Here is a 49888-nt window from a genome sequence, read left to right as displayed (position 1 = left end):
AGCCGTCGTCCCGGAACCCGACCCGGAGGCAGGCCCGGACGTCGTCCCGGAATCCGCCCCGGAACCCGTCCCAGCCGCCGACCCGGAATCCGCCCCGGAACTCGACCCAGCCGCCGACCCGGAATCCGCCCCGGAACCCGTCCCAGCCGCCGTCCCGGAACCCGCCCCAGCCGCCGCCCCCGAACCCGCCCCAGCCCTCAACTCCCCTCCCCCAAACGCCCCAACCCCCACCCGCCCCGCCAACGCCGCGTACTCCCCGGGATCCACCCCCACCAGCGGCACCGTCTCCCGCCCCTCCTCCGGCCTCGCCTGATACGCGATGCTCGCCTCCGCCACCCCGTCCACGCCCGGCACACGGCGGATCCGGTCGGGCAGGGCGGTCGGCAGGGGGCCGGTCGTCTCGATGCGGGCGTCGGCGCCGACGGTGAGCAGGGCCGCGTGGTCGCGGGCCTCGCGCACCCCGGCGAGGACCGAGCCGCCGAAGGCCGCGGTGGTGAGGGCGGTCAGCAGAGCGAGGAGGGGAAGCGTCGCCGGGACGGAGGTACGGCCCGCGCGGGCCAGCGAGAGATGGCCCACCGCGCCCCGCAGCCGGCCGGCCGGGCGAGCCAGCGCCCGCAACGGGAGCGGGTACAGCCGGACCAGGACCAGCGCCGCGATCACGCCGATCAACACCGGGGCCAGCGACACCAGTTGGTCCCCGGCGGAACCCGACGTGCCGCGTCGGCGCAGGGTCTCGACCGCGCCGGCCGCGAGGACCACCAGCGTGAGCTCCGCGACCGTACGGCGGCGGGACGGACGTACGGACGTCACGTCCTCGCGGCCGCCGTGGACGCGTACCGCCCGGTGCGCGGCGGCGGCCCGCAGGGGCAGGGCGCAGCAGGCGAGGGCCGTGACCGCCGCGGCCGTCAGGACGGCGGGCAGCGCGCGGGGGGCCGACAGGGCGAGCAGCGCGGCCGTGAGGCCGAGGGCGCCCGCGGGGAGGGCGATGACCGTGGTCTCGGCGAGCAGACGGCCCGTCACGCCCCGCAGCGAGGCGCCGCGGGCGCGCAGGAGGGCGAGTTCGGTGCGGCGGCGGTCGGCGGCGAGGCCGCCCGCCATGAGCAGGACGACGGAGGCGACCGTGCCGGTGCCGAACGCGGCGACGGAGACGAGCGGGTCGACGCCCTCGCGGAGCCGGGCGTAGGCGGCGAGCACGTCGTCGAGATCGGTGTTCACGTCGGTGACGCCGGCGGTGTACTCGTCCGCGAGGTCGCCGATCGCGGTGCGCACCTTCTGCAGTGCCGGGCCGGATTCCAGGGAGGCGATCGCGGAGCGCAGCCGCTCCGTGTCGTGGGCGTGGAGGGCGTCGGTGGCGGGGGTCAACTGCCAGTACCGCCAAGGGTTTCCGGGCGTGCCCAGGATCGCCGGGGCCGCCTCGGGGGCGAGGAGGAGGGCGCCGAGCCAGTACCGGTCCGCGTCCGAGGAGGGGCCGGGCAGGCGGACGAGGGTGGGGGTGCGCAGGAGGGGCTGGACCGACCAGTAGGCGCCGGCCGGGTCGCGCGGGGCGACGATCGCCGTGACGCGGACGGCGAGGGGCTCGCGTTCCACGCCGGGTACGTGGATCACCGAACCGGCCTTGATGCGCAGGCTCTTGGCGGTCTCGACGGTGACCGCGGCCTCCACCTCGGCCGTCGCGGAGGTCACCTGGCCGGTCGCGCGCGGAAGGCGTCCGGTGCGCAGGTCCGCGTGGTCGGCGAGGCCCGCCTGGGCGACGAGGGACACCTGCGCGGGCAGACCGGTCGGCCTCGGCAGCCAGGAGTCCGGCGCCACCAGGTCGGTGGTGGTGCGCACGCCGTACGTCGACTGGCCGCCGTCGACGGTGAGCGGCCCGGGGACGAGGGCGCGGACCTCGGCGTACTGCCGGGACAGGGCCTCGGGACGCAGGGCGTCCTCCCGCTGTGTCTGCGGCAGCAGCGGGCTCGGTATCGGGGCGGCGACCCGCACTCCGCTCCGCTCGGGTCCGGCCTGCGCGACGGCCCGGTGCAGTCCGGCGTCCCCGTACCGGTCGACGGCGCGGGGGAACGCGGCGGTCAGACACGCGGTCAGCGCCACCAGCACGGCGAGCGCGCAGGCGGCCCCGGGGGCGGTCCGCAGCCTGGTCCGCACCCATGGCGCCATGACCGAACTCACCTCACTCACCGCCCTGTTCGCGCAACGACGTGACCGGATTCGCCCGCCGCAGCGCCAGCACCGCCGTGACCAGGACCGGAGGCAGGGCCACCGCCGTCAGCAGTACGGCGACCCCCGTGACCGGCAGTTCGACGAGCACCTGGGGTACCGGCCGGGCGGCCTCGGAGGTCAGGACGATCAGCGGGACCACAGCCCGGGTCAGCACCGTGCCCAGGGCGGCGCCCACCAGCAGCGCCAGCGCCACCAGCACCCCCTGCTCGACGGCGATGGTGCGGGCCAGCCGTCGGCGCGGGGCGCCCAGCGCGCGCAGTACGGCGAACTCGGCGCCCCGCTCCCGCAGGGAACCCGTCGCGCTCACCGCGAACCCGACCGCGGCCAGCGCCGCCGCCACCCCGGCCGCCGCGGCGAACGCCGCTTCGGGGCCCGCGCCGAACGGGTCGTCGCGCAGCTGCTCGGCGATCTCGTCCCGCACCACCACCTGCGCCGGATCCAGGTCGGGCCGCGCCCGCAGCGCCGCGGCGGCGTCGGCCGCCTCGCCGGGCCGGGTCCGCAGCCACCACTCGGTGGGCGTGATGCCCTCCGCGTGCCGCGCCGCCAGCACCCGGTTCACGGAGCGCAGATCGACCATCAGCGCCCCGCCCGTGGCCTCCTCGGTGGTCGGCAGGGACCGTACCGAGTGCGTGATCCGCACGGGCAGGGTCGCGCCGCCGAACGCCACGTCCACGCGCTGCCCGGTGCGGGCGCCCGCGGAGGCGAGGAAGCGGTCGGTGGCGACGGCCGTGACGGCGGGCGGCGGGGGCTGGACGACCTGGAGCCGCAGCGTCAACGCCGAGAGGACCCAGTTGTATTCGGAGGGGACGTACCCCGTGCCGTAGTCCACTGTCGGCCGCCCCGCTGGCGTACTCAGGCGCGGCTCGGTCGGCTTCGTGTCCTCGTCCGGCCCCGAGTCCTCCGCCTCGCTCGCCGCCCCGGCCTTCCAGTCGGTGGGCAGCGGCAGCGGCCGTACCGCCCCGTCGGGATCCACGGCGGTCAACTCGTCCAGCACGAACCGGTGTTGCTCGGCGCGGTCGGCCGGCTGGGTGATGACCCAGTCCATGCCGGTGAGGGTGAGCGGACCCGACGGGACGTCCATGTCCAGGGTGTGGCGGCGGCCGTCGACGGGGAGTTCGCCGGCCGGGACCTGGTACGGGGTGCCGTAGCGGTCCTGGAGGGTGACGGTGACGTCCGCCGTCGTGCCCGCGCCCGCGGAGCTGCGCAGGGTCGCCGCCAGCCGCAGCCGGTCGGTGCCCGCGGGCACCCGCACGCCCGCCGACGCCCCCCTCGGTCCCAGCCCGGCCAGCAGCGGCCGGACCGGCTCGGACGCCAGGTCGGGGCGCATCAGCAGGGCGTCCGCCGCGTGCGCGGTGTCCAGGGCCAGCACGGTCGCGGTCCGGTTGCCGGACAGCGGCAGCTCCGTGCGTACGGCGGGGGCGACCTCTCGTACCTGCGGTACGGCCGCGTACTCGTCGGTGCGGCCGAGCCCGCCGTCCCCGGCGGCCAGGACCCGCACCGGCACCCCGGCCCGGAAGTCGGCCTGGTCGTTCTGCGAGCGGTCCCAGGAGGCGCCCTGGCCGATCGCCAGCATGCCCAGCGCGACGGCGAGGACCAGCAGCAGCACCGGGCCCGCCCCGCGCGTCGGGCGCCGCGCGATCTGCCAGCCCGCCAGCGCCGCGGTCAGCCCGCGCCCGCCGGCCGCCCGGCGTTCGGCGAGCCGCGCCACCGGCGGCAGCAGCCGCAGTGTCAGGACCGTCCCGGCCAGCAGCGCGAGCGCGGGCGCCGCCACCAGCAGCGGGTCGACGCCGAGGGCGCCCGTGGTGTCGCCGGTCACGGCGCCGGAGGTCTGGCGGCTCAGCTGCCAGTACGCGACGGCGGCCACCGCCAGCAGCCCGAGGTCCGCACCCGCGCGGATCGCGGAGGGCAGCGCACGCGTCCGCCCGGAGCCGAACGACGAGGTCAGCGCGGGCAGCGTCACCGCGAGCGCACAGCCCAGCGCCACACCGGCCGCCACCAGCCACACCCCCGCGCGCCCGCCCGCCGGCACGTCCAGGTGCAGCCCGATCCGGGCCAGCGGACCCCGCCCGGCCAGCAGCCGGGTCAGCGGCCCCGCGAGCAGCGGCGCGCAGACCACCGAGGGGACGGCCAGCAGCAGCGCCTCCAGGGCGGCGAGGCCCGCGATCCGGCGCCGGGAGGCGCCGCGGGCCAGCAACAGCCGGGTCTCGCCGGTGCGTTCGGTACTCAGCAGCCGCGCCACCAGCAGCAGGGCACAGGCCGCCAGCAGTACCAGCTGGAGGGCGACGATCAGGAGCGTGGAGCGGGAGACGAGCAGCGAGCGGTCGACACGGTCGAGGACGTCGGGCAGGTCGGTGGCCGCGGCGGTACTGCCGCTGAGCACCGGCTGCCCCCGCAGCGCCGAGTTCCCGGCGCGGGCCGCCGCCCGCAGGTCGTCGATCCGCCCGGTCGTCAGCGTCGAGAAGTCGGCCGACGCCAGCCAGGCCGACGGCCCGGCGCTCACCGCCTCGCCGGCCGTCACACCCGGATCGGCGAGCAGCGGACCGTACGTCGTGAAGTCGACCTGCTTGACCCCTCGGCCGCCCAGGTCGTCCAGCGTCCAGTACGGCGCGTCCGCCCGGGCCGGCCGGTAGAGGCCGGTGACCGTGACGCGTACCTTCGGGCCGCCGAGCCGGTCGGTGACGGTGAGGCGGTCACCGGGCCCGAGGCCCAGGAGCCGGGCGGCGGTCTGCGGAAGGGCCACCTCGACGCCGCCGTCGCTCCGGCCGGGCAGCCGTCCGGCGACGAGCCGCAGCTGCGTGGGGTCCAGGGCCGCGAAGAAGGTCAGATCCGGGTCCCCGGACCGCTCGGCGGGCGGTTGCAGGGAGCGGGGCAGGGCGTACGGGCCCGACCGGTGCATGGTCCGCACGGTCACCGGCAGTCCGTCGAAGGTCTTGCGGGCCGCGTCCCGCACGGCGGCGTCGGCGGCCGTGCGCCGATCGGCCGGCACGTCGGCCTTGACGGTCAGCGCGGTGTCGACGGCGTTGCGGGGATCCCGTAAGGAATGGCGCAGGGCCGCGTCGCCGATCGCGCCCGAGTAGGCGGCGAGGGTCGCCAGGACGGCCGTGGTGAGCAGGACGGTCAGCAGGGCGGCGGCGAGCAGCAGCCGGTGCGCCCGGGCACGCAGGAGGACGAACCTCGCGGCCCCACCCCACCCCGTCACCCGGCCCCCCGCCGTGCTCCGTCGTTCCCCCGCCGTTGTCCGGATCTCCGGGCGATGTTGTCAGAGGGGACGGGCCGGGGGTAAGCGCTTCAGGGCTGGGCTTGACCGGATTGTGATCGGAATCCGGGGTCGTACGACCGGAATCCGAGCCTCGACGGTCGTGCTCAGTCGGTATCGCTCAGTCGGTCGTGCTCAGTCGGGGGTGTTCACCATCGAGGCCGCCGCGTACGTCAGGTAGTTCCACAGCGTGTGCTCGTGCTCCTCGGACAGGCCGAGTTCGTCGACGGCCTCCCGCATGTGCTTCAGCCAGGCGTCGTGCGCCGCCCGGTCGACGGTGAAGGGGGCGTGGCGCATCCGCAGCCGCGGGTGGCCGCGGTTGTCGCTGTACGTCGTCGGGCCGCCCCAGTACTGGATCAGGAACAGCACGAGGCGCTCCTCGGCCGGGCCCAGGTCCTCCTCCGGGTACATGGGCCGCAGGATCGGGTCCTCGGCGACTCCCTCGTAGAAACGGTGGACGAGGCGGCGGAAGGTCTCCTCCCCGCCGACCTGCTCGTAGAAGGTCTGCTCCTGAAGCGTGCCGCGCCGAATCTCTGTCACATCACCCATGGTCTCAGACGGGGAGACCCAGGACTCAAGGCCTAGGACCGACGCAACGGCTCGCTTCCGGGCGGCTGCCGCAGGACAGTGGACCCATGGGCGCCCACGATCTCGACCGGGACTACAAACACCTCACCGACCTCGCCGCCGCCGCGCGGGCTGAGCTGGTACGGGAGATCGACGCGAGCGGGGCGTGGGCCGCCGACCCGGTGTGGCGGGAGGTGTTCCTGGCGGTGCCGCGGCATCTGTTCGTGCCGTACTACTACGTCGGGGTCGTGGGCGGCTACGAGCGGCGCTGGGGCGAGAGCCCCGACCCGCGCAACCGCGAACGCTGGCTGCGCGGCGCCTACGCCGACGCCCCGCTGGCCACCCGGCTGCGCGACGGCGAGCTGGTCTCCTCCAGCAGCCAGCCCTCACTGATGGCGATGATGCTGGCCGAACTGCGGGTGCGGGACGGCGACCGGGTCCTGGAGATCGGCGCGGGTACGGGGTACAACGCGGCGCTGCTCGCCCACCGGCTCGGCGACGACGGCCTCGTCACCACCGTCGACCTGGAACCCGAGATCACCGAGGCGGCCCGGCAGCATCTGGCGGCCGCCGGGTACCACCCGGTCGTCGTCACCGGCGACGGAGCGCGCGGGGTGCCCGAACGCGCCCCGTTCGACCGGATCATCGCGACCTGCACACTGCCGTCGATCCCGCCCGCCTGGCTCTCCCAGTGCCGCCCCGGCGCCCGCATCCTGACCCCGCTCGCCACCGGCCTGGTCGCGCTGACGGTGACGGACACCGGGCAGGCCGAGGGGCACTTCCTGCACACGCCCGCCTACTTCGTGCCGCTGCGCGGCGGCGGGCCCGAGCCGGAGCAGGCCCCGCTGGGCGGCGTGCCGCGCCGGGCCAGGGACCACGAACTGTTCCGCTTCCTGCTTGCGCTGACCCGCGGCAGCCTCGATCCGCAGGAGGCGTACGCACTGTGGGAGCGCGAGGGGCAGCCGCAGCGCGAGCGCTACGGCCTCACGGTCAGCGGCGAACGCGAGTGGGCGTGGCTGGACGACCCGGAGGGGCCGTATGCGTGGCCCCTCCGATTAACCCCTCCGGCAGTCTCTCCGATGACCGACCGCCGTTGATCAGCCCGCCGTTGATCAGCCGCTGTTGATCAGCCGCTGTTGATCAGCCGCTGTTGATCAGCCGCTGTTGATCAGCCGCTGTTGATCAGCCGCGGTGGATGGTGATCGTCGTCCAGGCGCCCACGTGCACCCGGTCCCCGTCCTGCAGCGGCACCGGCACGAAGGGCTGGATCGGCTCCTCCGAGCCGTTGACCGTCGTGCCGTTCGTCGAGTTCTGGTCGACGACCGCCCAGGAGCCGTCCGGCTGCTGGACCAGCACCGCGTGCTGGTGCGAGACGCCCGGGTCCTCCGGCGGCACCGCCAGGTCGATGTCGGGGGTGTCGCCGGTGGAGTGCCGGCGGCGGCCGATGGTGATCTGGTTGCCGGTGAGGGCGCGCTGCTGCTCGGGCGAGTACGCGGGCAGGTTGAGACCTGCGGCCTCGGGCCCGGAGCGCTGCATCATCGCCATGAAGTAGTCACGGTCCGGGCCGATGGTCGCCGACCAGGTCGACGGCTGCTGCGGGTAGCCGGGGCCGGGAGGAGCGGGCGGGGCCTGGGTCGCGCCGGGCTGCGGATAGCCGTACCCGCCGCCAGGGCCCTGACCGCCCGGACCCTGGCCGGGGCCGCCGGGTGCCGTGGACGACGGCGGGGGGAGTTCCCAGTCGCCGCCACCGCCGAAGGACGGACCGCCCTGCTGCTGCCGGTTCGGGTCCTGCGGGTACCCGGGCGGGCCGCCGGGACCGGGCTGCTGGAACGCCTGGGGAGCCTGGGGTGCGCCGGGGCCCTGACCGGGACCGCCGGGGCCACCAGGACCGCCGTGCGGGGTCGGGCCGGGCGGCGGCGGAACCGGCCGCGACGGGTCGGCACCGAAAGGCCCGGGACCGCCGGGGCCGCCAGGGCCACCGGGTCCGCCGGGCTGTGGATAGCCGTAGCCACCGGGAGCCCCTGGACCGCCGGGACCGCCGGGACCGCTCGGGCCACCAGGGCCGCCGGGGCCACCGGGCTGCGGATAGCCGTAGCCACCGGGAGCGCCCGGGCCACCGGGACCCCCTTGTCCACCCGGACCGCCGGGGCCCTGACCGGGACCGTTCGGACCACCGGGACCGCCGTAGCCGCCGGGAGCACCCGGACCGCCGGGGCCCTGACCGGGACCGTTCGGACCACCGGGACCGCCGTAACCACCGGGAGCACCCGGACCACCGGGGCCCTGACCCTGACCCGGACCCTGACCGGGGCGGGGACCACCAGGGCCACCCGGCCCACCCTGCCCAACAGGACCACCCGGTCCCGACGGCCCGTTGCCGAACGGCGGGCCCGGCGGGATCGGTTCGGCCGGGCGGTTCATCTGCGAGGGGCGCGAGCCCTGGTAGTCGTAGCCGTCACCGCCGCCGTACGACGGCCCCGGAGGCTGCTGCTGGAAGCGCGCGGCCGGGTTGGGGCCGGGTGCCTGCGGCGGTGCGGCCGGGGTGTACGACGTGGCCGTGTTGGTCAGGAAGTTCCACCGGCACTCCTCGCAGAACGGCGCACCGCCCTCACGGGGCGTACGGCACTGCGGGCACAGTTCCGGCTCGGGCGCGCGGCCGCCGGGCGGGCCAGGCTGCGTGCCCGGGCCCTGCGGTGGCGGGAAGCCGTAGCCTCCGCCCGGGGGCGGCGGCGGAGGGGGCGGAGGCACGGCACCAGCCATGCGGTGACCGCAGACCTCGCACCAGTCGTCGGAACCCGACTGGTGTCCGTTCGGGCAGGTCGGCATGTCGGCGCGTCCCCCTCTCCTTCTGTGTCCTACTCGGTCTTACTCGGGTCCTGCTAGGTCACTTCTTTACACGAACAGTCTTTGTGGACCGGGTTTCGAGAGTCATCTCGTCGGCCTCCGCGACCTTCGCCTTCAGTCGCACAGTACCTGTCGCCGCATCGACGACGTCGACCACCTTCGCAAGCAGTTTCGCAGTATCCGCGTTCCCGGAGGCACTCGCGAGCTGAACGGCCCTGCCCAGTTTGGCCGTTGCTCCGTCGAAGTCTCCCGATTTGCGCAGATCGAGCCCTTGTTGGATGGCTTGTGCCAGTTCTGCCTGGCCGGTGTAGTGGGCGACCTGAGGGTTGATCGACGTGGAGGCGACCATGTCGTCGGTCCAGACGGCCCGTACGAGACCCTGCGCGCCGGCCAGTGCCTGCGTGCTGCCGTCGGGCTGCGGGACGACCAGGGAGATCCGGGCGGCCAGCATCTCCTGGCCGATGTTCGCGACCGGGACCTCGACGCAGACGTGGTAGTCACGGGACTCGTCTCCCCAGGAGCCGGTGGGGTAGTCGCCCGCTCGCGGGCCGGACTCGGTGCGGCGGTCGGTCAGTTGCTCGACGGTGGGCGCGACCTGCTTGACGAACTTCACAGTGGTGCCCACCGGCGTCCACAGCCGCAGGGCGACGTCCGCGACCTCCTTGCCCATCGCCGTCTCCATCATCTGCGTGAAGTCGGCGGCCAGGCCCGCCGGGTCGGCGACGATGTCGGCGGTGCCGAGCAGTGCGGAGGCGATTCCTGTGACTTCTTTCACTTCCCAGTCAGTGCCCACGCCGCGCGCGTCACAGGTGAACCGCCCGGCGCAGGCGTCCAGGGAGGCCTTCAGGTCCTCGTGCGACTCGTGTTCGTTGCGGCCGTCGGTGAGCAGGATGCCGTGGCGGATGGCCACGTCCGCGGAGGACAGCAGCCGGTCGGCGAGCCGCAGCCAGGTGCCGATGGCCGTACCGCCGCCCGCGCTGAGCTTGCGCAGGGCCTGTTTGGCCTGGTCGCGCGTGGTGGCGTCGGCGACCGCGAGCCGGCCGTTTCCCGGGTAGACCTCCTTGGCCACGTGCGTGCCGCCGATCACCGCGAAGTGCACGCCGTCGCGCAGGGTGTCGATGGCGGCGGCCGTGGCGTCCCGCGCGTTGCGCATCTTGGTCGGCGGGTAGTCCATCGAGCCCGAACAGTCGACCATGATCGCCACGGCCGCGGACGGGCCCTGACCGGCCGAGTAGAGGTGGGGCGACGCGACCGCGCTTCCGATCGTGCCGCCGCCGGTCGCGGTCACCGTGACGATCGCGTTGACCTCGCGGCCGCCCTCCGGCAGGAACTCGTTCTGGTACACGTCCACCGAGAACTGCGGCACGCTGGACTTCGAGAAATTGGCCATACCTACTCAAATCCCCCTCGAACTCCCCGCCTCGGGCGGGGCGACGACTGTGGACGGACCGGTCCCCTCCGGTTCGTCGAGACTTCCCCGTGTGCGGCCCTCAGGCCGATCCTGCCCCCTGCGGCGGGGCCGGGAACGGCACGACCGCCACTGTTACGTTGTCGTGGCCCCCGCCGTCCAGGGCGTGACCGACCATGACGCGGGCGCTGTGCAGGGGGCGCACCGCGGCGTCCGGCGGCAGGACCTCGGCCATCTCCTCGGCCGCCTCCGCGTAGTTCCACAGGCCGTCGGTGCACACCACCACCACACCAGGCCGGTCCGGCTTGAAGGAAGCGGTGTGCGGCTCCAGTTCGTAGGCGTCCGCGCCGAGCCAGCCGGTGATCGCGTGGGCCCGCTCGTCGGCGTACGCCTCCGCCTCGTTCATCAGGCCCGCGGCGACCATCTGCGCGGCCCAGGAGTCGTCCTCGGTGAGCCGGGCCGGGGGAGTGCTGCGGTCCACCGGGACCCAGTAGGCGCGGCTGTCGCCGACCCAGCCGACGACCAGCAGCCCGGAGGTCACCACCGCGCCGACGAGGGTGCAGGCGGGGGCGTTCTGGTGCGGGGCGTGCTCGCGGGCCGTGGCGGGCTCCTCGGCCAGCGCGTTGACCGCGTGCGAGGCGGCGACGATCGCCTCGTGCATCGCCTGCTGCGGGTGCGTGCCGTGGGGGAGCGCGGCGAGCAGCGACTCGCTCGCCGCGCGGGAGGCGGCCAGCGAGGCGTCGTCGGGACGGGTCGCCGAGGACACGCCGTCGCAGACGATCGCCACCACCGCGGCCGAGCCGTCCGGCAGCGCGGCACAGCCGAGGCCGAACGCGTCCTCGTTGCGGTGGTGCCGCAGACCGCGGTCACTCACGGCGGCCACCGGGCCGATGTCCTGCTCCATGTGGTCGCGCTCCCGTGGCTGGGCGTGCCCGCAGTTCTCGCAGTAGCCGTCGCTGTCGACCCGGCCGGCCCGGCAGGCCACGCACACCTTGATGCCGTCGGGCGGGGTCGGGACATCGGTGGCCACGCGTGGATCGGGGGCCTGGAGGGGGTACTCGTCGGGCTCCGGCGACCGGTCGAACCGTACGCCCGAGGCGGGGGACACCGCGGAGCCCGTGAACGGCGGCTGAGGTGAGCCCGCGTACGGCTGCTGCGGCTGCTGCGGTGCGGCCGGTGGCATGGCGGGCCTGCCGTCCGGCGGGAGCGGCACGCCGCCGTTCATGGCGATCGTCGGGTGGTCGCCCGGCGGCGCGGGTACGGCGGACAGGTCGTATCCGCACGCACCGCAGAAACGGTCACCCGACTCGAGGGGTTCCTCGCAGCTCGGACACCTCGACAGGGCGGTCTGCTGGGGCATCTGCGACATCAACTACACCCATGTCCGGGGGCGGTAACGGTTGGCACGTTCCACCAGGTCGATCCTCTCCTCGCCGCCCGACGCCAGCCGGGCCAGCGTGCGGTACGAACGCTCCAGTCCGAAGCGCAGGCCCCGCTCGTCCAGGCCGCTGCCGAGCAGCACCCGCCCCCCGGCGGCCGGCGGAGGCGCGGAACCCTGGCCACCGGAGAGTATCCAGTCCAGCGCGCTGCCGAGGACTTCCGCGGACAACTGCTCACGCCGCGCCGGGTCCAGGCCGTACGCCTCCAGGGCCTCGATCTGTCCGGCTGCCGCCGTCAGATCGTCCAGGAAGGGTACGTCGCCGGCCACCGCCGTGCGCTGCCGCAGCCGCGCCCGGACGGCCGCCACGCGCGCGGCCGTGTAGTGGATGGACGACTCCGGCACCGATTCCAGCGTCCGTACGGCGCCCCGCCGGTCGCCGGTGGCGAGCTGGACGCGGGCCAGGCCGAAGGCGGCGCTGACATAGCTCGGGTCGGTCGACCAGACGAGGCGGTAGTACTCGGCGGCGTTGTCGAGCTGCCCGAGCACCTCCGCGCACAGGCCGAGGGCCAGCTTGGGGGCGATCTCGCCGGGGAAGGCGTCGTAGATCGCGTCGAAGCCGAGCGCGGCGGCCTCGTGGTCGCCGGTGACGAGCGCGGCGACACCCCGGTACCAGACCACCCGCCAGTCGTCGGGCCGCTCCTCCTCCAGCTTCAGCAGGGCCTGGTGGGCGGTGTCCGTGTCGCCGTTCTCCAGCCAGGCCCGGATCTGCCGCAGCCGCGTCTCGGTCGACGGGGTCGGAGCGGCGGCGATCGCCCCCAGCAGCTCGGCGGACGCGGTGGCCATCAGACCGGCGAGGAACCCGGCGTTGGGATCGGACGCGTCCACGTGCGGCACCGGCAGGGCGAGCGCGGCGGCGGGGGCGTCGGCGGGCTTGACCAGGCCGGGAGCGGTGGCGGCTGCGTTGGTGACGGCTCCGTCGCCGGCCGGAAGGGCAGGGACGGCGGCGGGCAGGAGGGAACCGGCCGAGGAACGCCGCCGGGCGGGCACCGTCCGCGCCCCCAGCCTCGACACCTCTCCGTCCAGCTTCGGGAACAACACCGTGTCGGTGACCCGCACTTCGGGCCCGAACAGCGTCGACAGCGCCGGGCGGGCACGCCCCGACTGGAGCGACACGACCTCCCGCAGCACGCCCGTCAGCTGTTCCGCCATCTCCTGGGCGGACGCGAACCGGCGGGCCGGGTCCGGGTCGGTGGCGCGGACCAACAGCCGGTAGAACGACTCGTACTGGCGAAAGACCTCGATGTTGTCGGGGTCGGGCAGGGAGTCCACGAAGACGTTCGTGTAGCCCTGGAAGTCGAAGGTGAGGACGGCGAGGGTGCGGGCGACCGTGTACAGGTCGGAGGCGACCGACGGGCCGACCTCGGCGACCTCGGGCGCCTGGTAGCCCACCGTGCCGTAGATGGCCGACTCGTCGTCGTCCATCCTGCGCACCGCGCCCATGTCGATCAGCTTGAGCTGGTCCTCGGTCTGGATCGCGTTGTCGACCTTGAAGTCGCAGTACAGCAGGTTGCGGCTGTGCAGATGCCCGAGGGCCTCGAGCGCCTCGATGCCGTATGCGCACGCCTGCTCCACCGGCAGCGGGTCCCGCTTGCCCTGCGGGCTGCGGCGGGCGTTGGCGATCTCCTTGAGGGACTTGCCGCCGACGTACTCCATGACGATGTACCCGTCCAGCGAACCCGTCCGCTGGTCGAGGTGCTCGACGAAGTTGTAGATCCGCACGATGTTGGCATGCTCGATCTCCGAGAGGAAACGCCGCTCGGAGATCGCGGCGGCCATCGCGTCCTGGTCGCCGGTGTCGAGCAGGCCCTTGAGCACCACCCAGCGGTCCGACACCGCACGGTCCACGGCGAGATAGACCCAGCCCAGGCCGCCGTGCGCCAGACAGCCCGCGACCTCGTACTGGCCGTGCACGACGTCGCCGGACTTCAGCTTCGGGACGAAGGAGTACGGGTGGCCGCACTTCGTGCAGAACCCCTCCGTGCGCCCCGGCAGCTCGCCGCGCGAACGCCCCACCGGCGCCCCGCAGTCGGAGCGCGAGCAGAACCGCTTGCGCTCGGGCACCTCCGGGTTCTCCAGGACCATCGCGCGCGGGTCCGGACGCGGCACGCCCGGCACCTCGACCAGGCCCGCGCCCAGCCGGCCCCGGGAGGACGACCCGGCGCCCGCGCCGGAGCTGCGCACCGAGAGCGAGCGGCCCGTGGACCGTCCCGACACCGAGCGCGACAGCCGTCCCGACACCGAGCGCCGCGACTTCGACGACTGCGACGACGTACGCGAACTGCTGCGGCTGCTGGCGCGCGAACTGGCGCTGCCGGACGAACTCCGGGAGCCGCGGCCGCCGGCCGTGATCCCGGTGGGCGGTGAGCCGACCATGCCGGTCGTGGAGACGACCGGGGCGAGACCGCACGTGTCGCAGTACAGCTCGCCGCCCCCCACGTCCTCGTACGCCCCCTCGCAGCCGGGCCGCTGGCAGGGCTGTTGTGCCTGACTCATGACGACGCAGTCCCCCTTCTGTCGCTCATGCTCCGGGCCCTCTACGGTCCTCGGGCCCGCCCTGCTGCTCCGGCACCCGAGGGGCGGCGAGCAGCTCGGCGGCCGCGTGCTGGTAGCGCAGCACGGCCTGTTCGGCGACGCGCAGGTCGCAGGGCGCGCTCCACAGCATCCGCCGCGCCGCGTCGTACCGCTCCACCAGGAACGGGTCCTCCGCGAGGCCGTGCCGGGACACCTTCGCCTTGTACGCGTCGAGGCGGCCGCGCAGCTCCGCGCGGACCGCCAGGGGCTGGGTGACCGCGGTCAACGACTCGCGGGCGCGCAGCAGTTCGTCCTCCGCCTTCTGCTCCAGGGACTCCAGGAGCGGGGAGAGGCGGTGCCATTGGGCGTGTCTGCGGTACTCGGCGGCCGTCGCCAGCTGCTCCTGCAGCACGGTCGGCGGGCCGCTGACCACCGGCACCTCCGTGGCCGCGATCTTCGCGAGGACCTCGCCGCGCGCGAGGCGTGCCTCGGCGAGGGTGCGGTCCGCGCGGGACAGCACGTCCCGCAGCTTCACCAGCCGGGCCTCCGCGTCCTGCCGGACCGTCAGCACGGCGTCGATCTCCCGGCGCACGTCCTCCAGGGCGCGCGCCTCACGGTCGTACACCGTGGTGTCGGGCTTGCCGCCGCCGGGTGCCGAACTCCCCGGCGTCGGGACCCAGAACGCCAGCGGGTCGGACACCACCTGCTCGCGCAGGTTCGTCAGGGTGCGCGTGATGCGCTCCAGGTCGTCGCCCGCCGGGTGTTCCCCGGGGCGTACGCCGACGGAGTGCGCCAGCCGGCGGGTGCGCTGGAGCTCCGCGGCCAGTAAATCGATACGGGCGGGCAGCGCCGACCACACGGCGTCGGCGGCGACGACCATGTCCAGCGAGGTCGCGTACAGCTCGTTCATCCGGTCCACGAGCGTGACCAGCGAGAACCGCTCGCTGAGCTTGCCCGAACCACCGTGCAGCGTCGGCGCGTTGGCCGTCGCCGAGGCGGATCCGGCGACCGTGACGGACTCGCCGCGCAGCAGCTCGGTCAGCTCCACCAGGTCCTCGCGGCTGGACCAGCGGCGGCGGGCGCGGATGCCACGGGCGGAGCGCAGCGCGCCGGTGTAGGCGTCGAAGTAGGCCCACAGCAGGCTGATCGACGCCTCCGCCGCCTGCCAGCGCTCCTTGGTGACGCCGGTGAGCTCGGCGCCTTCTAGGAGTCTGCGGCCCGCGTGGTCCTGGAGGGCGAACAGCGAGGTCTCGATGGCCTCGTGCTCCGCGCCGAGCCGCGCCAGCGCACGGTCCACCTCGTCCCGGTCCATCACCGGCCCGGCGGGGTCCGTGACGCCCATCGATCACCTCTCGCTGCGTTGTGTGTTGACGGGGTGTGGGTTGACGGGGTGTGGGTTGATGGGGGTGTGGGTTGATGGGTTGATGGTCTGTCAGCTTTTGCGCAAGTACTCCGCCGGCGTGGGCGGTTCCGATGTCTTCGGATCCTTGCCCAGTGTCGCCGAAAGCCACCTGCCGTACGACGCCTGCCAGCCGTTCGCCGTGTCCTCGCGGTAGTCCACCAGAACCTGGTTGACCCGGCGTACCAGATCGTCGGCGTCCTTCTTCATCGCCACGCCGTAGTACTCGGCGGTGAAGGGTTCGCCCTTCAGCTCGACCGTCGGGTCCTGGGCGGCCTGGCTCGCGGCGAGCGCGCCGTCGGTCACCACGGCGTCCACCTCGCCGAGTTGGAGGCGCACCAGGCAGTCGAGCTGGTTGGGGACGGTGGTGCTCAGGTCGGCGGACGAGACGAGCTTGCCCGACTTCTGGCCCTCGACCAGCGTGGTGTTGGCGGTGGAGCCCTTCGCCGTGCAGATCCGCTGCTTCGCGAGCGAGCCGTCGTACCCCGTGATCGGCGACGACTTGGGCGCCAGGACCTGCTGACCGGTCTTGAAGTAGGGCGCGGAGAAGGCGACATCGGCCAGGCGCGTGCAGTTGATCGTCATCGTACGGACGACCATGTCGACCCGGCCGTCCTTGATCGCCGGGATGCGCTGGTCGGTGGGGATCGCCTTGAACTGGACCGCGTTCGGGTCGCCGAGTATGTCCTCGGCGATGCGGTGGACCAGGTCGATGTCGAAGCCCTCGAGGGCCGCGTCCTGGCCGCTGTTCGGGTCGCGGTAGCCCCAGCGGTAGCTGTTCTGGTCGACGCCGACGATCAGCTTGCGCTTCTCGCCCTCACGGCTCTTGATCGCCTCGATGGTCGGGCCGTCCGCGCCGGACGGGGACAGCGTCTGCTTCTCGGGGGCCTTCGCCATCTCGTCCGTGGTGCAGCCCCCTTCGGCACGGGCCCGGCTGCCGTACGCGAGGCCCGGGCCGCTCGTGCCCGTGCTGCCGTCGCCGCCCGACGGGATCAGCGGCAGCAGCAGCACGAACGTCAACGCCAGGGCGCAGACGACCGCCATCGCGCCCACACCGCCCCAGCCCTTCAGCCCGGCCCGCAGACCTCGCCCTCGCATCCACCGCCGCATCGTCACGCCCCCTCTCACCGGTACTCCGACAGCCTGCGGCCGATACCCAGGACGGCGCCGGCCGCGCCCAGGACCGCGAGGACGGCCGCGCCCACCGTGAGCCCCGTCATCGCGTCCAGGCCGTTGCCGGCCGCCTGCTCGAACTCGGCGTTCTCGTGCGTGATCGCCTTGGCGAGGTTCGCGTCGACGCTGTCGAAGCACTCGCCGGTCGCGCCCTTGGGGCCGATCACCCTGTCCAGCGCCGCCTGGTAGTTGCCGTTCTCGTCCTGGGCGCGGGCCGCGGCATGACGCTTCTTCCACTCGGTCATGTTGCCGACGGCCGCGGTGACCGGCTGCTCGCCCGTCTTGTCGTCGGCGAGCTTCTCCGCCGCGGCCAGGCCCTTGCCGAGGGTGTCCATCTCCTCGCCGAAGTCGTGGTCGTAGGCGTCGTACGTCGTGCCGTCCACCTCTACGGTCTCGGCGCCGCGGGCCACCAGGGTCAGGTTCTCGCTGCCGCGCGCCTTCAGGGAGGCGATGCGGGCGTCGTGCAGGACGTTCAGCGAGCGGACGCCGTGGTCGTAGGAGTCGTCGAGGGCCGCGCGCGCCACGCTGTGGCCGACGACCAGCCAGAGCAGCACCACCGTGGCGGTCGCGGTGGCCGCGACCAGGCCGTGGTTCAGGACGCGGTTCGTACGCCGGTAGTTGCGGTGCTGGGCCCAGGCGAGCGCGGCCAGCGCGAGGACGCCGAGGCCGATCGCCGCCCACGGGTAGGGCGTGGCGTCGCCGTAGTCGGCGCGCAGGCGCTGGTTCTCCTTCTTGTAGAGATCCTCCGCCGCCGGGAGCATCTCCTTCTGCATCTTCTCGTTGGCGTACCGCAGATAGGCGCCGCCGACCGGGAAGCCCTGGCGGTTGTACGTCCGCGCCCGCTCGACCAGGCCCTTGTACTCCGGCAGCAGCTTGTTCAGCCTGGCCACGGTCTTGGCGGCCGGCGAGTCCGGGTCCGAGTTCGCCGCCGCCTGGACCAGGCCCTCGGCTGCGGCGTCGATGTCCTTCTCGTACCGGTCGCGAGAGGCGGCCGTCTCCTGGCCGCCGGCCAGGAAGCCGCTGGAGGCGGCGGTGTTGGCGTCGGCGAGCGAGCGGTATATGTCGGCCGCGGCGGAGCTCAGCGGCTGGCTGTTGTTCAGCACGTCGTCGGCGGCGGTCGACCGGTCGGCCATCTGCCAGGCGGTGACGGCCCCGAAGGCGACGACGAGCAGGGCGAGGACGGCGCCGATGATGCGCAGCCGGCCGGGCTCGGTGGTGGCGGCGGTGCGCAGTCGGTCGACGCCCTCGGCGAAGGCGGTGCGGCGGGGCGGCTCGGGCGGGGCGGGGGGAGTAGGAGGAGTGGGGTTGTTGTGCTGCACCGGCGGCACTGGGCCGCTCGGGTGCGGTTGCGGCTGCGGTGGTACCGCAGGCATCGTGGGCACACCGGAGCCTGGTGGTGCCGCGCTGCTTTTCGGCGGGTGTGTCACTTGACCTCCCCCATGGTCATCCGTCGCCGCAAGTATCGCTGCCGGGACTGACATCCGCACCGGCCTTGGCTGGATCTTGATCGGATCGCAGTGTGCTCTTGCGGTGGTACGGCCGCGGCCCCGCACCACCCCCTGCCCATTCATACGCCGGTGGAATCGGTTCGGTTCCATCCGGGGGCCGCGGGGGCGGGCGTGGGGCGCAGGGGGCGCGCTGGGGGTCGGGGTCGCGGCGGTACGGCGAGCCCGCCGCGGGTCGCGCCCCTCCGCCCGCTGCCACGGTGGACCGGTACTGGGACCAGCTGAGCGGCGGGCTGCGCCGTACCGCCACGACCCACTCCGGTGCGTCGGCGGCCGCGGGTGCGAGTGCGTGGGGGTCTGGGGGCGGAGCCCCCAGGGCGACGGTCACTTCTTGAGTGACCGAGTCGGGTGGTGGGTGGGCATAGGCCGGGGGTCTGGGGGCGGAGCCCCCAGGGGCGTCCGCACCAGCGCCGGGTGCCATGACGAAACCCGGCTCAGTGCTCGAAGTACGCCCGCACCCTCTCCTGTACCTCTCCGGACGCGCCCACCCGGTCCAGCCCCAGCAGCGCCGCCCCCAGGACAGGGCTCGCGGTCACCACCTGCGGTACGGCCTTGGGGGCACGGGACGCCAGCAAGTCACGTACGCCGTCGTCCAGTTGGGGATGCCGCGCCGCCAGCACCCCGCCTCCCAGAAGTACCGGCGTCTCCTCCTCCAACAGATCCAGCCGCGTCAGCGCCACCGTCGCCATGGTCACCACCTCGTCGGCCAGGCGGTCGACCAGGCCGCGGGCCACCGCGTCACCGGCGACGGCCGTCGAGAAGAGGACCGGCGTCAGCTCGTGGCGGCGGGCCGTGCCGATGTGCTCCAGATGCAGGGCTTCGACGAGGGCGTACATGGAGGGCAGCCCGAAGTGGGCCGGGAGGGTGCGCGCAAGGGCCGTGGCAGGACCCCGGCCGTCCTCCGCACGCGAGGCGTGCCACAGGGCCTCCTCGGCGAGGCCCCACCCGCCGCCCCAGTCGCCGGAGATACGCCCCAGCGCGGGAAAGCGGGCGGTGCGGCCGTCGGGACGCATGCCGACGCAGTTGATGCCGGCGCCGCAGACGACGGCGACCCCGCGCGGTTCGGTGACGCCGGCCCGCAGCACCGCGAACGTGTCGTTGCGGACCTCCGTACTCGCCCCCCACGCGCGCGCGTGCAGCGCGGCCGCCAACTGCTCCTCCTCGACGGGGAAGTCGGCGTTGGCGAGGCAGGCGGAGACGTGGTCGACCGACTCGACTCCGGCCGTGGTGAAGGCCTGTTCCACGGCCTGCGCCACCTTGTCCACCGCCGCCTCCACGCCCACCACGGGCGGTCGGAACCCGCCGCCGCGGGCCGTGGCGAGGACGGTTCCGTCGGCCGCCACGACCGCGACGTCGGTCTTGCTGTTGCCCGCGTCGACGGCGAGGACACTTGCGGTCAGGCCCACGCGAGATGCTCCCGGTTGTGTGCGATCAGCTGGTCGGTGAGGGTGTCGGCGTACTCGTACTGGCCGATGAGCGGGTGGGCGAGCAGCGTCCGGAACACCCGGTCGCGGCCGCCCCGCAGCGCGGCGTCCAGCGCCAGCTCCTCGTACGCCGTCACCTGCGCCATCAGGCCCGCGTACAGCGGGTCCACGGCCGGCACGGACAGCGGCGTCGCCCCCTTCTGTCCCACGGCCGCCTGTACCTCGATCACCGCGTCGGGAGGGAGGAAGGGCAGGGTGCCGCGGTTGTGGGTGTTCACCACCTGGTAGGGGCTGCCGCCCCCGCCGAGCAGCCCGGCCGCCAGGTCGACCGCCGCCTCGGAGTAGTAGGCGCCGCCCCGCTTGGCGAGGAGTTCCGGCTTCTCGTCCAGGGCCGGGTCGGCGTACATCTCCAGCAGTTGTCGTTCCATGGCCGCTACTTCGGCCGCCCTGGACGGCTTCGTTCTCAGTTCCCGTACGACCTCGTCGTGCGCGTAGTAGTAGCGCAGGTAGTACGACGGGACCACGCCGAGGCGGTCCAGGAGCGGGCGGGGCAGGTGCAGGTCGGCGGCGATCGTGTCGCCGTACTGGGACAGGAGCTCGGGCAGGGCGTCCTCGCCCTCCGGGCCGCCGAGGCGTACGGCCGTCTCCCAGGTGAGGTGGTTGAGGCCGACGTGATCCAGGTGGACCTCCCCGGGCGTGACGCCGAGCAGTCCCGCGAACTTCCGCTGGAAGCCGATCGCCACGTTGCAGAGGCCGACCGCCTTGTGGCCGGCCTGGAGCAGGGCGCGGGTGACGATGCCGACCGGGTTGGTGAAGTCGATGATCCAGGCGTCGGGGTTCGTACGACGGACCCGTTCCGCGATGTCGAGGACCACCGGGACCGTGCGCAGCGCCTTGGCGAGGCCGCCCGCGCCGGTCGTCTCCTGGCCGACGCAGCCGCAGTCCAGGGGCCAGGTCTCGTCCTGCTCGCGGGCCGCCTGGCCGCCGACGCGGAGTTGGAGCAGGACCGCGTCGGCGCCCTCGATGCCCTCCTCCAGCACAGAGGTGGTCACGATCCGGCCCGGGTGGTCCTGCCGGGCGAAGATACGGCGGGCCAGGCCGCCCACCAGGTCCAGGCGGTCCGCCGCCGGGTCCACGAGGACCAGTTCCTCGACGGGCAGGGTGTCCCGCAGACGGGCGAAGCCGTCGATGAGTTCGGGTGTGTAGGTCGATCCTCCGCCGACCACGGTGAGTTTCATAGGTGGTTCAACCCTTTACTCCGGTGAGCGTGACGCCCTCGACGAACGCCTTCTGGGCGAAGAAGAACACGAGGATCACGGGGGCCATGACCAGTACGGTCGCGGCCATGGTGAGGTTCCAGTCGGTGTGGTGCGCTCCCTTGAACGACTCCAGCCCGTAACTCAGTGTCCAGGCGCCGGGGTTCTCGGAGGCGTAGATCTGGGGGCCGAAGTAGTCGTTCCACGCGCAGAAGAACTGGAAGAGGGCGACCGCGGCGATGCCCGGCCTGGCCATCGGCAGGACGACCCTCAGCAGCGTGCGCAGCTCGCCGCAGCCGTCCACCCGCGCCGCGTCGAGGTACTCGTTCGGGATCGTCGTCAGGAACTGCCGCAGCAGGAAGATGGAGAACGCGTCGCCGAACGCCATCGGGATGATCAGCGGCCACAGCGTGCCGGACAGGTCCAGCTGCTTCGCCCAGAACAGGTACATCGGGATGACGACCACCTGCGGCGGCAGCATCATCATCGAGATCACCAGCATCAGGGACAGATTGCGGCCCCGGAAGCGGAACTTGGCGAGCGCGTACGCCACGGGGATCGAGGACACGACGGTGAGGACGGTGCCTACGCCGGCGTAGAGGAGCGTGTTCTTCCACCAGGTCAGGAAGCCGGGCGTGTCGAAGACCTTGGCGTAGTTGCCCCACTCCCAGGTGTGCGGGATCAGATCGCGGCTGAGGGCCTGGGAGTCGCTCATCAGGGACGTCAGGAAGACGAACACGAAGGGGAGGGTGAAGAAGAGCGCCACCGCGACCCCGAGGGAGTGGATGGCGATCCACTCGAGGAACGCCCTGCGGCGGGCCGTGCGCTCCGCCGGGGAGACGGGCGCCGGCAACTCCACCGGTCTGTCCAGTACTTGGGTCATGGTCAGTCACCTGCCTGGATGAGCCCGCCCCGGCGCCGCATCAGCAACGCGGTGAACGCCATCGACAGGGCGAAGAGGACGAGGGCGACGACACACGCGGAGCCGTAGTCGAAGCGCTGGAAGCCGAGGTTGTAGACGAGCTGGGGGAGGGTGAGGGTCGACTTGTCGGGATAGCCGGGCTCGAACTGGGTGCCCGCGCCCTGGATCACGCCCGAGGCGACCTTCCCGGCGATCAGTGGCTGGGCGTAGTACTGCATGGCCTGGATCACGCCGGTGACCACGGCGAACATCACGATCGGCGAGATGTTCGGCAGGGTGACGAACCGGAAGCGCTGCCAGGCCGACGCGCCGTCCAGCTCGGCCGCCTCGTACTGCTCCCGGGGTACGTCGAGCAGCGCGGCCATGAAGATGACCATCAGGTCGCCGATGCCCCACAGGGCGAGCAGGGTGAGGGCCGGCTTGGACCAGGAGGGGTCGTTGAACCAGCCGGGGGCAGGGATGCCGATGCCTTCGAGGATCGAGTTGACCGGTCCGGTACCGGAGTTGAGCAGGAAGGCGAAGGCCATGGTGGCCGCCACCGGCGGGGCCAGGTAGGGCAGGTAGAAGAGGGTGCGGAAGACACCCGTGCCCGTCCTGATCTTCGTGATGAGCAGGCCGACGCCGAGTCCGAAGGCGACCCGGAGCGTGACCGTGATCAGGACCAGCCACAGGGTGTTGCGCAGGGCGGGCGGGTGGAGGCCGTCTGTCGTTCGTACGGGAGTGTGCATCGGGGCGCCGAATTAGCTCGATCGTGTGATGGTCGGTTCATGGCCTTGCGGCTCCCCGGGTGCGCCGGGTTAGCGTTGCCGTGCGATCTGGGACGCCGGTGCGGTGCCAGCGTGCGGGGCCCCTGCTCCACCAGAGGATGGTTCAGGGCCTCCCCGTCGCCTCTGGCCGCGTCCATAGGCCAGGTCGTGAGGGACTCCGCCCACTCGGCTCGGACCACGGACGCGATCCGTGTCGCCGCCCGAGATGCGAAAGCGGACGACCAGTGCGCCCAAGACCGTTCGGGGCGTGCCAGTGCAGGGATTTCATCCGCTCACTGCTCAGGATCGGTAGTGCTCGAAGACGTACGTCAGCTATGCGTACGGCGAGCGTAGGAGGCACATCGTAAGTGCCGTTGGTGAAGTCGGCCACCCGTCCGTGTCGGTGGCCGACTTAACCAGTTCCCAGGCTGCGTTTTCCTTGTGGCTGGTGGCGGCGATGCCGGTGATGTAGCCCTTGCCGTACTGGTCGGCCTGGTCGTCCGGGACGGGCAGCGGGGCCACGCCGATCTCGAAGTCCGGCTTGGCGTCCAGGGCCATGCCCAGGCGCCACTCGCCGTCGAGCTGCATGGCGACCTGGCCGGTGTGGAAGGGGTGCTTGGGGCCCCACTCGTCGCCGAGTGTGGAGCGGTACTTCTCCAGCCGCTGGTAGCCGCCGAGTTCGTCGACGAGCTTCTTCTGGAGGGTGAAGCCGGCCTCGACGGCCGGGTCCGTGGCGATGGTCGACTTGCCGCTGGAGTCGAAGTACGTGGGGGAGAACTGCCCGAGGTAGTGCTCGGTCGTGGTCTCCCAGCCGTGGTAGTTCGGCATGAAGCCGAGCTGCTTGTAGCTGTCCCCGTCGGAGATCGTCAGTTTCTTGGCGTCGGCCTCGAACTCGGACCAGGTCTTCGGCGGGGTCGTGATGCCGGCTTTCTCGAAGGCGGTCTTGTTGTAGTAGAGGCCGTAGGCGTCGCCCAGCAGCGGGACACTGCACCGGTTCCCGTCGAACTCGGTGTACTCGCTCATCGCCTTCGGGAAGGTCTTCGCCGGGTCGATCCCCGACTTCTCGAAGAGGGGGTTGAGGTCGACCAGCGCTCCCGACGAACAGAACTTGCCCACGTTGTTCGTGGTGAACGACGAGATCACGTCGGGCGCCTTGTCGCCGCCCGTCCTGAGCGCCTGGTTCATCTTGTCGTCGGTCATGTTGCCGACGACGTTGACGTGGATGGTGGGGTGCGCCTTCTCGAAACCGGCGACCAGCGACTTCACGGCCTTCACCTCGGCGGGCGCGCTCCAGGCGTGCCAGAAGTTGAGGGTCGTGTCCTCGGAGGGGTCGTCGCTCGCGCCGGAGCCGGACTGGCCGGTGCAGGCGGTGGCGAGGAGGGCGACGGAGGCGGCGGCAGCGAGCGCGACTTTCCTGGATATTCCGGGCATGACGAGGTCTCCCAAGGGCAGGGCGGGGCTGAGGGTGATGGGTGTGCGCGAGGGGGGTGTGTTGGGTGTGTCGGTGAGAGGGGATTGGAGGGGGTCAGCGCGAGGTGTCGAAGACCTCGTCGCGGGTGGCCGCGAGCGCGCTCTCCAACGCGCCGCGCAGCACCGGGTGTTCACGGACGTCGCCGACGACGAGCCGGGGCCGGGGTGCGGCCAGTTCCTCCAGTTCGGCCTGGACGAGGGCGCGCAGCGGTTCCCCGCCACAGGTGAGCGAGGCGCCGCTGAGGACGACGAGTTCGGGGTCGAGGACGGAGACGAGGGAGGCGAGACCGGTGGCGAGGTGGGTCGCGTACGCCTCCAGCAGGCGCCGGTGGGGGCCGTCGTCGGCCTCCGCGGCACGCGCGACGAGGGCGGCGGCGACCTCGGCGTACGGGCCCGACGGGATGTCCTCGACGCCGAGGTCCCGGGCCAGCTTGGGGATCGCCTGCGAGCCGGCCAGCTCCTGGTAGCCGCCGCTGCCCGCCTTGCTGACCTGCCGGACCAGCGGGGTGCCCGGCACCGGCAGGAAGCCGACCTCGCCGGCGCCGCCGGTCCAGCCGCGGTGCAGCCGGCCGCCGAGGACCAGGGCGGCACCGAGGCCGCCCTCGTTCCACAGCAGGACGAAGTCGCCGTGCCCGCGGGCCGCGCCGAGCCGCTGCTCGGCCACGGCGACGAGGTTGACGTCGTTCTCGTACTCGACCGGCATCGGCAGCGCGGCGGCGAGTTCGTCGAGGAGGGTCGGGGAGTGCCAGCCGGGCAGGTGGGAGGCGTAGCGCAGTCGGCCGGTGTTGGGGTCGAAGGCGCCGGGGGTGCCGATGACGAGCCGGTGGACCTCGTCACGGGCGAGCCCCGCCGCCTTGAGCGCGCCGTCCAGGGCGTCGGTGACCTGTCGGACGACGGGGCGGGCGGGGCGTCTGCCGGGGGTGGGCAGCTCGTACGACCCCACCGTGCGGCCGGTGATGTCGGCGACGGCGGCACGGACCCGCTCGGGGGTGACATCGAGCCCGGCGGCGTACGCGGCGGCCGGGTTGACCTCGTACAGCTGGGCGTTGGGCCCCGGGCGGCCCTCGCTGGTGCCGGTCGCGAGGACCAGCCCTGATGCTTCCAGGCGGGCCAGCAGCTGGGAGGCGGTCGGCTTCGAGAGGCCGGTGAGCTTGCCGATCCGCGTGCGGGACAGCGGCCCGTGCTCCAGGAGGAGGTCCAGGGCGGCGCGGTCGTTCATGGCGCGCAGGACGCTCGGGGTGCCCGGCGTACCGGCGGTTCCTGCCATGGGGTCGACACCTGCCTCTCGGCTGTCCAGGTTCCCAGTGATCAGGGCGGGAAGTCCATCCGGCGGTATCCGCAGCCCTGATTGTTAGGAAGGTTTCCTGTCTGGTGGTCTGGACCATAGGACCGGTGTGAAGGCGTCGTCAATAGGCCGCCCCCGAGGCAACACAGTCGTTACCTGCGGGGGCGGTCGAGGGTTCGCGGTGTCGTTACTTGGCCACACTCGGCGGCGTCAGCGGCGTGGCCGCCTGTGCCTGCGGGGACGCGGTGTTGCTGTACGCCGACGGGGGCGCCATGCCGGCCGTCGGGTCCGCGTCCGGCTCCGCGTCCGCGGGGAGGACGGGGCCGCCGACGATCGGGATGTCCGCCGCGTCGAAGGCGTGCTTGACGCGCCAGCGCAGTTCGCGTTCCACGGTGAGGGCCTTGCCGGGCGCGGTCTTCGCCGAGACGCGGACGACCATCGAGTCCAGGAGCACGCTGTCCAGGCCGAGGACCTCGATCGGGCCCCACAGGAGCTCGTTCCAGGGCTCTTCCTTGCTCATCTTCTCGCCGACCTCGTTCAGGGTCCGCTTCACCTTGTCGAGGTTCTCGTCCGAGCGGACGGTGACGTCGACACCGGCCGTGGCCCAGCCCTGGGAGAGGTTCCCGATGCGCTTGACCTCGCCGTTGCGGACGTACCAGATCTCGCCGTTGTCGCCGCGGAGCTTCGTGACGCGCAGGCCTACCTCGATGACCTCGCCCGAGGCAACACCCGCGTCGATGGTGTCGCCGACGCCGTACTGGTCCTCCAGGATCATGAAGACGCCGGAGAGGAAGTCCGTCACGAGGTTGCGCGCACCGAAACCGATCGCCACGCCCGCGACACCGGCGGACGCCAGCAGTGGGGCGAGGTTGATCTGGAAGGTGCCGAGGATCATCAGGGCCGCGGTGCCGAGGATCAGGAAGCTGGCGACCGAGCGGAGGACCGAGCCGATCGCCTGGGAGCGCTGGCGGCGGCGCTCCACGTTCACCAGCAGGCCGCCGAGCGCGGTGCCGTCGACCGTCTGCACCGAGCGGTTCATGCGGTCTATCAGCTTGGTGATCGCCCGCCGCACCGCGACTCTCAGCACCGCCGCGATGACGACGATCAGCAGGACCCTCAGGCCGATCGCCAGCCAGGTGGACCAGTTCTGCTCGATCCAGCCGGCGGCGTTCGTGGCGCTCTCCTGGGCATCCTCGAGCGACGGCACCGCCGGAGTGGTCGGCGTCTCGGAGGGAGACGGCGACGGCGACGAACCGGCGGCCAGTAGGACGGCGGACAAGGACACGGCAGGTACCTCCACGGTGCAGCGGTCCGCCCCTCCGGCAGCGGTCAAGGTCATCTGTCGTGTTTCAAGGTCACGAAAAGGTCACCGGTGGGGCGGATCCACCACACTATCGGGGCATCGTGTGTGGATCGGCGCAATGTTCGAGGGAGAGACCACTCTCACCTGGGCATGAACCAGGGGATGAACAGGTGGGATGAACAGCTCGCGATCCTGGGAATGCTTCCGATGTGGTCGAAAACACTCCCAGCCCGTTACCGGCACATGGTGGCGTTTCCACCAGGCATGAGGGGACACTGACTACGAATCGTCCCGGCGCGAGCCACGCGCCGCCGGCGTCCAAGGAGGCCATCCGTGCCGCATGTCCTGGTCCTGAACGCGTCGTACGAGCCGCTCGGCGTCGTACCGCTCCGCCGCGCGCTCATCCTCGTCCTCGAGAACAAGGCCGTGTGCCTCGAGGAGTCCGGCGCCTTCATGCACAGCGCGACCGTCACAGTCCCCGCACCCAGCGTGGTCCGGCTCAAGCGATTCGTCCGGGTTCCCTATCGGGGGCCCGTTCCTCTGACCCGCCGGGCGCTGTTCGCCCGTGACGGGGGCCGGTGCATGTACTGCGGTGGCGTCGCAACCAGCGTCGACCACGTCATCCCGCGCAGCCGCGGGGGCAAGCACGCCTGGGACAACGTGGTGGCGTCATGCCGCCGCTGCAACCACACCAAGGCCGACCGCCATCTCTTCGAGATCGGCTGGCGGCTGCGCCACAAACCCGCCCCGCCCACCGGCCTGGCCTGGCGCATCATCGGGACCGGCCACAGGGACCCGCGCTGGATGCCGTACTTGCAGCCGTACGGCGCGGACGACGCCCTGGCCCGGATCGAGGGCATTTCAGCCTGAGAATCCGGGCTTTTCTGTTGCCGGACGGGCTTCCCGCGGGTCGGAGGGCCTTCCGCGGGTCGGAGGGCCTTCCGCGGGTCGGAGGGCCTTCCGCGGGTCGGAGGGCCTTCCGCGGGTCGGACGGGCCTTCCGCGTTGCCGGACGGGCCTTCCGCGGGTCGGACAGGCCTCCAGCTGGCCGGGCAGGCCTTCGGCGTTGCCGGACGGGTCGTTGGCGGCCCCGGGGGTCCCCCGTGCCCCCGGGGCCGGCGGTCATCGGGTTATGCGTAGCGCAGCTCCGCCGGGTGCAGCGAGCGGCGCAGCAGGGGCAGCGACGTGGCCGCGGCCAGCAGACAGGCCGCGTACACGGCGAGCGGGACCAGGAGAGCCACGTACGGCACGGACGGGGTGGTGTGCTCCGTGGCGATCGTGGCGTACCAGGCGCCGATCGCCATACCGCCGGTGCCTGCCAGCGCGACCGCGGGGAGCAGCGGCAGCGCGGTCTCCAGGAGCAGCGCCCGGCCCAGCACCGCGCGCGGCACCCCGGCCGCGGTCAGCGCGGCCAGGCCCCGGCGCCGGGTGGCCAGGGCCTCGGCGGTGCCGACGGCGAGAGCGGAGAGGACGATCGCGAGGGCGACGAGGATCGCGGCGGCCGTCAGGTCGAGCCCCGTCGTGTAGTAGCCCATGTCCATGCCGAGATGGCCGTCGCGGCGCATGCCGTGCAGATCGGCGAGCAGCACCTGCCGTACGCCCACGAAGCCGGTGCCCACGACCGTCACCAGCAGTACGGCCGCGTGGGTGCGGGCCGCCGCCCACGGGTCGTCGCGCAGTCGTTCCGCCGCGATCAGCGTCGGCGCAGTCCGGGCCCGGCGCGCGAGGAGCCGCCCGACGCCCCCGGCCGTGGCGCCCGCGAGCCACACGGCGCCCGCGCCGACCGCGACGACCAGGCCGAACACCATCAGCGGCACCTCCCCGTACCCCCGGCCGGTCGTGCCCGTGGAGGTGTTGGTGACCGTGACGAGAGCCACCGCCCCCGTCAGGAGGAACGCCCCGACGAACAGCAGGCCCGCACCCCGGCCCGTGCGCGGCCGCAGCCGGCGTACCCAGCCCAGCGGCGAGGCGACCACGCGGCGCAGCGCCAAGGCGCTCGCCGCCGCGCCCAGCACCGGGACACCGGCGGCGACCAGCGCCACGCCAATCCAGGCGAGGGCGGTCGGCTCGTCCCACAGCCACAGCAGTGCCACCACCGAGACGACGGTGGCGGACACCGAGCCGAGCAGACAGGCCGGCCCGGTCTCCAGCGCGGCGATCCGGCGCACCTGCCAGGGGGTGGCCCCAGCCAGCCGCAGCCCGGCCAGCCGCCGGTCGCGGTGCACGGCGCCGATACGGGCGCACTGCCCGAGGAAGCCGAGCACGGGAACCAGCAGGAGCAGCAGGGTGACGATCACTCCGGCGCGCGTACCGGGCTCGTTCAGCAGTTCGTGGCCGACAGACACCTGGTAACTGCCCCGGAGCGAGCCCAGCGTGACGGCCGCGAGGGCGATGCCCGTCGCGAGTGCGGAGCCCAGCGCCGTGAGCGTGATGCGCCACCACTCGTGTCGGTCGGAACCCCGGATGAGCCGCCAGGCCATCCGCAGGTCGGTCCGCACGGAGCGTATGAAGCGCGGGAAGTTCTTCGTGGAGTTCACGGACCCTATGGAGCTCACGCGGTCACCTCCAGCGCCGACACGGTCCCGTCACTCAGCCGCACCTCGCGGTCCGCGTACGCCGCCACCTGGGCGTCGTGCGTGATCAGCAGGACCGCCGTGCCGGACTCGCGGGCCGTGTGCACCAGGGCCGTCATCACCTGTTCGCTCGCCAGGGAGTCCAGCGCGCCCGTCGGCTCGTCCGCGAAGACGACCTTCGGCCCGGTCACCAGCGCCCGGGCCAGCGAGGTCCGCTGGGCCTGGCCGCCGCTCATCCCGCCGGGCCGCAGTTCCGCCTGCCCGCGCACCCCCAGCCGCTCCAGCCACTCGCCGGCCCGCTCGTGGGCGTCCTTGCGGGAGGTTCCGGCCAGCAGCAGCGGCAGCGCCACGTTGTCCAGGGCGGTCAGCTCGGGGATCAGCTGCCCGAACTGGAAGACCACGCCGAACTCGGTACGGCGCAGTTCGCTCAGCCGCTTCTCGGGGAGCCGGTCGAGCCGCTCCCCGCCGTACGTCACCGAGCCGGCGTCCGGGCGGACGATCCCGGCCAGGCAGTGCAGCAGCGTCGACTTCCCGCTGCCGCTCGCACCGGTGACGGCGAGGATCTCACCGGCGCGCAGTTCGACCGAGGCGCCGCGCAGGGCCTCGGTGCTGCCGTGCGCCTTGACGAGGTCACGGGCCGCCAGGAGCGGCACTGGGTTGCTCATGCTGAGTCGACCTCCGCGGTCAGGGTGGTGAGCCGGGCCGCCGTGGTGGTCATCCAGCGGAGGTCGGCGTCGAGGTGGTTGAGGGCGTAGTCGGCCGAGAGCACGGTCGCGAGGTCGGCCCCCGTGGCGGTCTTGACCGCCGTGAGCTCCCGCATCCGCTCCATGTGGGCGGCGCGCTGCTCCCGGAGGTAGGCGGCCGGGTCGCCGCCGGCCAGGATCGAGACGACGACCTTGGCGAAGATCTCGTTCGTCACGAAGGGCGCGGGCGGGGCGATCCGCCCGGCCCACTCGGCCAGTTCACGCGCTCCCTCGGCGGTGGAGTGGTACGTCGTCCGTTCCGGACCGCCGTCCGAGTCGGTGCCCTCGACCTCCGCGAGGCCGTCCCGGACCAGGCGTTGCAGGGTCGTGTAGACCTGCCCGTAGGCCAGTGGGCGGGCCTGGGGGAAACGTTCGTCGTGGCGTCGCTTGAGGTCGTAGCCATGGCTCGGCCCTCCGGCGAGCAGCCCCAGCAGGATGTGGCGGGTGCTCATGGCGATCAGTATGTACCGGATACATGTACTGAGTGAATAGTGAGGGAGGGGAGGTTGGAGGATTGTGACGAGAGGCACGTTGTTCCCTCTCGTACGTCTGCCGCCGCGACCACTGGGTAGGGCTGCGGTGACCGATCGTCGCCCTCGACAAGGAGGCCCCCGTGGCCGCATCGGCACACCTTCTGCTCTCGGCCCTCTCCAAACCCGTGGCGGAGCCTTCCGCCCCGTCCACCCCCTCCGATGCGCTCTACTGCGTGTTCAGCGCGGAGGGAGCCTGCGCCGAGACCCCGCTCACCAGCGAACCGCCCCTGCCGGACGCCGAACCCCTCACCAGCGAGCCCCCGCTCGCCGACGCCGCCCCCCTGACCAGCGAGTCCGACGTGCACGCGGAGCCGTAGATGACAGCACCCCGGTCGGTCGAGCCGCCCACCGAGGACCTGTCCCGGCTCGCGGCGCTGCACGGCGTCGCGACCTCCTACAGCCCCTCCCCGGACCGTACGGTCGCGGCCTCGGCCGCCGCCGTCACCCGGGTCCTGGCCGCCCTCGGCGTCGACGCGGGCACCCCCGCGGCGGTGCGGGGCGCACTCGCCGCCCGTGAACGGGAACTGCGCGAGCGGCTGCTGCCGCCGACGGTGGCGTGCTGGAGCGGCGGCACCTGCGCCGCCCTCGACGCCCTCCCGGCCGGTACCCGCCTGCGCATCGAGACCGAACAGGGCGAGACCCGCGCCGCCGCCGACCAACTCCCGCCCGGCGTCCACCGGGTGACCGCCACCGCGCCCGACGGCCGCACCGCGCGCGCCCACCTGATCGTGGCCCCGCCCCGGCTGCCCGCGCCGCCGGGACGCTCGTACGGCCTCCTCGTGCAGCTCTACTCCCTGCTCTCCCGACGCTCCTGGGGCATGGGCGACCTCGGCGACCTCGCCGAACTCACCGCCTGGGCCGGCCGCGCGCTCGGCGCCGGCTTCGTCCAGGTCAACCCCCTGCACGCGGCCGTGCCCGGCGCCCCCACCGACCCGTCCCCCTACCGCCCCTCCTCACGCCGCTTCCCCGACCCGGTGCATCTGCGGGTCGCGGACATTCCCGAGTACGCCCAGGTCACGGACCGCGAGCGGCTGCGCGGCCTGCTGGAGCGGGCGGAGCGGCTGCGTGCATCGGTGCTGGAGAAGGGCGCGTTGATCGACCGGGACGCCGTGTGGGAGCTCAAGCGGGAGGCGCTGGAGCTGGTCCGGGAGGTGCCGCTCGGGCCGGGCCGGCGCGCCGCCTACGTCGACTACCTCGCCGAGCAGGGCGAGGCCCTGGAGGACCACGCCACCTGGTGCGCCCTCGCCGAGGTGCACGGCTCCGACTGGCACGGCTGGCCGGCCGGCCTGCGCGACCCCCGCTCGGCCGACACCGCCCGCGCCCGCGGCGAGTTGATGGACCGCGTCGACTTCCATACCTACCTCGCCTGGCTCACCGACACCCAGCTCACCGCCGCCCAGCGCGCGGCCCGCGAGGCGGGCATGCCAGTGGGCGTGGTCCACGACCTCGCGGTCGGGGTCCATCCCGAGGGCGCCGACACCTGGGCGCAGCAGGAGTACTTCGCGGCGGGCATGTCGGTGGGCGCGCCCCCGGACGCCTTCAACGCGCGCGGCCAGGACTGGGGCCTGCCGCCCTGGCGGCCCGACCGCCTGGCCGAGTCGGGCTACGAGCCCTTCCGGTCCTTGCTGCGGGCCCTGTTCCGCTACGCCGGCGCCCTGCGCATCGACCACGTCATGGGCCTGTTCCGGCTGTGGTGGGTGCCGCTCGGCGAACCGCCCACCGAGGGCACGTACGTCCGCTACGACGCCGAGGCCATGCTCGCCGTACTGCTCCTGGAGGCCTCGCGTGCCGGGGTGGTGGTGATCGGCGAGGACCTGGGCACCGTGGAGCCGGGCGTGCGCGAGACACTGCGCGAGCGGGGGGTGCTCGGCACGTCGGTGCTGTGGTTCGAGCGCGACTGGGACGGCGACGGCCGCCCCCTGCCCCCCGACCACTGGCGCGCCGACTGCCTGGCCACCGCCACCACCCACGACCTCCCGCCCACCGCGTCCCGCCTCACCGGCGAACACGTCGAACTCCGCGACCACCTCGGCCTGTTGACCCGACCCCTGGACGAGGAACGGGCGGAGGCGTCGGCCGACACCGCGGAGTGGCTGGCCCTGCTCGCCCGCCTCGGCCTCCTGCAGGGCACCGGTGGCGGCATCGACCCGTCCTCGGAGGAGGCCGAGATCCAGGCCGTCCACCGCTACCTCCTGCACACCCCCGCCCGCATGGTCGGCATCTGGCTCCCCGACACCGTCGGCGACCGCCGCCCCCAGAACCTGCCGGGCACCTGGGACCAGTACCCGAACTGGCGGCTCCCGATCGCGGACACGGAGGGGCGGCCGGTGACGCTGGAGGAGCTGGCGGGGTCGCCGCGGCTGCATGCCTTGGTGGACGTCTTCCGGCACACCACGGGTGGCACTTCGTGAGCGCCGCCCGCCTCATACGGCACCCCGGACGCGCGTCCCGTTCGGCCGTTCGCTACGTTGGCCCTGTGAAGAAGAACGCCCTGCGCGCCGGCGCCCTGGCTGCCGGTACGACGCTGATGATGCTGCTCATGTCGTCCCCCGCGCTCGCGCTGACCCGCGACGACGGTGACGACCCCGGCACCGGCCTGAGCGTCATCGAGACGCTGGGTCTCTTCGTCGTGGCCCCCCTCGTCCTGTTCGCGGTCATCGCGGGCCTGGTGCTGGTCCTGGACAAGTCGCACGAGGCGCACCGGGTGACGACCCGCAACATCAAGACCAGGCCCAAGGCCAAGGCCGAGGCCAGCTCCAAGGCCTGACCGGGGCGGTTCGCCCCCGAGCCCGCCGAACCGGGCTTCCCACGTGCTCCCTCAGGGGCGCCGCCTTCGCCCCGCGTACGCGCATCAGTTGTACGGGGGCGAGGCCGGCGCCCTTGATCCGTTCCAGGGCCGCTAGGGCCCCTCGGTCCCGATGAGCAACTCCCGCAACAGGTCGGCCAGTCGGCCGGCCTGTTCCTCGTCCAGGGCGACCTTCAGGGCGTCCGTCTGGACCGCGAGGCCCGCGCCCACCGCCTCGTCGACGAGCGCCAACCCCTTCTCCGTCAGCGTCACCTGCAGGCCCCGGCGGTCGTGCGGGTCGGGGGAGCGGCGCAGCAGGCCCGCCCGCTCCAGCTTGTCGAGGCGGCCGGTCATGCCGCCGGTGGTGAGCATCAGCGTCCCGGAGAGCTGGCGGGGGGAGAGGGTGTACGGCTCCCCGGACCGGCGCAGGGTCGCGAGGACGTCGAACTCGCCGCGGGAGATCCCGAGGTTCGCGTACGCCTTCTCCATGCGGTCGCCCATGGCGCGCGAGAGCCGGTAGATCCGGCCGAAGACCTCCATGGCGGCGGTGTCGAGATCGGGCCGCACGGTGGCCCACTGCTCGATGATCGCGTCGACCGGGTCCTTGCGCTCTGCACTCATGCGGTCAGTATCCGCCCGGTTCCGGTCGCCCGCAAGAAAGTGGCTTGACTGCAAGTTGCTTAATGCTAAGCTACTTGCAACCAAGCTACCCAGTCGAGCTAATCCAGTCGAGCTGCCTCCGAGAGGGGTGCCGGTCATGAAACGGCCCGCGACCGTCCTGCTCACCGCCCTCGCCCCCGTCTCCTGGGGCACCACGTACGCCGTCACCACCGAGTTCCTGCCGGCCGACCGCCCCCTGTTCACCGGCCTCATGCGCGCCCTGCCCGCCGGCCTCGTCCTGCTGGCCCTGGCCCGGGTGCTGCCGCGCGGCGCCTGGTGGGGGAAGGCGGCGGTGCTCGGGGCGCTGAACATCGGCGCCTTCTTCCCGCTGCTGTTCCTGTCGGCGTACCGGATGCCGGGCGGGATGGCGGCGGTCGTCGGCTCGATCGGGCCGCTGTTCGTCGTGGGTCTGTCGGCGCTGCTGCTGGGGCAGCGGCCGACGGCCCGCAGTGTGATCACCGGGTTCGTCGCCGCGTCCGGGGTGAGCCTGGTCGTCCTGAAGGCGGCCGGGGCGCTCGACACCGTGGGCGTGCTCGCGGCCCTCGCCTCGACCGCCTCGATGTCCGCCGGCACCGTACTGACCAAGCGGTGGGGCCGCCCGGACGGCGTGGGCCCGCTCGCGCTCACCGCCTGGCAGCTGACCGCGGGCGGCCTGCTCATCGCCCCCCTCGCCGTCCTCGTCGAGGGCGCGCCGCCCGCGCTGGACGGCCGGGCGGTCGGCGGCTACCTCTATCTGGCGCTGGCGAACACGGCGGTCGCGTACTGGCTGTGGTTCCGCGGCATCGGCCGCCTCACCGCCACCCAGGTCACCTTCCTCGGCCCGCTCTCGCCGCTGACCGCCGCGGTGGTCGGCTGGGCGGCGCTCGGGCAGGCGCTCACGCCGGTGCAGGTGGCTGGGATGGGGGTGGCGTTCGGGGCGACGGTTGTGGGACAGCTCCGGCCGGGGGGCTCCCCGTCTGGGCAAACGTTCAGCTCTCCTAAATGGGATCCTCGAAAAGATTCGACGGACCTGACGGGTTCGGCGCTGCGAAGGTAGATAGCCGATTGAGCCTGAGCACGATAGGTGTCGCATTTGCACGACAACTGTCGTCATCCGCGTCCGGCCTCCTGGTACATGTTCTCCTGGGTCGGCCTCCACGGGGCTCCGAGAAGCGGCGTTGTCAGTGGGCTCTGCCAGGGTGTGCGTCGTGGACGAACTGGTGGAGCGTGTCGACGATCAAGATCGTGTGCTGGGGATGGTGGTCAGCCGCCGGCAGGCCATCCGGGAGGGTTGGCTGCACCGGGTCGCCGTGACGGTGTGTCGTGATGAGCGTGGCCGGATCCTCGTTCACCGGCGGTCGGAGCAGCTGTCGCGCTTCCCCGGGCTCTACGAGGTCGTGGTCGGTGGCGCCGTGGATGTCGGCGAATCCTATGAACAGGCCGCCACGCGGGAGCTGGCCGAAGAGCTGGGCATCCGTGTGCTGCCACGCTTGCTGTTCACGTTCATCAACCGCAGCGGTTTGAGCCCTCACTGGCTCGGTGTTCACGAAGCCGTGGTGCCGGACGCGGTAGTCCCCGATCCTGAGGAGGTCGCCTGGCATGGCTGGCTGACCGAGCCGGAGCTGCGGTCGGCTCTGCTGGTCTGGCACTTCACCCCCGACAGCCACGAAGCCTTCAGCCGGTATCTCGCGTTCCGGACCGCGCAGTCCTGACCTTGCCCGCTTCTCGGGCTGGGGTGCCTGCTTGACTGGATCTTCGGAGGGAGCGGGCCGTGGTCGGACATCACACGCGGTGCCTGCGAGGCCGCGGGGTTCAGTCCGGACCAGGGGCATTCGACGGCCGGGTGGACGGCGGTCCTGGCGATGGTGGAGGCGGGGATGGGGGTGGGGATGGGGGTGGCGTTGGTGCCGCGGATGACCTCGACCCGCCGGACGGCCGTCGTCCTTCCGGAACTGGCGGAGAACCGCCCTGTCCGCCATGTGTGTGCGACATCCCGTGAGTTCTCCTGAGCCCCGCAGAGTCACCAACCTCGTGGCCAGGGGGGTCGCCCTCTCTGTGGTGACTCTTTGCACCCTGACGTAACTTCGGGATTCCTGAAACGTTCTCACTGCGTCTGACCGGTCGACGGTCAGGGTGAAGGTGAGGGGGCTCGGGTTGGCGCTGGCTGTCGTACGGGACCTGCGCGATGTCCGGCCGCCGGCCACGGCGGAGGAGCTGGAGCAGTTCGAGACCGATGTGCTGGCGGGGTTCGTGCTGGCGCGGGCCTCGGCGGGGCTGGCGGACGGCACGATCCGCGGGGACGTCGGGCACTTGGAGCAGATGCGGGCCTGGTTCGGCCGACCGCTGTGGGAGATGGAGCCGCCTGACGCCGACGCGTACTTCGGGAAGGTGCTGCGGGCCTCGCCGAGCGGCACCCGGCTGGGACGCTCCCAGGCACTGACCACGTACTTCCTGTTCCTGGAGCTGCGGCACAAGGTCGAGATCCACCGGATGACCGGGCGCGTAATCGAGTGCCCGATCGACGAGATGAACCGGCCACGCGGCACGAAGGACGCGGCACTGCGGATTCCGCCGTCCGGGCCGGAGGTCAAAACGCTGTTCGCCGGATGGGGCGGAGAGCTGGCGACCTGTCGGAAGTTCGCCCCGACCGCCCGGAACTACACCGCTTCCAAGCTGATGTCCCAGGTCGGGCTACGGGTCAGCGAAGCGTGCAAGCTCGATCTGGCGGACATCAAGTGGGACCTGGGCCGCTTCGGCAAACTCCACGTCCGCCACGGCAAGGGTGCCCGCGGCTCGGGCCCGCGCGAGCGGATGGTCCCCCTGATCAACGGCGCCGACCGCACGCTCCGATGGTTCATCGAGGACGTCTGGGGCCAGTTCGACGACGACCACACCCGCCCCGGCGCCACCCTGTTCCCCTCCGAACGCAAATGCTCCGACGGCTCCTCGGGCCGGGTCGGCGACGATGCCCTGCGCGGCGGCCTCAAGGCCGCGGCCACGGCACATCTGCCGGGCTGGGGCGACAAACTCACCCCGCACGTCCTGCGGCACTTCTGCGCGTCCGAGCTCTACCTCGGTGGACTCGACCTGATCGCGATCCAGGAAGTCCTCGGACATTCCTGGATCGCCACGACCATGCGATACGTCCATGTCCAGCAGACCCGGGTCGAGGACGCCTGGGTGGCCGGGCAGCAGCGGGCCGCGCAGCGGCTGGAAGGACTTCTGCGATGAAGTGGAACCTGCGGCTGACCGCCGCGAACAAGGGGATCTGGAAAGCCTCCGAGCTCCAGCGGAGCCTGGCCGAGCACGGCCTGGTCATCTCGGCCGGGAAGATGTCCGGGCTGTGGTCCGGCCAGCCCGTCTCCCTCAAGCTGGAGGACCTGGACGTCATCTGCGTCGTCCTCGGCTGCGAGATCGGCGACCTCCTCATTCCCGAGCCGGAGAAGGTGCACCGCCCCGGCCAGGAGGAGACGGTCCGGGCCGCTGTCGGCTCGGGTACCGCCGCGCCGAAGGTGATCCCCAAGCGCCGGGACGGCCGGTCGCTGCCGCCGGAGTGAGTCGGTGGCACGCTTCCCAAAGGGCTACGTTAAGCCGACCAGTTCCTGCCCGGGCTGCCTGGCCTGGGGCGACTTCCGCGGACGGCTCTGCCATACCTGCTACATGTTCGGCCGGGGGCACGACGCGGCGGAATGCGCCGGTTGCCGTCGTGTCCAGCCGTTGAAGTGGGACTACTGTCGTTTGTGCTGGTGCCAGGCCCGCCTCGGCGCGAAGACAGTCGATGGCCAGCTGGCGGAAGGGGCAGATGCGCGGGAGCGACTCGCCGCCGTCCGGCACCAACAGCTGTTCTTCGTCGGGATGCACTACCGCAGAAGACCGACGCCTCCAGCCCGGCGGAAGGGAGGACGGCGTGGCCCCCCGCGCAAACCGCCTCCCGCGCCGGCTTGGCATCCGGACTCCGGCTGGCGGCAGCCGCCGCTGTTCGAGCAGATCCCCCGGCACTTCGGTCGGCTCGACCCTGCCGACACCGACCTGGCCAGCCCGTGGCTGGCCTGGGCCAAGTATCTCGCGCACCGGCTCGCCGAGTCCCGCGGATGGGGGCGCAACATCCGCTTCGCGGTCAACCGGGGCCTGGCCATCGTCCTCACCGGTCACGTCGAAGGCGACGTCATCCGGCACACGGAGATCTTCTCCCCGCTGCGGGCCATGGACCTGCCCGTCTGCCACATCGTCACGGTGCTGGAGGAGATGGGGATCTTCGAGGACGACAGCGAGCCGTCCTTCGAGCACTGGCTCGTCGGACGCCTGGAAGGGCTCGCACCCGGCATCCGTTCGGAAGCCGAGCGCTGGACCCGAGTCCTGCGCGACGGCGGCCCTCGCAGTCTCCCGCGCAGGGAGGGCACGGTCTGGCTCTCCCTCAACCAGGTCCGTCCGGCCCTGCTGGAGTGGTCGAACCGCTACGACCACCTGCGGGAGGTGACTCGCGACGACGTCCTCGCCCACGTCAAGACGCTGCACGGTCATCAGCGACGTGACCAGCTCGTCGCCCTGCGGTCTCTGTTCACCTGGGCCAAACGGCAGGGGTTGATCTTCCGCAACCCCACCAGCCGGATCAAGGTCGGGCAGAACGAGTACGCCGTGCTGCAACCTCTCCTCCCTGAGCAGGTCGAGCGCTCCGTCGCGGCTGCGTTGACGCCGGCGGCGCGGCTCGTCCTCGCCCTCGCGGCGGTCCACGCCGCCCGGGTCGCCCAGATCGCCGCCCTCGTGCTCGACGACGTCGATCTCGGCAACCGCCGGCTGACCATCGCCGGACGCGCCCGGCCTCTCGACGACCTCACCCTGAAGCTCCTGACGGACTGGCTGGACTACCGGCGACGCCGGTGGCCGAGCACCGCGAACCTCCACCTGCTGATCAACAACCAGACCGCCAACACGACCGGCCGGGCCAGCAACCACTGGATCAGTGCTCCGATGCGAGGACAGGACGCCACCTTGGAGCGGCTGCGCGTTGACCGGCAACTCGAAGAAGCCCTAACCCACGGGCCTGACCCACTCCATCTCGCGGAGGTCTTCGGGCTCGACGAGAAGACCGCGATGCGCTACGCGCACTCCGCACGAGCCCTGCTGGAACAGGCCGCCGAGTCGGGGTTCAGCCGAGATACGCGGCAAGGGGGCAATGAGTAGATCCTGATGCGGCTTTACGCGTGGTCAGCACAGTGACGCCGCAGTAAATGCGTACATCTCGCCCTGGAAGCCGGAACGGTCCGCCGCAGGTCGCGACGATCACGGCCAGGGCTCCGTCGCAGTAAATCCGGTATTTACTGCGGTAGTTGGGAATACGTCTCCGCGACCGCACAACTGTCCGAATGCGGGTCTGCTGTGAGGTCTTGAGGGGAGGAGACTGTCAGTGCGCGACGCCGACCAGGGCTGGCACCAGCATGTTTGCCTGGGTCATGCCCCCAGGTCCTCCGTCACGGGCAGGCACTCGGCGAGCAGGTCGACGACGTCGCGCCAGGCTCGCTGCGCGTGCTGTCGGTGGTAGCCGACGCCGGGGACCACGGGGTGGTCGACCGGCGGGTGGTGGAAGGCGTGCAAGGCGCCGCCGTAGACCGCGAGGCGCCAGTCGACGCCCGCGGCCTGCATCTCAGCGGTGAACGCGTTTCGTTGCGCGGGCGGCATGATCGGGTCTTCCGATCCGACCCCGGCCCACACCGGGCAGCGAATGCGCGCCGCCTCGCCCGGTCGGCCCGTGGTCAGTGCGTTGACTGTCCCGATCGCGCGCAGGTTGACGCCGCTGCGCCCGAGTTCCAGCCCGACGGCGCCCCCGGTTCCGTAGCCGACGGTGGCGATCCGGTCGGGGTCGGTCCGGGGCTCGGTGCGCAACACGTCGAACGCCGCATGGCCGATCCCCCGCATCCGGTCGGGATCAGCGAGCAGCGGCAGGCAACGGGCCAGCATCTCCTCGGGGTCACCCAAATAGCGCCCGCCGTGAAGGTCGAAGGCCAGCGCTACATATCCCAGCTCGGCGAGAGCATCGGCCCGGCGGCGCTCGACGTCGCTGAGCCCCATGCCCTCTGGTCCGAGCAGCACCGCGGGCCGGCGGTCGACACCGGCCGGGAGCGCGAGGTGCCCGATCATCGTCAAACCGTCGGCCGGGTACTCGACCGTACGCGTCGTAATCTTCGTCATGAGACTGGACTGTAGTGATCGTCGAGCCCGGTCCGGCCGTGTTCTGCCGCTGGCAGAACAGCACGGGTGTCCCTCTGAAATACGGGACGGGCCCGGCGCTCAGGGCTTCAAGATCATCCCGTTGCCCCTTTGGCGCGTATCTCGGTCACACCCCGAGTCCGGCCCAGCGGGTTGACCACGAACCCGCGGGCCCAACCGCCAGAATCAGGAGATCCACCCGTGGGTTCGCGGTGAACAACCTTCAGTTTCTCTGAACCCACGGACCTCAAGGGGGTTGAGGAACATCCGTGTCAGATCGTGCGCTAAGCCTTCGTCGGCCCTGGTGGACGACTGACGGTGCGTCGGTGACCGGACCAATCTGAAGTCCTCCCACAGATAACGCCCTATTATCTGCGGGAGCTTGGTTCGTCACCTGCGGTGACGTTCTCCGGGCCGTACATGGAGCGGCCCTGTTATCTGCGGCAAGGGGGAAGCGGTGCCCACCGTCGTGCAACTGCCGGCGGGGAAGGCGTTGACCGTCCGCGCGGCGGCCGACGCCTTCCTCGACTCGCTCCGCAACCCGAACACGGTCCGCAGCTACTCGACCGGCGTCGGCAAGACCGCCGAGCGGATCGGTGAGGCCCGCCCGCTCGGGTCGGTCGCGGACGACGAGATCGGCGAGGCCCTGGAACTGCTGTGGGGCACCGCGGCGGTCAACACCTGGAACGCCCGCCGGGCGGCGGTGCTGTCGTGGCTGGGCTGGTGCGAGTCGTACGGGTATGACGGCCCGGCGGTCCCGGCCTGGACGAAGCGGCTGGCAGTGCCGGACTCCGAGACCCCGGCCCGCTCGAAGATGGCCGTGGACCGGCTCATCGCCCGGCGCGAGGTCCACCTGCGGGAGAAGACGCTGTGGCGGATGCTCTACGAGACCGCCGGGCGGTCCGAGGAGATCCTCGGCGTGAACATCGAGGACCTGGACCTCGCCGCCCGCCGCTGCCTGGTCAAGGCCAAGGGCGCCCGCAGCAAGGCCCGCCGCCGAGGGCAGGCGCGCGAGGACTTCGTGCTGGAGACGGTCTACTGGGACGCCGGCACCGCCCGGCTCCTGCCTCGCCTGCTGCGGGGCCGCACCCGTGGCCCGGTGTTCGTCACCCATCGCCGTCCCGGTCCGGGGAAGGTGGTCAGCCCGCGCGACGTCTGCCCGGACACCGAGTTGGCCCGCCTCTCCTACGGCCAGGCCCGCGCACTCCTCGATGAGCACACCGCCGTGCGTGGACCGGGGACAGGCTGGGACCTGCACGAGTACCGCCATTCCGCCCTCACCCACCTCGGGGAGCAGGGTGCCTCCCTGCTGATGCTGATGGCCAAGTCCCGGCACAAGAAGCCGGAGAACGTCCGCCGCTACTTCAAGCCGTCCCCCGAGGCGATCTCCGAGCTGACCAGTCTGCTCGCCCCCGGCGACGCGCGCCGCTGACCCTGTTCTGCACGAAGTCGGCTTGCGGCTGTACGCCTGCTTACGTCGACGCAACCCTTGAATGGAATCCTTGGGTGTATCCCTTGGCTTAAATTCAAGGATTGATACCTTGGATTCATGCCAAGCAATGAGAAGCCTCGCCTCATCCCGACCGGCAAGTGCTGGTGCGGCTGCGGGAAGGACGTCGGCCTGGGTAAGTTCTTCGCCGCCGGCCACGACAAGATCGCCGAAGCAGCGCTCATGGCCCTCAAGTACGACGGGTCCGTCGCTCAACTGCTCCACGCCCACGGCTTCGGCTCGCACCATTCCGTCCGCCACGCCGCCGTCACCGATCCGGACTGCTCGTGGGAGAAGTGCGCCGACTGCAACTACAGCGGCGCCCCTGCCAGCATCGCCAACCACCGCAAGAAGGATCATCCCGACCGGCATGTCCTCGCCCAGGCGATTCGCGCCCTCGGCGGCACCTGGGATCCGCAGCGTGCCATCAAGGCTCTCGGCGACCACGGTCACACGTGGGAAGACCAACGGGCAGCGGAGAAACGGGTCCGGCAGATCCTGCGCGACCTGTGCGTGGACGGGCTCATCGTCAAAAGCGACCCTCAACGGGCTGTCTACGACCTCGTTCAGAAGTAGAGCCGAGGACACGACGGTACCCAACAGACACAGATCGCCTGACGCTTCGACGGTCGGCAGGTTTCCCCTTGGGGACCCGAAGACCTTGACTGAATGGGTGTCAAGGTCTTCGGGTCCCCGTCCGCTGACCAAGGTGCGGAGAACATCGCATTCCGGGCCGCGGCGTACGTGGTCGCCTCTACAGTTGCGTCATGGAGTTCAACTGGGGTGACTCGATCTGGGAACTGATGCTGACGAAGCGTCCCTCCGACACACACTTCTCGCAGTCGAGTACTCCGGGCGGAAAGAGCCCACTGGCGCGGGACGACGACAACACGCTCAACACGCACGCCGTGCTGTTCGACGGCACCAAGACTGCCCTGGCGATCGCTGGCACGTGCTTCGCGCTGGGGGTCGTTGTCGCGCCGCACGTCAAGAGCGGGCTGATCAACCTTAAGTCGAAGCTGCGCCGCCGGGCGGAGGAGACTGGCGACGCCGAGGCCCCCCTTCCCCTCACGGCCGTTGCGGAGGTCGAGCCGGAGCAGCTCGACCCCCCCTCGACTGCGCGCTGTCTGACTGCCAGGCCAGGCGCCGGCGCGGGCCCGGCCTGGGTAGATCCGCATCACGGACTGTCCAGCACCCTTGCCGCGGGTGCTCAGCCAGACCGGGCGCTCACCCCAGGCCCGGCAGGCTCCGCAGCTCGCTGATCTTCAAGATTCGTGCGAGCAGCACGAACACCAGGAACATGGTGAGGCCTCCGGCAGCGAGGCCCAGAGCGGGTGCCCAGGTGGTCGAGGTGACGGTGGTGGAGCATGCGCGGGCCACGAACCAGCCCAGTGTTCCGGCCGCGAGGGCAGAGGTCGTCAGCTTTCCGTAGGTGCGGCACAGTCGCTTGCCGTCCAGCCGGCCTTCGAGGCGTCGTCGCAACAGCAGCGCGGTGATGAGCAGGCCGATGGCGTATGAGGCGGCGTAGGCGCCGGCCAGGCCGGTGACGGCCCAGCGCGGGGGCATCAGCAGGTGGCAGGCAGTGGCCAGGGCAATGTTTGCCGTACCGATCCACACGGCCATCCAGAACGGGGTCCGGGTGTCCTCGAAGGCGTAGAAGCCGCGCAGCAGCATGTACTGCGCTGAGAAGGGGATCAGGCCGAGTCCGAAAGCCTGGAGCATCTGGCCCAGCGGCACGATGGACGCCGGATCGGCCGATCCGTGAGCGAAGACCACCTGCGCCATCTGCGGGCCGAGAGCCACGAAGAAGAAAGCGGCGGGAACGATGACGACGCCGCTGATCCGCAGGGCCCGGGAGAGGTCACCGCGCATGTCGTCCAGGCGGTGTTCGGCGACGGCCCGGCTCATTTGCGGCAGCAGGGCGGTGACCAGTGAGACAGTGATGACCGACTGTGGCAGCGACCAGATGGTCTGCGCGTAGGTATAGGCGGAAAAGCCCACGCCGCCATCGGGCAGTGCCGTGTCTGCGGCGGAGGCGTAGCGGGTCACTACCGTGCTGGCTACGAGGTTGGTCAGGACGAACAGCAGGGTCCAGCGGGCTGCGCTGATGCTCTTGCCCAGGCCTGTTCCGCGCCAGTCGAAACGTGGGCGGAAACGGAAGCCGGCGGCCCTGGCGAAGGGGATCAGGGCAAGAGCCTGGATCGCCAGGGCGAGTGTGGTGCCCGCGCCGAGCAGCGTGACCTGGGTCTGCGTGATGTCCTGGACTGAGTCCGGGACGGTCATCATGCCGAGGTATACGCCGAACATGGAGATCAGGACGACGTTGTTGAGGACAGGGGTCCACATCATCGCGCCGAACTTGTTCCGGGCGTTGAGCACTTGGCCCAGGATGCTGAACAGTCCGTAGAAGAAGATCTGCGGGAGCAGGAACCGCGCGAAGACCACCGTCAGCTGAAACGCTTCGTGGTTGGCCGGTGAGTCGCTCTGATAGAGGCTGATGATCTGCGGCGCCGCCCAGACTGCCAGCAGTGTGCCGATTCCCAGCACGGACATTGTGAGGGTGACCAGACGCTGCTCGAAGGCACGTCCGCCATCCGGCTGCTCCATCCTGGCCCTTACCAACTGCGGTACCAGTACGGAGTTCAGCGCGCCGCCGATGAGCAGGAAGTACAGGCTCGCCGGCACCACGTTGGCCTGGTTGTACGTCGTGGCCAGCAGACCCGTCCCGAGTGCCCCGGCCTGTAAGACTGTTCTCAGCAGGCCCGTCGCCCGGGACACCACCGTCCCCGCCGCCATCAGTATGGACGAGCGCATCGGCCCGCCCTTTGCCTCGCTGGGCTTCGTAGCGGCGTGCCGCCCTCGCTTCTGTTTCCCCAGTAACCGCGTTCTTGCCGCGCCCTGCGTCCCCTCCACCATGTGCCTAATCTACGGCGTAGAGATCATCATCATGGGCACTGCCCCGGGTTCCCTCGTCGGCCCGCAGTCCCCAGCCGATGCACCGCGGGGCATGGAAACTGCGGGCCGTGGGGTCATACCGGACGCAAGTGCGTCAGAACGGGAATGTCGTCACTGGTCGCTGGCGTCCGGATCGCGTAGGGGCCGCAGTCCGCCGGGCAGGTCAGGAAGCTGGAAGGAGTACCGGCCCAGCATGTTGATGTGCTGCCGCACAAACGGTGAGAGGCGTGCCACGTCTTCGTCGCGGACGTCGCAGCCGTCCGCGCGCAGCTGGTTCACCGCGGCATCCATGTACCGCGTGTTGAAGAGGACGACAGCGTTGAGGACCAAGCCGAGGGCGCCGATCTGGTCCTCCATGCCGTCCTGGTAGCGCTGGTAGAGCTGCCCCGAGCGGCCGTGGAAAATCTTCCGGGCGAGCGCATGGCGGCCCTCCTGGAGGTTGGCCTGCGCCTTGATCTGGCGCCGGTAGCCGGGCTCGTCGGCCAGGCGCAGGATGTGCAGGGACTTGGCGATCCGCCCGTAGTGCGCGATCGCGTCCCCCAGCGGGGTCGGACGCCCATCCCGCGACAGCATCCGGATGACGTCGTACGCGCGGACGGCGCCGGTGTGGATGGAGCCGATGATCCTCAGGATGTCCTCCCACTGCCGCTCGATCCGGGCAAGGTCGACCCGACCACGGGCAGCGTTAGTGAAGGCGCCGTAGTCGGCGGTGCGGTCGATGCGCCACATCTTCTGATCCGGCAGGTCCGCCAGCTGCGGCGCGTACGCGAACCCGGCCAAGGTCAGGAGTCCGAACACGATGTCGCTGTAGGAGGCGGTGTCGGTGACGATCATCTCCGGGCGCTTGCCGCCATCGCGGTCGTAGAGGACATCGAGCACGTACAGGGAGTCGCGCGGAGTGCCGGCCACCACCTTCCCACCCAGTCCCGCCGCCTGATCGTTGATCATGTTCAGCCACGTCGCGCCGCCCCGGCGCCCGAAGTACTTGGGGTTGGGGCGCGCGTACACCGACGGGACGGGGACCACGAACCGCATCCCGTCGACCGAGGCGACCAGCCCGCCGCCCCACACCTGCGCGAGGCCGATGGCCGCCTGGTGCTCAATGAGCGTGGCGTTCGCGGCCCGGTAGGTGGCCAGCCGCAGATACGTCTGGTCGACATGGGACAACGTGCCGTACTTCAACGCGTCAATCCCGCCGATGACCGGCGTGTAGCCGACGTTGCAGCCGTGCGCGACCAGCAGCCCGGCGATCGTCACGTGCAGGTCCCGCAGCCGCGCCTCGCCGCCGGTGATCGAGGTGAACGCCTGGTCGGCGCCGGCCCATGAGAACACCTCCAGCAGCACCTCGGGCAAGTCGACCCGGGGCAGCATCGCCTCCACCGCCTTCCGCAGGTCCTGGAGGGAGGCGGGTTCGGGCTCTGGTTCCAGGGCGGCGAAGTGCAGCCGTCCGTCTTCATCGAACTCGATCTGGGAGTTCGCCGGCACCCGCGCGGCAACCTCCCGATAGGTGCCGTCCAGCAGCGCGGCCCGCGCCGCCAGGTGCTCACCTGCCTCACCGGGCAGGTTCAGGGAGGCCAGCACAGTCGGACGGACCTGTTCCCACGCCTCGCCGTCCAGCAGCTTGGCCCGCGGGTCGCCCCACCGGGAGGAGTTCTTCGCAAAAACCTCCCGCCGCCGCAGCATGCGGTGGAAGGACTCCAGCACGCAGAACACGTACGCCTTCCAGTCCACCGTGCCCGGCTCCAGGTGCGGCGCCGACAGCACAAGGCGCCGCCACGACCCGGCCAGCAGCGACGTGTCGATCTCGTCGGGCCCCACCTTCTTGCGCCCCATCAGGTCGGGCAGTGACTTCAGCGCCTTCAGCACCGGCAGGCCCTCGGGGGTGGCGCCGAAGTCGACGACCTGGACCAGGAGTTTGAGGAACGGCCGTACGGTGGGAAACCGGGTGACCAGCATCGCCCGCCACGCCTCGTCCGCATCGGAATCCAGCGGCGGAGTCAGCTCGAACAGCGCGGCGATCGCGGCCGCCAGCTCCTCCCGGGGCACCACCTGCTCGATCTCCGCCCACATCGCCTCCAGCGTCTCCACCTTCGGCGCCGCGATCTCCCCGGTGTCGGTGTCGACCTGCTCGGAAGTGGTGTCGAACACGACCCGGAACGCGGTCGCCAGCCGCATCCCGGCCCGCTCCACCCTCGGCAGCGTCTTCAGCTTCTGCTTCGCCGTCTCCCGCTCCGCCCTCGCCAGAAGCTTCGTCGCGATCAGCACCTCCAGCAGATCAAGCGCGTCATCGACCGCCCTGGTCGTCAGGTAGACCGCCGTGGCCAACAGGGTGGCCAGGCGCCGGGAGTCGCCATGACGGCGCAACAGCGACGCCTTCCCGTCCACGCCGTACCGCGACAGCTCCGCCAGCCGGCGCGGCGGTATCCCGGACACGTCCAGCTCCCCCATCCCGAAATCGGCGATCTCCTCCGCCCGCTCCAGTGCCCACTTCATCTGAGGGCCGGAGACCCGTACGGGGCCGCGCCGCAGCCGGTCCAGCTCCGAGACCCGCGCACCCGGCGGCACGGTCAGCAGCGAGTCCAGCACCGCCCGCTGACCGACATTCAGCAGCGCGTACAGGGTGTCCCACAAGCGGTTGTTCGCCGTCTCCCGCACGGTGCCCACCAGCCGGGCCAACCTCGTCACCCCGGGCAGCAGCACCCGACGCTCGTGCAGCCACCCCACCGCCGCGTCGAACAGCGACTTCGGCCCGTCGCCGGTCGTCCAGGCCCGCGCATCCAGCCACGCACTCAGCTCGTCCCGCACCTCGGCGAAGTCCCGCCAGCCCCCGGACTCCTGGATCTCCCCGGCATGCGTACGGGCCGTCCCATCCCGCTCCCCGTACTCCTTCAGCACCGAGGCGTCGGCGATGCCCAACTGCTCGGCCAGGTACTCGGCGACCTCCGCCGGCACCTGTCGCGGGTCCGGCATGAACCGGCCCAAGTACCGCACGCTCGTCAGCTGGACCGCGAACCCGAGCCGGTTGTGCGCACGCCGCTTGGCCTGCACCTTCTCCAAGTCCGAGTCATCCAGGAAGAAGTACCGCTCCAACTCCGTACGAGACGGCGTTTCGATGAACGCCCCGTACTGGGCTGCCTGTTGATCCGACAGAAACTCGACCGCCACCAGGTCCTCCGAAGATCGACAACATCGACCCGCGAAGGCTGCGCCGTGCCATCAGCCCAGGTCAAAGCGTCGATCAGAGCCGCGAAGGCTTAGCGCACGATCTGACACGGATGTTCCTCAACCCCCGTGACCGCGGCCGTCCGCGGGGGCGCGGAGACAGCGTCGGTGGTGAGCATGTTCCTGAACGCGCTGAGGGCGGCATCACCCACCTGCTTGGAAGGGGTCGGCCTTGCGTTGGTCACTCCGGCGTGAACTCGTATTGCAGTTCGTAGAGATGCCCAGCCTTGACCATGACGGTTGCTTCGACGGGGCGATCGCCGTCGCTGTACACGACCCGCAGCGTACGGAGCACCGGAAGGTCGCTGGGCAGGCTCAGTGCCTGGTACTGCTCCTGGGTCGGAATCCTGGCGGACACCCGGTCCACGCTCAGGCGCGGAGGAAATCCTCGCTCGGCGAGGACGGCCGGAGTGCCGCCCCTGATCCTTTTCCTGTCCGTGATAGCGGTCCCCCGAGCAATGCCCAACGGGTAGTAGGACTTGACCAGTTCGACTGGTTCGCCATCGATGGAGAGGATCTGGCGCCGTAGCACGGCCGTCTCACTCTCGGCGAGGTCCAAGGCGGTCGAGACGTCAGCAGGGGGCCGGACCTCCTCCACATCCAGCAGTGTGCTGGTGGCCCGGCTCCCTTGCTTCGCCGCCTCGGTCAGCCAGCGATAGGGCTGTCCGGGGGCGGCCGGGGCCATGAACGCGGCAGGGCGTACGGTCTGCTGCCGGCGTTCGCGTACGGTGACCGCTGCTCCGGCGCGGCCGACAACGAGGCGCTCGTCCTTCAGGAGCTGGAGCGCCTTCTGGATGGTGGCATTGGCGGCGTTGAACCGCGCCTTGAGCTGGGCGGTGGACGGCAGATGGGCACCGGGTGCGAGGTCGCCGCTCATGATTTCGTCCCGGAGGTCCGCGGCGATCCGCTCATGGAGCGACCTTCGGTCCGAGAGGTTGTCGGTGATGGGCACTTTCATCCGATCCGGATCTCGTAACGGAGTCGCTGGCGATGGGCCGGCATGACCATGAGGTCGATCTGAATGGGCTGGTCGTCACTGTCCAGGGTGACCCTGCTGAGTCGCAGGACCGGTTCGTCCGGGCCCATGCGCAGGGCATCGCGCTCCTCCGCACTGGGCATGCGGGCGATCACATCCTCGCGTACGCGCACGCCGGCGTGTCCTAGCTCGGCGAGGTAGGTCACAGCCCCGCCGGGGATCTTTCCCTTCTCGGCGAGGCGGGTGCCGCGGGCGATGGAGGCCGGGTAGTACGTGTCCGTCAACTCACAGGGTTCCCCGTCGAGTTCGATCACCCTGCGGCGTACGACAGCCGTCTCGCCGGGCGTCAGGCCCAGCAGGCCGGCGATCTCGTCGGGAGCGGGAACCTCACCGGCGTATGCGATGCGCTGACTGCCCTTGCTGCCTCGGGTTGCCGCCTCAGCTCCCCACGCGTCCGGTTGCCCCTTCTCGCGCGGTGTCATGTACGGCATCGAGGTGCTGACCCACGTGCTGTCGTTCACGGTGTCCTCCTGTGCCGGGTGGCCGACCTTGCCGCTTTACACGTTAAGCGACTCGCCTCGGGCGCCCGCCGTCAGGGCAGCCTATCCACCTTTCGCGAATAGTGATACGGTGAATTGACCTTGCACCCAGGAACAAGGCGGTGATCCACCATGCCCTTGTCGCGGCAACGCAGATTCCCCCGCGCCCGCAGCTCCGTGGGGGCTGCGCGTACCTTCGCTCTCGACACACTCACGGAGTGGGGTTACTGCGATCGGCAGGACGACGTGCGGTTATGTGTGTCGGAGCTGGCTACCGGGGTTCATTCGCAGTGCCCCGGCGTTCACGCCGGGGGTGAAGCGAATCTGATGGTGGCGGCGCGGAGCGTCGCCGCGTCTGCTCCGGCGGAGTCGGGGATGGCACATTCGCCACTCATGGCGCGAAGCGTCATGACGGCCTGCCCAGGGCGGAGCCGGGGAACGCTCATACCGGCCGGTTCTGCTGCTCGATGTATTGCCTGACCACGGTGAGCGGGGCGCCGC

37 protein-coding genes and 3 pseudogenes are annotated in these 49888 nt (G+C 71.6%); 14 read left to right on the top strand and 26 right to left on the bottom strand.

Annotation, left to right across the window (positions count from 1 at the left end):
• The 3 genes from AC5P09_RS33865 to AC5P09_RS33855 all read right to left on the bottom strand — a co-directional run.
• Positions 1-2157 (bottom strand): ABC transporter permease (locus AC5P09_RS33865; protein WP_493877537.1); only part of this gene is annotated, 2157 nt, incomplete at its 3' end.
• 13 nt (positions 2158-2170) lie between these two features.
• On the bottom strand, positions 2171-5419 hold the full coding sequence (locus AC5P09_RS33860) for an FtsX-like permease family protein (RefSeq protein ID WP_493877536.1): 3249 nt from the start codon (positions 5417-5419) through the stop codon (positions 2171-2173).
• 192 nt (positions 5420-5611) lie between these two features.
• Positions 5612-6025: a globin gene (locus AC5P09_RS33855; RefSeq protein ID WP_493877535.1), complete on the bottom strand. Its 414-nt coding sequence runs from the start codon at positions 6023-6025 to the stop codon at positions 5612-5614.
• Positions 6026-6111: 86 nt separating this feature from the next.
• Between AC5P09_RS33855 and AC5P09_RS33850 the strand changes: the two genes are divergently transcribed.
• The gene (locus AC5P09_RS33850) at positions 6112-7140 is read left to right on the top strand and encodes a methyltransferase domain-containing protein (protein WP_493877534.1); all 1029 of its coding nucleotides are present in this window, start codon (positions 6112-6114) and stop codon (positions 7138-7140) included.
• An 85-nt stretch (positions 7141-7225) separates the two neighbouring features.
• Here the strand turns inward: AC5P09_RS33850 and AC5P09_RS33845 are convergent, their stop codons facing one another.
• The 14 genes and pseudogenes from AC5P09_RS33845 to AC5P09_RS33780 all read right to left on the bottom strand — a co-directional run bounded on the left by AC5P09_RS33845 (position 7226) and on the right by AC5P09_RS33780 (position 26712).
• Positions 7226-8869, bottom strand: a complete 1644-nt coding sequence (locus tag AC5P09_RS33845) for an FHA domain-containing protein (RefSeq protein ID WP_493877533.1) — start codon at positions 8867-8869, stop codon at positions 7226-7228.
• 58 nt (positions 8870-8927) lie between these two features.
• A complete protein-coding gene (locus AC5P09_RS33840; RefSeq protein ID WP_266439445.1) occupies positions 8928-10277 on the bottom strand; it encodes a vWA domain-containing protein in 1350 nt (449 codons plus the stop codon).
• Positions 10278-10377: 100 nt separating this feature from the next.
• Positions 10378-11667, bottom strand: coding sequence for a PP2C family protein-serine/threonine phosphatase (locus AC5P09_RS33835; RefSeq protein ID WP_493877532.1), 1290 nt, complete (start codon positions 11665-11667; stop codon positions 10378-10380).
• Complete coding sequence (locus AC5P09_RS33830) at positions 11668-14229, bottom strand: serine/threonine-protein kinase (protein WP_493877531.1); 2562 nt, start codon at positions 14227-14229, stop codon at positions 11668-11670.
• 25 nt (positions 14230-14254) lie between these two features.
• Complete coding sequence (locus AC5P09_RS33825) at positions 14255-15589, bottom strand: hypothetical protein (protein WP_493877530.1); 1335 nt, start codon at positions 15587-15589, stop codon at positions 14255-14257.
• A 90-nt stretch (positions 15590-15679) separates the two neighbouring features.
• Positions 15680-16744 (bottom strand): glutamate ABC transporter substrate-binding protein, encoded by a 1065-nt coding sequence (locus AC5P09_RS33820; RefSeq protein ID WP_493877529.1) that lies wholly within the window; start codon positions 16742-16744, stop codon positions 15680-15682.
• A gap of 26 nt (positions 16745-16770) precedes the next feature.
• The gene (locus AC5P09_RS33815) at positions 16771-18246 is read right to left on the bottom strand and encodes a GlnX family signal transduction membrane protein (RefSeq protein ID WP_493877528.1); all 1476 of its coding nucleotides are present in this window, start codon (positions 18244-18246) and stop codon (positions 16771-16773) included.
• Positions 18247-18758: 512 nt separating this feature from the next.
• Positions 18759-19730, bottom strand: a complete 972-nt coding sequence (locus tag AC5P09_RS33810; protein ID WP_493877527.1) for an N-acetylglucosamine kinase — start codon at positions 19728-19730, stop codon at positions 18759-18761.
• Entirely contained in the window at positions 19721-20986 is a 1266-nt protein-coding gene (locus AC5P09_RS33805) for a 6-phospho-beta-glucosidase (RefSeq protein ID WP_493877526.1), read from the bottom strand. Before AC5P09_RS33805 ends, AC5P09_RS33810 begins: the two co-directional genes overlap by 10 nt.
• A 7-nt stretch (positions 20987-20993) precedes the next feature.
• Positions 20994-21887: a carbohydrate ABC transporter permease gene (locus AC5P09_RS33800; protein ID WP_493877525.1), complete on the bottom strand. Its 894-nt coding sequence runs from the start codon at positions 21885-21887 to the stop codon at positions 20994-20996.
• A gap of 2 nt (positions 21888-21889) precedes the next feature.
• A pseudogene (locus AC5P09_RS33795) lies at positions 21890-22615 on the bottom strand (carbohydrate ABC transporter permease); the annotation flags it as partial.
• A 400-nt stretch (positions 22616-23015) separates the two neighbouring features.
• Positions 23016-24103 (bottom strand): annotated as a pseudogene (locus AC5P09_RS33790) (extracellular solute-binding protein); the annotation flags it as partial.
• Positions 24104-24197: 94 nt separating this feature from the next.
• Positions 24198-25409: an ROK family transcriptional regulator gene (locus AC5P09_RS33785; protein WP_493877524.1), complete on the bottom strand. Its 1212-nt coding sequence runs from the start codon at positions 25407-25409 to the stop codon at positions 24198-24200.
• Positions 25410-25614: 205 nt separating this feature from the next.
• Positions 25615-26712, bottom strand: coding sequence for a mechanosensitive ion channel family protein (locus AC5P09_RS33780; protein ID WP_493877523.1), 1098 nt, complete (start codon positions 26710-26712; stop codon positions 25615-25617).
• A gap of 351 nt (positions 26713-27063) precedes the next feature.
• Here AC5P09_RS33780 and AC5P09_RS33775 point away from each other — a divergent pair, with 351 nt between their 5' ends.
• Positions 27064-27600 (top strand): HNH endonuclease, encoded by a 537-nt coding sequence (locus AC5P09_RS33775; protein WP_493877522.1) that lies wholly within the window; start codon positions 27064-27066, stop codon positions 27598-27600.
• A gap of 259 nt (positions 27601-27859) precedes the next feature.
• Here the strand turns inward: AC5P09_RS33775 and AC5P09_RS33770 are convergent, their stop codons facing one another.
• The 3 genes from AC5P09_RS33770 to AC5P09_RS33760 form a co-directional block, all read right to left on the bottom strand.
• A complete protein-coding gene (locus tag AC5P09_RS33770; RefSeq protein ID WP_493877559.1) occupies positions 27860-29209 on the bottom strand; it encodes an FtsX-like permease family protein in 1350 nt (449 codons plus the stop codon).
• Positions 29210-29280: 71 nt separating this feature from the next.
• On the bottom strand, positions 29281-29967 hold the full coding sequence (locus tag AC5P09_RS33765) for an ABC transporter ATP-binding protein (protein ID WP_493877521.1): 687 nt from the start codon (positions 29965-29967) through the stop codon (positions 29281-29283).
• Positions 29964-30497, bottom strand: a complete 534-nt coding sequence (locus tag AC5P09_RS33760) for a PadR family transcriptional regulator (protein WP_493877520.1) — start codon at positions 30495-30497, stop codon at positions 29964-29966. The genes AC5P09_RS33765 and AC5P09_RS33760 overlap by 4 nt, the downstream gene beginning before the upstream one ends.
• Positions 30498-30658: 161 nt before the next feature.
• Between AC5P09_RS33760 and AC5P09_RS33755 the strand changes: the two genes are divergently transcribed.
• The 3 genes from AC5P09_RS33755 (at position 30659) to AC5P09_RS33745 (ending at position 33345) form a co-directional block, all read left to right on the top strand.
• A complete protein-coding gene (locus AC5P09_RS33755) occupies positions 30659-30895 on the top strand; it encodes a hypothetical protein (RefSeq protein WP_493877519.1) in 237 nt (78 codons plus the stop codon).
• A complete protein-coding gene (gene malQ / locus AC5P09_RS33750) occupies positions 30896-32989 on the top strand; it encodes a 4-alpha-glucanotransferase (RefSeq protein WP_493877518.1) in 2094 nt (697 codons plus the stop codon). It abuts the gene before it with no gap.
• A 116-nt stretch (positions 32990-33105) separates the two neighbouring features.
• Positions 33106-33345: a hypothetical protein gene (locus AC5P09_RS33745; protein WP_493877558.1), complete on the top strand. Its 240-nt coding sequence runs from the start codon at positions 33106-33108 to the stop codon at positions 33343-33345.
• A 132-nt stretch (positions 33346-33477) separates the two neighbouring features.
• Here the strand turns inward: AC5P09_RS33745 and AC5P09_RS33740 are convergent, their stop codons facing one another.
• Complete coding sequence (locus tag AC5P09_RS33740; RefSeq protein WP_493877517.1) at positions 33478-33984, bottom strand: MarR family winged helix-turn-helix transcriptional regulator; 507 nt, start codon at positions 33982-33984, stop codon at positions 33478-33480.
• Between the two features lie 136 nt (positions 33985-34120).
• Between AC5P09_RS33740 and AC5P09_RS33735 the strand changes: the two genes are divergently transcribed.
• From AC5P09_RS33735 to AC5P09_RS33710, 6 genes and pseudogenes are all read left to right on the top strand, one after another.
• Positions 34121-35059, top strand: a complete 939-nt coding sequence (locus tag AC5P09_RS33735) for an EamA family transporter (protein WP_493877516.1) — start codon at positions 34121-34123, stop codon at positions 35057-35059.
• 199 nt (positions 35060-35258) lie between these two features.
• Positions 35259-35714 carry an NUDIX domain-containing protein gene (locus AC5P09_RS33730; protein WP_493877557.1) on the top strand — a complete coding sequence of 152 codons (456 nt, stop codon included), beginning with the start codon at positions 35259-35261 and terminating at the stop codon, positions 35712-35714.
• Between the two features lie 36 nt (positions 35715-35750).
• Positions 35751-36011, top strand: a pseudogene (locus AC5P09_RS33725) (LysR substrate-binding domain-containing protein); the annotation flags it as partial.
• Positions 36012-36156: 145 nt separating this feature from the next.
• Positions 36157-37233, top strand: a complete 1077-nt coding sequence (locus AC5P09_RS33720; protein ID WP_493877515.1) for a tyrosine-type recombinase/integrase — start codon at positions 36157-36159, stop codon at positions 37231-37233.
• Positions 37230-37559: a helix-turn-helix domain-containing protein gene (locus tag AC5P09_RS33715; RefSeq protein ID WP_095749388.1), complete on the top strand. Its 330-nt coding sequence runs from the start codon at positions 37230-37232 to the stop codon at positions 37557-37559. The genes AC5P09_RS33720 and AC5P09_RS33715 overlap by 4 nt, the downstream gene beginning before the upstream one ends.
• 4 nt (positions 37560-37563) lie before the next feature.
• The gene (locus tag AC5P09_RS33710) at positions 37564-39183 is read left to right on the top strand and encodes a hypothetical protein (protein ID WP_493877514.1); all 1620 of its coding nucleotides are present in this window, start codon (positions 37564-37566) and stop codon (positions 39181-39183) included.
• 267 nt (positions 39184-39450) lie between these two features.
• Here the strand turns inward: AC5P09_RS33710 and AC5P09_RS33705 are convergent, their stop codons facing one another.
• Positions 39451-40188 (bottom strand): dienelactone hydrolase family protein, encoded by a 738-nt coding sequence (locus tag AC5P09_RS33705; protein WP_493877513.1) that lies wholly within the window; start codon positions 40186-40188, stop codon positions 39451-39453.
• A 475-nt stretch (positions 40189-40663) separates the two neighbouring features.
• Between AC5P09_RS33705 and AC5P09_RS33700 the strand changes: the two genes are divergently transcribed.
• From AC5P09_RS33700 to AC5P09_RS33690, 3 genes are all read left to right on the top strand, one after another.
• Positions 40664-41638 (top strand): tyrosine-type recombinase/integrase, encoded by a 975-nt coding sequence (locus tag AC5P09_RS33700; RefSeq protein WP_493877512.1) that lies wholly within the window; start codon positions 40664-40666, stop codon positions 41636-41638.
• A gap of 117 nt (positions 41639-41755) precedes the next feature.
• Positions 41756-42271, top strand: coding sequence for a hypothetical protein (locus tag AC5P09_RS33695; RefSeq protein ID WP_493877511.1), 516 nt, complete (start codon positions 41756-41758; stop codon positions 42269-42271).
• A 191-nt stretch (positions 42272-42462) separates the two neighbouring features.
• Positions 42463-42957: a hypothetical protein gene (locus AC5P09_RS33690; protein WP_493877510.1), complete on the top strand. Its 495-nt coding sequence runs from the start codon at positions 42463-42465 to the stop codon at positions 42955-42957.
• On the opposite strand, the gene murJ is transcribed toward AC5P09_RS33690, so the two are convergent.
• The 4 genes from murJ to AC5P09_RS33670 all read right to left on the bottom strand — a co-directional run bounded on the left by murJ (position 42923) and on the right by AC5P09_RS33670 (position 49369).
• A complete protein-coding gene (gene murJ, locus AC5P09_RS33685) occupies positions 42923-44611 on the bottom strand; it encodes a murein biosynthesis integral membrane protein MurJ (RefSeq protein ID WP_493877509.1) in 1689 nt (562 codons plus the stop codon). The genes AC5P09_RS33690 and murJ overlap by 35 nt on opposite strands.
• A 150-nt stretch (positions 44612-44761) precedes the next feature.
• Positions 44762-47815 carry a Tn3 family transposase gene (locus tag AC5P09_RS33680; RefSeq protein WP_493877508.1) on the bottom strand — a complete coding sequence of 1018 codons (3054 nt, stop codon included), beginning with the start codon at positions 47813-47815 and terminating at the stop codon, positions 44762-44764.
• A 238-nt stretch (positions 47816-48053) separates the two neighbouring features.
• Positions 48054-48830: a GntR family transcriptional regulator gene (locus AC5P09_RS33675; protein ID WP_493877507.1), complete on the bottom strand. Its 777-nt coding sequence runs from the start codon at positions 48828-48830 to the stop codon at positions 48054-48056.
• Positions 48827-49369 (bottom strand): GntR family transcriptional regulator, encoded by a 543-nt coding sequence (locus tag AC5P09_RS33670; protein WP_493877506.1) that lies wholly within the window; start codon positions 49367-49369, stop codon positions 48827-48829. Before AC5P09_RS33670 ends, AC5P09_RS33675 begins: the two co-directional genes overlap by 4 nt.
• Positions 49370-49888 lie beyond the last annotated feature (519 nt).

Source organism: Streptomyces sp. a15, from assembly GCF_059026085.1.
Note: the sequence above shows the minus strand (reverse complement) of the source record. Positions and strands in the feature narration are given on the sequence as shown.

Coding starts and splice junctions, on each gene's coding strand:
- AC5P09_RS33740 (WP_493877517.1), bottom strand. CDS start 33,984: ATGAGTGCAGAGCGCAAGGACCCGGTCGACGCGATCATCGAGCAGTGG.
- AC5P09_RS33715 (WP_095749388.1), top strand. CDS start 37,230: ATGAAGTGGAACCTGCGGCTGACCGCCGCGAACAAGGGGATCTGGAAA.
- AC5P09_RS33735 (WP_493877516.1), top strand. CDS start 34,121: ATGAAACGGCCCGCGACCGTCCTGCTCACCGCCCTCGCCCCCGTCTCC.
- AC5P09_RS33855 (WP_493877535.1), bottom strand. CDS start 6,025: ATGGGTGATGTGACAGAGATTCGGCGCGGCACGCTTCAGGAGCAGACC.
- AC5P09_RS33695 (WP_493877511.1), top strand. CDS start 41,756: ATGCCAAGCAATGAGAAGCCTCGCCTCATCCCGACCGGCAAGTGCTGG.
- AC5P09_RS33690 (WP_493877510.1), top strand. CDS start 42,463: ATGGAGTTCAACTGGGGTGACTCGATCTGGGAACTGATGCTGACGAAG.
- murJ (WP_493877509.1), bottom strand. CDS start 44,611: ATGGTGGAGGGGACGCAGGGCGCGGCAAGAACGCGGTTACTGGGGAAA.
- AC5P09_RS33705 (WP_493877513.1), bottom strand. CDS start 40,188: ATGACGAAGATTACGACGCGTACGGTCGAGTACCCGGCCGACGGTTTG.
- AC5P09_RS33850 (WP_493877534.1), top strand. CDS start 6,112: ATGGGCGCCCACGATCTCGACCGGGACTACAAACACCTCACCGACCTC.
- AC5P09_RS33770 (WP_493877559.1), bottom strand. CDS start 29,209: ATGGCCTGGCGGCTCATCCGGGGTTCCGACCGACACGAGTGGTGGCGC.
- AC5P09_RS33800 (WP_493877525.1), bottom strand. CDS start 21,887: ATGACCCAAGTACTGGACAGACCGGTGGAGTTGCCGGCGCCCGTCTCC.
- AC5P09_RS33845 (WP_493877533.1), bottom strand. CDS start 8,869: ATGCCGACCTGCCCGAACGGACACCAGTCGGGTTCCGACGACTGGTGC.
- AC5P09_RS33765 (WP_493877521.1), bottom strand. CDS start 29,967: ATGAGCAACCCAGTGCCGCTCCTGGCGGCCCGTGACCTCGTCAAGGCG.
- AC5P09_RS33805 (WP_493877526.1), bottom strand. CDS start 20,986: ATGAAACTCACCGTGGTCGGCGGAGGATCGACCTACACACCCGAACTC.
- AC5P09_RS33820 (WP_493877529.1), bottom strand. CDS start 16,744: ATGCGAGGGCGAGGTCTGCGGGCCGGGCTGAAGGGCTGGGGCGGTGTG.
- AC5P09_RS33760 (WP_493877520.1), bottom strand. CDS start 30,497: ATGAGCACCCGCCACATCCTGCTGGGGCTGCTCGCCGGAGGGCCGAGC.
- AC5P09_RS33785 (WP_493877524.1), bottom strand. CDS start 25,409: ATGGCAGGAACCGCCGGTACGCCGGGCACCCCGAGCGTCCTGCGCGCC.
- AC5P09_RS33840 (WP_266439445.1), bottom strand. CDS start 10,277: ATGGCCAATTTCTCGAAGTCCAGCGTGCCGCAGTTCTCGGTGGACGTG.
- malQ (WP_493877518.1), top strand. CDS start 30,896: ATGACAGCACCCCGGTCGGTCGAGCCGCCCACCGAGGACCTGTCCCGG.
- AC5P09_RS33730 (WP_493877557.1), top strand. CDS start 35,259: ATGGTGGTCAGCCGCCGGCAGGCCATCCGGGAGGGTTGGCTGCACCGG.
- AC5P09_RS33675 (WP_493877507.1), bottom strand. CDS start 48,830: ATGAAAGTGCCCATCACCGACAACCTCTCGGACCGAAGGTCGCTCCAT.
- AC5P09_RS33830 (WP_493877531.1), bottom strand. CDS start 14,229: ATGAGTCAGGCACAACAGCCCTGCCAGCGGCCCGGCTGCGAGGGGGCG.
- AC5P09_RS33745 (WP_493877558.1), top strand. CDS start 33,106: ATGATGCTGCTCATGTCGTCCCCCGCGCTCGCGCTGACCCGCGACGAC.
- AC5P09_RS33825 (WP_493877530.1), bottom strand. CDS start 15,589: ATGGGCGTCACGGACCCCGCCGGGCCGGTGATGGACCGGGACGAGGTG.